The organism is Pedobacter sp. UYP30 (genome assembly GCF_040547165.1).
Classification (GTDB): Bacteria; Bacteroidota; Bacteroidia; order Sphingobacteriales; family Sphingobacteriaceae; genus Pedobacter.
Genome location: NZ_JBEPPD010000007.1, coordinates 173,014 through 228,515 on the forward strand (window position 1 = coordinate 173,014; position 55,502 = coordinate 228,515).

47 protein-coding genes and 1 other RNA gene (1 of these 48 running past the window's edge) are annotated in these 55,502 nt (G+C 37.6%); 21 read left to right on the plus strand and 27 right to left on the minus strand.

The window, feature by feature from the left end:
* The 5 genes in view from ABIB40_RS10365 to ABIB40_RS10385 are tightly spaced (at most 4 nt apart) and all read left to right on the plus strand, a layout consistent with a single transcriptional unit that may run on beyond the window.
* On the plus strand, window positions 1-808 hold the 3' portion of the coding sequence (locus tag ABIB40_RS10365) for a DUF4007 family protein (protein WP_354358703.1). The gene continues 65 nt to the left of window position 1, outside the view; only the last 808 of its 873 coding nucleotides appear in the window; its start codon lies off the left edge, out of view; the stop codon is at window positions 806-808.
* Complete coding sequence (locus ABIB40_RS10370) at window positions 801-4,031, plus strand: ATP-binding protein (RefSeq protein WP_354358705.1); 3,231 nt, start codon at window positions 801-803, stop codon at window positions 4,029-4,031. Before ABIB40_RS10365 ends, ABIB40_RS10370 begins: the two co-directional genes overlap by 8 nt.
* Window positions 4,021-5,130: a phosphoadenosine phosphosulfate reductase domain-containing protein gene (locus tag ABIB40_RS10375; protein WP_354358707.1), complete on the plus strand. Its 1,110-nt coding sequence runs from the start codon at window positions 4,021-4,023 to the stop codon at window positions 5,128-5,130. Before ABIB40_RS10370 ends, ABIB40_RS10375 begins: the two co-directional genes overlap by 11 nt.
* 4 nt (window positions 5,131-5,134) lie before the next feature.
* Entirely contained in the window at window positions 5,135-6,247 is a 1,113-nt protein-coding gene (locus ABIB40_RS10380) for a DUF262 domain-containing protein (protein ID WP_354358709.1), read from the plus strand.
* A gap of 2 nt (window positions 6,248-6,249) precedes the next feature.
* On the plus strand, window positions 6,250-7,161 hold the full coding sequence (locus ABIB40_RS10385; RefSeq protein ID WP_354358711.1) for a protein kinase domain-containing protein: 912 nt from the start codon (window positions 6,250-6,252) through the stop codon (window positions 7,159-7,161).
* Window positions 7,162-7,182: 21 nt separating this feature from the next.
* On the opposite strand, the gene ABIB40_RS10390 is transcribed toward ABIB40_RS10385, so the two are convergent.
* Window positions 7,183-9,645: a hypothetical protein gene (locus ABIB40_RS10390; RefSeq protein WP_354358713.1), complete on the minus strand. Its 2,463-nt coding sequence runs from the start codon at window positions 9,643-9,645 to the stop codon at window positions 7,183-7,185.
* Window positions 9,646-10,088: 443 nt separating this feature from the next.
* Between ABIB40_RS10390 and ABIB40_RS10395 the strand changes: the two genes are divergently transcribed.
* The 5 genes from ABIB40_RS10395 (at window position 10,089) to ABIB40_RS10415 (ending at window position 12,353) form a co-directional block, all read left to right on the plus strand.
* Window positions 10,089-10,658 carry a DUF6088 family protein gene (locus tag ABIB40_RS10395; protein ID WP_354358715.1) on the plus strand — a complete coding sequence of 190 codons (570 nt, stop codon included), beginning with the start codon at window positions 10,089-10,091 and terminating at the stop codon, window positions 10,656-10,658.
* A 10-nt stretch (window positions 10,659-10,668) separates the two neighbouring features.
* Complete coding sequence (locus tag ABIB40_RS10400; protein WP_354358717.1) at window positions 10,669-11,262, plus strand: nucleotidyl transferase AbiEii/AbiGii toxin family protein; 594 nt, start codon at window positions 10,669-10,671, stop codon at window positions 11,260-11,262.
* 27 nt (window positions 11,263-11,289) lie between these two features.
* Window positions 11,290-11,628, plus strand: a complete 339-nt coding sequence (locus tag ABIB40_RS10405) for a hypothetical protein (protein ID WP_354358719.1) — start codon at window positions 11,290-11,292, stop codon at window positions 11,626-11,628.
* An 85-nt stretch (window positions 11,629-11,713) separates the two neighbouring features.
* Window positions 11,714-12,112: a hypothetical protein gene (locus tag ABIB40_RS10410; RefSeq protein ID WP_354358721.1), complete on the plus strand. Its 399-nt coding sequence runs from the start codon at window positions 11,714-11,716 to the stop codon at window positions 12,110-12,112.
* Window positions 12,113-12,227: 115 nt separating this feature from the next.
* The gene (locus ABIB40_RS10415) at window positions 12,228-12,353 is read left to right on the plus strand and encodes a HipA domain-containing protein (protein ID WP_354358723.1); all 126 of its coding nucleotides are present in this window, start codon (window positions 12,228-12,230) and stop codon (window positions 12,351-12,353) included.
* A gap of 34 nt (window positions 12,354-12,387) precedes the next feature.
* Here ABIB40_RS10415 and ABIB40_RS10420 read toward each other — a convergent pair whose 3' ends face one another.
* The 10 genes from ABIB40_RS10420 to ABIB40_RS10465 all read right to left on the minus strand — a co-directional run bounded on the left by ABIB40_RS10420 (window position 12,388) and on the right by ABIB40_RS10465 (window position 26,057).
* A complete protein-coding gene (locus tag ABIB40_RS10420; RefSeq protein ID WP_354358725.1) occupies window positions 12,388-13,359 on the minus strand; it encodes a hypothetical protein in 972 nt (323 codons plus the stop codon).
* 268 nt (window positions 13,360-13,627) lie between these two features.
* Window positions 13,628-14,230, minus strand: coding sequence for a DUF4202 domain-containing protein (locus ABIB40_RS10425; RefSeq protein ID WP_354358727.1), 603 nt, complete (start codon window positions 14,228-14,230; stop codon window positions 13,628-13,630).
* Window positions 14,231-14,573: 343 nt separating this feature from the next.
* A complete protein-coding gene (locus tag ABIB40_RS10430) occupies window positions 14,574-14,891 on the minus strand; it encodes a hypothetical protein (protein ID WP_354358729.1) in 318 nt (105 codons plus the stop codon).
* Window positions 14,892-14,996: 105 nt separating this feature from the next.
* Entirely contained in the window at window positions 14,997-16,133 is a 1,137-nt protein-coding gene (locus ABIB40_RS10435; protein ID WP_354358731.1) for a DEAD/DEAH box helicase, read from the minus strand.
* Window positions 16,134-16,458: 325 nt separating this feature from the next.
* A complete protein-coding gene (locus tag ABIB40_RS10440) occupies window positions 16,459-17,637 on the minus strand; it encodes a glycoside hydrolase family 76 protein (protein ID WP_354358733.1) in 1,179 nt (392 codons plus the stop codon).
* 55 nt (window positions 17,638-17,692) lie between these two features.
* Window positions 17,693-18,829: a SusE domain-containing protein gene (locus ABIB40_RS10445; RefSeq protein ID WP_354358735.1), complete on the minus strand. Its 1,137-nt coding sequence runs from the start codon at window positions 18,827-18,829 to the stop codon at window positions 17,693-17,695.
* 23 nt (window positions 18,830-18,852) lie between these two features.
* Window positions 18,853-20,502: a RagB/SusD family nutrient uptake outer membrane protein gene (locus ABIB40_RS10450; protein ID WP_354358737.1), complete on the minus strand. Its 1,650-nt coding sequence runs from the start codon at window positions 20,500-20,502 to the stop codon at window positions 18,853-18,855.
* A 24-nt stretch (window positions 20,503-20,526) separates the two neighbouring features.
* Window positions 20,527-23,850, minus strand: coding sequence for a TonB-dependent receptor (locus ABIB40_RS10455; protein ID WP_354358739.1), 3,324 nt, complete (start codon window positions 23,848-23,850; stop codon window positions 20,527-20,529).
* Between the two features lie 204 nt (window positions 23,851-24,054).
* A complete protein-coding gene (locus tag ABIB40_RS10460) occupies window positions 24,055-25,269 on the minus strand; it encodes a FecR family protein (protein ID WP_354358741.1) in 1,215 nt (404 codons plus the stop codon).
* A gap of 206 nt (window positions 25,270-25,475) precedes the next feature.
* A complete protein-coding gene (locus ABIB40_RS10465; protein WP_354358743.1) occupies window positions 25,476-26,057 on the minus strand; it encodes an RNA polymerase sigma factor in 582 nt (193 codons plus the stop codon).
* Window positions 26,058-26,330: 273 nt separating this feature from the next.
* Between ABIB40_RS10465 and ABIB40_RS10470 the strand changes: the two genes are divergently transcribed.
* From ABIB40_RS10470 to ABIB40_RS10485, 4 genes are all read left to right on the plus strand, one after another.
* Window positions 26,331-28,523, plus strand: coding sequence for a BT3233 family polysaccharide utilization protein (locus tag ABIB40_RS10470; RefSeq protein ID WP_354358745.1), 2,193 nt, complete (start codon window positions 26,331-26,333; stop codon window positions 28,521-28,523).
* 269 nt (window positions 28,524-28,792) lie between these two features.
* On the plus strand, window positions 28,793-29,554 hold the full coding sequence (locus ABIB40_RS10475) for an SDR family oxidoreductase (RefSeq protein WP_354358747.1): 762 nt from the start codon (window positions 28,793-28,795) through the stop codon (window positions 29,552-29,554).
* A gap of 36 nt (window positions 29,555-29,590) precedes the next feature.
* Window positions 29,591-30,421, plus strand: a complete 831-nt coding sequence (kduI, locus tag ABIB40_RS10480) for a 5-dehydro-4-deoxy-D-glucuronate isomerase (RefSeq protein WP_354358749.1) — start codon at window positions 29,591-29,593, stop codon at window positions 30,419-30,421.
* A gap of 235 nt (window positions 30,422-30,656) precedes the next feature.
* Window positions 30,657-30,941 (plus strand): cupin domain-containing protein, encoded by a 285-nt coding sequence (locus ABIB40_RS10485; protein ID WP_354358751.1) that lies wholly within the window; start codon window positions 30,657-30,659, stop codon window positions 30,939-30,941.
* Window positions 30,942-31,077: 136 nt separating this feature from the next.
* On the opposite strand, the gene ABIB40_RS10490 is transcribed toward ABIB40_RS10485, so the two are convergent.
* The 6 genes from ABIB40_RS10490 to ffs form a co-directional block, all read right to left on the minus strand.
* Window positions 31,078-31,785 carry a type 1 periplasmic-binding domain-containing protein gene (locus ABIB40_RS10490; protein ID WP_354358753.1) on the minus strand — a complete coding sequence of 236 codons (708 nt, stop codon included), beginning with the start codon at window positions 31,783-31,785 and terminating at the stop codon, window positions 31,078-31,080.
* 87 nt (window positions 31,786-31,872) lie between these two features.
* On the minus strand, window positions 31,873-32,721 hold the full coding sequence (locus ABIB40_RS10495; RefSeq protein WP_354358755.1) for a hypothetical protein: 849 nt from the start codon (window positions 32,719-32,721) through the stop codon (window positions 31,873-31,875).
* 62 nt (window positions 32,722-32,783) lie between these two features.
* Entirely contained in the window at window positions 32,784-33,170 is a 387-nt protein-coding gene (locus tag ABIB40_RS10500) for a DUF6157 family protein (protein ID WP_354358757.1), read from the minus strand.
* A 19-nt stretch (window positions 33,171-33,189) separates the two neighbouring features.
* Window positions 33,190-33,717, minus strand: coding sequence for a hypothetical protein (locus ABIB40_RS10505; protein ID WP_354358759.1), 528 nt, complete (start codon window positions 33,715-33,717; stop codon window positions 33,190-33,192).
* 249 nt (window positions 33,718-33,966) lie between these two features.
* Window positions 33,967-34,635 (minus strand): fructose-6-phosphate aldolase, encoded by a 669-nt coding sequence (fsa, locus tag ABIB40_RS10510; RefSeq protein WP_354358761.1) that lies wholly within the window; start codon window positions 34,633-34,635, stop codon window positions 33,967-33,969.
* A gap of 89 nt (window positions 34,636-34,724) precedes the next feature.
* Window positions 34,725-34,824, minus strand: an RNA gene (gene ffs / locus ABIB40_RS10515) — signal recognition particle sRNA small type.
* A 310-nt stretch (window positions 34,825-35,134) separates the two neighbouring features.
* Between ffs and gltB the strand changes: the two genes are divergently transcribed.
* The 3 genes from gltB to ABIB40_RS10530 all read left to right on the plus strand — a co-directional run bounded on the left by gltB (window position 35,135) and on the right by ABIB40_RS10530 (window position 41,683).
* A complete protein-coding gene (gene gltB, locus ABIB40_RS10520) occupies window positions 35,135-39,637 on the plus strand; it encodes a glutamate synthase large subunit (RefSeq protein WP_354358763.1) in 4,503 nt (1,500 codons plus the stop codon).
* Window positions 39,637-41,103, plus strand: a complete 1,467-nt coding sequence (locus tag ABIB40_RS10525) for a glutamate synthase subunit beta (protein WP_354358765.1) — start codon at window positions 39,637-39,639, stop codon at window positions 41,101-41,103. The genes gltB and ABIB40_RS10525 overlap by 1 nt, the downstream gene beginning before the upstream one ends.
* A gap of 289 nt (window positions 41,104-41,392) precedes the next feature.
* The gene (locus ABIB40_RS10530) at window positions 41,393-41,683 is read left to right on the plus strand and encodes a hypothetical protein (protein ID WP_354358767.1); all 291 of its coding nucleotides are present in this window, start codon (window positions 41,393-41,395) and stop codon (window positions 41,681-41,683) included.
* Window positions 41,684-41,741: 58 nt separating this feature from the next.
* Here the strand turns inward: ABIB40_RS10530 and ABIB40_RS10535 are convergent, their stop codons facing one another.
* From ABIB40_RS10535 to ABIB40_RS10545, 3 genes are read right to left on the minus strand one after another with little or no spacing between them, the layout of a single operon-like run.
* Complete coding sequence (locus ABIB40_RS10535) at window positions 41,742-41,921, minus strand: type II toxin-antitoxin system RelE/ParE family toxin (protein WP_354358769.1); 180 nt, start codon at window positions 41,919-41,921, stop codon at window positions 41,742-41,744.
* A 1-nt stretch (window position 41,922) separates the two neighbouring features.
* Entirely contained in the window at window positions 41,923-42,069 is a 147-nt protein-coding gene (locus tag ABIB40_RS10540; protein WP_354358771.1) for a hypothetical protein, read from the minus strand.
* Window positions 42,059-42,274, minus strand: coding sequence for a hypothetical protein (locus tag ABIB40_RS10545; RefSeq protein WP_354358773.1), 216 nt, complete (start codon window positions 42,272-42,274; stop codon window positions 42,059-42,061). Before ABIB40_RS10545 ends, ABIB40_RS10540 begins: the two co-directional genes overlap by 11 nt.
* 438 nt (window positions 42,275-42,712) lie before the next feature.
* Between ABIB40_RS10545 and ABIB40_RS10550 the strand changes: the two genes are divergently transcribed.
* Complete coding sequence (locus ABIB40_RS10550) at window positions 42,713-43,810, plus strand: metallophosphoesterase (RefSeq protein ID WP_354358775.1); 1,098 nt, start codon at window positions 42,713-42,715, stop codon at window positions 43,808-43,810.
* Here the strand turns inward: ABIB40_RS10550 and ABIB40_RS10555 are convergent.
* The gene (locus tag ABIB40_RS10555; protein WP_354358777.1) at window positions 43,803-45,002 is read right to left on the minus strand and encodes a GAF domain-containing sensor histidine kinase; all 1,200 of its coding nucleotides are present in this window, start codon (window positions 45,000-45,002) and stop codon (window positions 43,803-43,805) included. The genes ABIB40_RS10550 and ABIB40_RS10555 overlap by 8 nt on opposite strands.
* Before the next feature lie 150 nt (window positions 45,003-45,152).
* Here ABIB40_RS10555 and ABIB40_RS10560 point away from each other — a divergent pair, with 150 nt between their 5' ends.
* The 3 genes from ABIB40_RS10560 to ABIB40_RS10570 all read left to right on the plus strand — a co-directional run bounded on the left by ABIB40_RS10560 (window position 45,153) and on the right by ABIB40_RS10570 (window position 49,101).
* A complete protein-coding gene (locus ABIB40_RS10560) occupies window positions 45,153-46,643 on the plus strand; it encodes a glycoside hydrolase family 130 protein (protein ID WP_354358779.1) in 1,491 nt (496 codons plus the stop codon).
* Window positions 46,644-46,871: 228 nt separating this feature from the next.
* Window positions 46,872-48,296 (plus strand): glycoside hydrolase family 125 protein, encoded by a 1,425-nt coding sequence (locus ABIB40_RS10565; RefSeq protein WP_354358781.1) that lies wholly within the window; start codon window positions 46,872-46,874, stop codon window positions 48,294-48,296.
* Window positions 48,297-48,462: 166 nt separating this feature from the next.
* Entirely contained in the window at window positions 48,463-49,101 is a 639-nt protein-coding gene (locus ABIB40_RS10570) for a cytochrome b/b6 domain-containing protein (RefSeq protein WP_354358783.1), read from the plus strand.
* 785 nt (window positions 49,102-49,886) lie between these two features.
* Here ABIB40_RS10570 and ABIB40_RS10575 read toward each other — a convergent pair.
* From ABIB40_RS10575 to ABIB40_RS10600, 6 genes are all read right to left on the minus strand, one after another.
* Window positions 49,887-50,138 (minus strand): hypothetical protein, encoded by a 252-nt coding sequence (locus ABIB40_RS10575; RefSeq protein WP_354358785.1) that lies wholly within the window; start codon window positions 50,136-50,138, stop codon window positions 49,887-49,889.
* A gap of 39 nt (window positions 50,139-50,177) precedes the next feature.
* Entirely contained in the window at window positions 50,178-50,861 is a 684-nt protein-coding gene (locus ABIB40_RS10580) for a DUF3291 domain-containing protein (protein WP_354358787.1), read from the minus strand.
* 232 nt (window positions 50,862-51,093) lie between these two features.
* Window positions 51,094-51,819, minus strand: coding sequence for an FMN-binding negative transcriptional regulator (locus ABIB40_RS10585; protein ID WP_354358789.1), 726 nt, complete (start codon window positions 51,817-51,819; stop codon window positions 51,094-51,096).
* Between the two features lie 115 nt (window positions 51,820-51,934).
* The gene (locus ABIB40_RS10590; RefSeq protein WP_354358791.1) at window positions 51,935-52,855 is read right to left on the minus strand and encodes an NAD(+)/NADH kinase; all 921 of its coding nucleotides are present in this window, start codon (window positions 52,853-52,855) and stop codon (window positions 51,935-51,937) included.
* Window positions 52,852-53,874: an SPFH domain-containing protein gene (locus ABIB40_RS10595; protein ID WP_354358793.1), complete on the minus strand. Its 1,023-nt coding sequence runs from the start codon at window positions 53,872-53,874 to the stop codon at window positions 52,852-52,854. Before ABIB40_RS10595 ends, ABIB40_RS10590 begins: the two co-directional genes overlap by 4 nt.
* 180 nt (window positions 53,875-54,054) lie before the next feature.
* A complete protein-coding gene (locus tag ABIB40_RS10600) occupies window positions 54,055-54,822 on the minus strand; it encodes a DUF2310 family Zn-ribbon-containing protein (protein WP_354358795.1) in 768 nt (255 codons plus the stop codon).
* Window positions 54,823-55,502 lie beyond the last annotated feature (680 nt).

Below are 55,502 nucleotides of genomic sequence, written 5' to 3' on the forward strand. Positions count from 1 at the left end.
TGATTACCTGTTACAAGAAAAATCTTTTTCAGATGACGATGCAGTAGTTCATTTAGGTGTTGGTAAAAATATGACTACTGCCATCCGCTTTTGGCTTAAAGGCTTTAATATTCTTGGAGAAGACCATGCAATTACTACATTTGGAGAAAAACTACTATCACAATACGACCCCTATCTTGAAGACAATGCTTCGCTGTGGTTGTTGCATTATACCGTGATTAAAGAAGAGAGGGTTTTTATTTTTAATACATTCTTTAATCAGTTTTTAAAGGAGAAGAATGAATTTACTAAACCGCAATTGATTGCTTTTCTAAAGCGGAAAACAGAAGAGGCAGGTTTAAAACATTTTAGCGATAAAACTTACGATTCTGATGCCAACGTATTTTTGCGGACTTATAACCGCTCAAACGATGGTAAGTCAGATATAGAAGAAGAGACAGCTAATTTATTGGTCGAACTCAATTTGATACGTCCGTTCACTAAGTACGATTTAAGTAGTAAATCTATACAATGGTTTAGGGTTATTAGAGAAAGTCGAGACGAATTGCCGAAAGCGATTTTATCTTATGCCATTCTTGATAATTACGGTAATCATTCCCAATCCATTGCTTTTAAAGATTTGTTAGAGGGTATAAATTCGCCAGGAAATATATTTTGCTTAACAGAAAAAGCATTAGAGGAAAAGCTGATAGAATTATCAGAAGTATGGCCTAACGAATATAATTACAATGAAACTGCAGGGAACAGGGTTTTGCAGATTAAAAATGCAAGGGATAAATGGGAATTTTTAGATAGTTATTATGGTTAAGCATTTTTCACCTTCTCAAAACATACTCATCAATAATTTTGACGTAACACAGTATGTAATTACGCCGAATGTACAAGAGGTTTTTGAAGTTATTATAAATAATTATACAGCAGGTTTAAGGTGTATAAACTTAATTGGGGCTTATGGTACCGGAAAATCAACTTTTCTAAATGCTTTAATCTATCATTTTAATGATAAAAAGGTTTTTATAGAAGGCAAAAAATGGAGGAAATATATACAATTTGAAATCCTAAAGTTAGTCGGTAACTACGATTCTATCATAGATAATGTAAAAGATTTAATTGGTTCATCAAGTGTTAAACCTCTTGCTTTAGTAAAAGATTTAGAAACGTTAATTAAAGCAGCTAATGCACAGGGAAGAGGTTTTATTTTAATAATCGATGAGTTTGGTAAATTCTTAGAATACGCCTCGGCAAATGAGGCAGAAAAGGAATTGTACTTTTTGCAACAAATAGCCGAACTCATTAATAATTCAGAATACGAAGCGGCATTCATAACAACATTGCATCAAGATTTTTCTGCTTATGCGGGACATCTGAATATTACACAACGTAATGAATGGATTAAAGTAAAGGGGAGATTTAAAGAGCTTACTTTTAATGAGCCGGTAGAGCAACTGTTGTTATTGGCTAGCAAAAGATTAGACTCAACACCCGATGAAGTACAGCAAAAGCAAATTAACAGTTTAATAAAAATTATTGGCGATGCTAAAGCTTTTTCCTTAAAAGACTATTTCGATCAAAAAATAGCCAATAAAATCTATCCTTTAGATTTACTTTCAGGAAGTGTATTGGCATTGGCTTTACAGCAATATGGACAAAATGAACGCTCTTTATTTACGTTCTTAAATACGGATAGCTTTTACGGATTAGGAGAGTTTGATATCAAAAAACAAAATTTTTATGCCATAGCCAATGTATATGATTATCTGAATTATAACCTTTATTCTTTTTTAAATTCTAAAGCCAATATCCATTATAACAAATGGGCAGAGATTAAAAATGCTTTAGAAAGAATAGAAGGAGAGGTAGATGAAAATGAACACTTCCTTTACCAAACTTTAATTAAAACCATAGGCCTGCTCAATATCTTCAGTCATGCTGGGGCAAAATTGGATAAGGATTTTCTAGCGAGCTATATTAAGCGAACCGCTAATCTGCATGGAGTAACAGTAGCGATAGAAAACTTAGAGCGTAAAAATCTGTTGTCTTACAATAAATATTCTCAGCGGTATTTCTATTCAGAAACCACTGTGGTAAATATTGACGATGCGATTAATGAGGCAGGGCTTGAAATCAGCAAGGCAAACAACATTGTTTCCTTTTTAAACAGTTATTTCCCATTGGCACCCGTATCTGCAAAAAGGGCTTATTACGAAAAAGGCACTCCGCGTGTATTTGAATATAAAATAAGCGATGCGCCTTATACTGCTTCTAGTCCTAGCGGACAAGTGGATGGATTTATTAACTTGATCTTTAATGAATACCTTAGCGCAAAAGATATTTTAAAAGAATCTATAAATAATGTTGACGCTATTTTGTATGCTCATTTTTTAAGGGTAGAAGATATAAAGCAAACCATACAGGATATAGAAAAAGCAAAACTTGCAAAAGAAAAATATCCTGATGATAAAATTATCAATAGAGAATTAAATGCAATTATTGATATCCAAAAAAACTTGTTAAATTATTTTATTTACGAGGGATTTTATAATGCTGATGCTGTTAAATGGTACTATAATGGCATCTCTGTTGAATTTAGGAATAGTAGAGCACTTAACATATTTCTTTCCAATATTACTGATGAAATCTATCCTTTAGCTCCTGTTTTTATCAGTGAGTTAGCTAACAAGACAAAGTTGTCTGTGGCCATATCTGGTGCAAGAAAACAATTAATTGAAGCCATACTTAACTTTGAAAAAGAAGAAAACCTAGCGATTGAAGGTTTTCCACCTCAAAAAAGTATTTATCTTTCTTTATTAGCGCAAACAGGCATTCATAAAAAAACCGTAAATGGTTGGGAATTATTGGAGATAGAAAATAAAGATCCCTTTAATTTTAAACCGCTTTTTAATGCTTGTAATAAGTTTGTATTAACGACTAAAGGGGCAAAAAGAAGTGTGGCAGACCTTTATGAGTTGCTCGAACAGGCACCGTTTAAATTAAAGAAAGGGTTTCTTGATTTTTGGATACCTATTTATCTAATTATTAAAAGGGACGACTTTGCCATGTATGGCCAAAATGGATTTATTCCCGATTTTGATTCTGAGGTTTTGGAATTGCTGGTCAAAAATCCTAATCAATATAATATTAAAGCTTTTGATACGGAAGGAGTGAGGGTCAAGCTCTTTAATCAATATCGAGATTTTTTAACCTTATCTGAAGAAGAAAAAACTTCTAACGAAGCCTTCATTAAAACCATTATCCCATTTATAAAGTTTTATAGAGATTTAAAACCATTTGCTCAGCATACAAAAAAGTTATCTAAAAAAACCTTAGCAGTACGAAAGGCGTTAACCGATGCCACAGAACCTGAGAAATTGTTTTTCGAAGATTTCCCGAGTGCATTAGGATACGATTTAACTTTGTTGCAGAAAACGCCAGAACTTATAATAGAGTTTGGTAAAGAGCTTCAAGATTCAATTAGGGAGTTGAGAAATGCTTATGCAGAACTTTTAAATATGTTTGAACTAGTGATACAATCGCTTTGGGATCACGAGTGTTCTTTTGCTGAATATAAAGGTCAGTTAAGAAAACGTTACGAACAATCTTTAAAGAAGTATTTATTATTGCCGTATCAAAAAACTTTTTATGATAGATTGTGCTCACCGTTAGAGGATAGAGCGGCGTGGCTTTCTTCGGTAGCACAGGCAACAGTAGGAAAAACATTAGACAGGATTTCTGATATTGAGGTGGAACAGTTGCAAGCCAAATTCCTAGATTTAATTCATGAATTAGATAACTTAAACGAGTTTGCACTACAAAATGTAAATTTAGAAGAAGAAGAAGCTTTTAAGCTAGAAATTAGTAGCCCAGGCGAAGTAATGCAACATAAAATTGTAAGATTGCCGAAATTACAGGATGATAAATTAACAAATTTACACGCTGGGTTAAATTTAGTTTTAGAGAAAGAAAACAATTATACTAAAATTGCTATATTAGCTCATCTACTTAAACAAGAACTCGAAAAGAATGCCCAATAATACGGTTAGACATGTATTAGGAATATCTGGAGGTAAAGATAGTGCAGCTCTAGCTATTTATATGAATCATCTATATCCGCAAATGGATATTGAATTCTATACTTGCGATACGGGTAAAGAGTTAGATGAAACCTATCAATTGATTTTAAATTTGGAATCTAAACTTGGCGTTTCCATTAATAAACTCTATGCTAAAACAGCCGACCATGATAATCCGTTTGACTTTTATCACAATTTATATGGCGGTTATCTACCTTCTTCTAATGCCCGTTGGTGTACTCAAAAATTAAAGATTGAACCTTTTGAAAATTATATAGGCACTACACCCGTGATTTCTTATGTTGGTATTCGTGGTGATGAGGATCGTGAAGGCTATATCTCAACCAAACCTCATGTACAATCTATTTTTCCTTTTCGGGAAAATATTTGGAGCGAAGAAGTAATCGGGAGAGTTTTAAAGAATGATAATCAACAAAATTTACTGAATTTATATAAAGACCAACTCAGTAATGCTTTATACCAAAGGGCAACAGATATTATTAAAACACCATTGTCCTTAAGTTATAGCCAAGGACAAAAACTAAAAGCTTTAATGGGCTTAGGTGTAAAAGAATTTAATCATGTAGCTTTTCAGTCCTTAAAAAGTAGTAGTTTACCTATTGCTTTGGTTGATGATTTTCCATTATTAAATAACGAAGAAGTTTTAATCCGTGAGGATATCTTTAGGATATTGAGAGAAAGCGGTGTTGGTGTACCTGCGTATTATGAGGAAGTACCTTATGAAGTTAAAGGTCAAAAAGGAACTTATAATCGTAGCCGTTCTGGTTGTTTTTTCTGTTTCTTCCAGCGTAAAATAGAGTGGGTATGGCTCTATGAGCAGAACCCTGCTAAATTCATTCTAGCGATGGAATACGAAAAAACAGGCTATACGTGGATGCAGGATGAAAGTTTGGAGGAATTGATTAATCCCGAACGTATTGAACAAATTAAAGAAGAATTTATTAAAGCACAAGACCGAGCTCAAAAGAATAAACAATCAAATAAGTTGATTGATATTCTAGATGATGAGGAAGAAGGTTGTGCAGCTTGTTTTATATAAGAAAATGGAATACAGAATTGAAACTTGGAAAATAAAACACTTGCTTGAAAAGTTGGAGCAAAAAAAACTTGATTTAAATCCTCCATATCAAAGAAATGCGATTTGGACAAAAACAACTCAAAAATTTTTAATAAATTCTATCAAAGCAGGTATTCCAGTCCCAAATATCTTTTTATTCGAAAAAAATGATAAAGATTATGAAATGGTTGATGGGCAGCAAAGAACTCGAGCAATTCATCTTTACAATTCAACCAATGAAATTAATTTGACGGCAAATGCAAGTGACGCTGAATTTAAAACCGGAAAATTTTTAGAATATGAGATTCCTGTCACAATAATTACTAAAGTTGAAGAAAATGAGTCAATTGAGGATTTTTATTACATGGTTAATACAAGTGGCGTTAAACTCAATCGTCCGGAACAAATTAAGGCTCGTTATTCTGAATCTAATTTTTTAAAATTAGTTAATGACATAACATATTCTGATTCTTTTAGTGATTTGAATATAATACCTGCAACCTCTCAAAAAAGAATGCTAGATAGAGATTTAGTAGAAGAGCTATGTACATTAGTTATTTTTGGTATTACAGATAAAAAGTTACAAGTTGATAAGTTATATAGTACTGATATAAGTAACGAAGATGAAAAAGAATGCAGAACGAAATTTACTCAGATTTTAAAAATCTTGTCTCGTTTTGACAGCATCAGGACAATTAAAAATACTCGTTATCGCCAAAGGAATGATTTTTACACCCTTTTTGGATTTATAAAGGATAATCTAAGCCTTGAAAATAATAGTTTGGATTATTTCTATAAATTATTGCTCATTCTTGAAAAAGGTATAAGGCCGAATAAAGATTCATGTCCGCCACTTGCTGAATATGCTTTCAATTGTGTCAGTCAATCAAATTCAGCGAGTGCTCGGATGAGACGATTGGATATATTTAATAACATATTTCTTAATAGTAAGGATATACCTAATGAAATGCAAGATGCTGTTAAAAGTCATTATCAAATAGAGGGAGATTACTTTAAGAAGGTAGAGAATTATTTGACTTTCAATGATGTTATATTGGCTGAAGCAATGCGTGTTTTTGAACTTAACGATTCTATTTAGCTATGTATTTAGAGGGGAAAAATATTAAACTTTCTACTGATTCAAGGGAAAATTTAATAGAGATTGATGATAAGTTTTTTCAAATTTCCTTTTTAAGAGAGGATAATAAATATGTTCAAGGAGGTAATGGGATAGTTTTCAGTTTAAGTGATGAACAAGAAGGGATAGAATATGTAATTAAATTTTTGAAGTATTCCGATGAAGAAGCTACAACTGATTGGAAAGCAAAGAAAAGGTATAGACGCTTTTGTAGAGAAATAGAAGCACTCTACACTGCTAAATCTAATGATTTAATGGGGGTAATTCAGATTGAGGCTCACGGTTGTCATATGATTGATGGAAAAACATTTTCATATTATGTAATGGAAAAATGCGATTTCACCTTAAAAGAGTTCTTGGAAGCAGAAGGAGGTAATTTAGATATTGTTCAAAAAACCATTATATGTCAAAAAATACTGAAAGGTATTCAAAGTCTTCATGAATATAAAATATATCACAGAGACATTAAACATGATAATATTTATTTTTTAGATGGAGAACCTATAATAGGTGATTTAGGTTTATCTGATTTTCAGGAATCAGATATTTTTATAAATGAGAAAGGTGAATTGATAGGGCCTACCGGTTGGTTTTCTCCTGAAGCTATAAATAAATACTTAGTAGAAAAAACAGCTAATTTAAATGGATTTGATTGCACTATAGATAAGAAATCTGAGGTTTTTCAGTTAGGTAAATTATTTTGGTACATTTACCAAGGTAACATTCCAATTGGGCATACTGAACCAGATGATTTCATTCCTAATAATCCAAAGATATACGGAATTCTAAATAGTATGCTTCAAAATTCAAAGGTTAGGCGCTTTAATACGAGTCAAGTAGCTATTAATATTGGTGATTTCCTGTCATCAAATTAATATGTAATCTGAAAAAAACATCTAATCCCCAATCGTCTGCAACAAATCATTAGTTCCAAAGTTCAAGATAAACTCTGAATAGAAGCTAGAGAATAAATCTCTTAAATAAACTTCTATATCCACCGCTTTATCTCCGTTTTCTTCTTCCTGTTGAATGTTGTATTTTCTGTTTTTAGTAATGGTGTACAGGAAAAGTGTATGAAAATATACTGAGGTAATGTATTTTTTATCTGCAACTTCTAGTTGTGTAGTATCTTTGTAAGCAGATTTAAAACGTTTTAAAACATGGCTATCCATGTTTATGATGATTTTATCTAAGTTCCCACCACTTACCTGTGGAGCCATTACAGTTTCATAATCAATGTCAGCGTCTAAACCATCAGCAACTTGGTCCCAACTTTTAAAACCATCTTTGGGTTCCTGATAAACCAATACAAAAGGAGGTAAACCAAGCGGTTCTTCATCCTCTTTTTTATCTTTCTTAACTTCTTCTTGTTTCTGTTCGGGTTCGGTAATCTTTACCATAAAGAGTTCTTCAAAATCTTCGCCAGCTCCAGACAAGGTCACTTTCATTTGTATCTCATCTCCAACTTCAATCTCATCTCTTGTGTTCAAATTTAATCGAATGGTTCCTTCATGAGGGCTCGTGTGACTAATATTCAGTACTTCGTCAATATCTGTATTGTTTCCTTGCGCATTTCCACCTTCTGTTTTATTTGGCTTAGGTTGGTATTGCACAATTGCAATTTTAAATTCTCCAGGTTCTTCAATCCTATCAAAATAATGATCTTCAACATCGGTTTTAAAATGAACTACTTTTTCTTTTCCTTTTGGTAGATTGATAGCAGGAAATCCTTCTTTATTTGTCGATGCTTTTACTTTTATAAAAGATGGAAATCTTTGAGCTTTGAAAGGTTCTATTACCGTTGTTTTATGTTTCTTGTCAGACTCCTGTTTTTTAGGTTGGTGGTTATCTCTTTGCTCTAATTTAAAAGTTTGGTTCAGTAACTTCATCAAGGAACTATCCATTGGTAAATTTTTGGAGAAGTTCTTTAATAATTCGTTGGTGTCTTTAGCATCTACCGAAATAGAATCTTTTCTCCTTTTCTCAATCTCAGCTAATCTACCTTTACTACTTCCTAATTTGGAGGCTAGAAATTTTCTTAAAATAGAAGTTTCTTCGCCCTCTTTTAATCTATCCCTTGATGCCATGAATAATTCCTTTCGGAAATTATAGTTCATGTTGGTACAATCTACATGGATGATTAAATGGTGTTTAAGCAAATTGAACTTTAACGAACGGGTAATGAATTCAGAAGTGAAATGTCCATGTACTTGTCCGTTAACAGAAAAGAGCACCGACATGTTATTTTTAAAGAACTCTGATTGGAGCGTGGTCTTGGTTTCCTTGACATTCTTATCATCTATTCTCGATTTAAAAACATAGCAACTCGCTTTAAAAGGCCCTATGTGCTCGTCGTTAAAGTTTTCTGAAAAATAATCTTCAATATATTTGTTGTCGTCTTTTTCTAATCTTCGTTTAATACCGTAAAGGTCACGTTCTAAATTCCGATCGTCGGGATATCTTTCTTTTCTGTCTACTGTAAGGACGGGTAATGCAGGGTCAAAAAGAAATTCATTGATACTTTGATTTAAATCTCTTGAAATTACAGAGCGACTACCACTTGGGAGATCGTAAGAGTAAAGCTTAATATAAGTCCCGGTTTCAAACCATGTATCATATAAGTTTAGGTTAAGCTTATCGATTTTAAACGAAGCGATTTTTTCATCAATTTTTAAAAACTCGTACCAAGTATTTTTTACTCTAGTTTCTTCTTCCTTACTAAGAGGATGTTGTCTTACTAGGGTAAAACCAAAATCCCCTGTTTTATCATATCGCCTAGACGCAATTAATTGATATCCTTTTTTGCCGCAGAATACAATTGCGCCCGAGCCTCCCATGTTATACTTTCCTTGTACAAAGTGAATCTGATTTTTATTACCACTAAGCAAGGAGAGAAAAGATTTTTCAAAGTTTTCGGGATGCTGCCCCTCTCCATTGTCGTATATAGAGATAGATGTATTCATTCTCGGCCCAACGGCTAAAATCTGAATGTTCTTTGCTTGATTTTTCCTGTGGCTTGTTAAATCCCAATTTTTATGGTCAGGAAAGAAAATATTTTTAGCGTCTTCGATACTTTTTGGAGCATCTGGCCCTTTCGGATCAATACCCAATTCGTAGCATCTTTTCATCAAAGTTGCATCTATAGAATTGGTAATTTTTTCTATTAATGCGGGTATTGGGGAAGCCTGTTGATTTTCAATGACGCCATAATTATTATCATTGCCACCTAAGGGAAACCAATTTTCTTGTTTAAACAAATCTGCATTTGCTTCAATAACGCTATCAACATCAGTTTGGGTGTGCGAATTAAAAAGAGCATGGAAAAGCTCTTTATTTGATAGTTGAATAAATTGAGACATATTTTGAGCGCTGTAGTAAAGTTGTTTAAACTTAATGATAATTTGGTAATTAACAAAAGATGTTTCTGTCTTTTATCTCTTTAATTAATGTAGTGAATTGAGCTGCAATTTGGATCACAACTAAGTATTTGAACAATATTTCTTAAAACAAGAAATTATTTAAAAATAATGGAAGAAAAATATAGGCTCTTTTATTAGTAAGTAAATGACCTCACCCTGTACTACTTTGTACTTAAAAAATTTTATAAGTAATTGACAATCAGAACTAAATTACTTCCTGCATCGGGGAAATAAGCCCGTTTTGCCAACGATAAAAATGTGTTCAGAGATAGAGATTATGTTTAACACAACATAGTAAAACTCCTTTAATATGCATGAAATTTTCCGAAATATTTTAACATTTAGTCTTATTTTTGTATTTTTGAAATAATTGGTTTAGGATTATGAAAGATTCTAGTAAGCTTAAAAAATATATAGGTCGTGGTGAAGTTTACCGCAGGGAAGATCTTACTCCTTATTCTGGAGCAGTAGATCGTGAATTGGCACAATTGGTTCAAGACCAGATTCTGGTTAAGCTTCGCAATGGACTTTATCACTACCCCAGATTGTCAGTATTTGGAAAGTTGCCCCCTGATGAGAAAAAATTAGTTAGCAAATTTCTGAAGGATGATAATTTTTTGCTTACTTCTCCAAATTTGTACAATAGTTTAGGGGTGGGTACAACACAGTTATACAATAAACCAATTGTTTATAATCATAAGCGCAAGGGTGAAATAAAACTAGGGAACCGTATATTTAATTTTGTTGATAAATCCTCGTTTCCAAGAAAGGCAACAATCGAGTTTTTACTTGTTGACCTTTTAAACAATCTTTCCAACCTTACTGAGGACTCTACTAAGGTATTAAGTAGGGTAAAAGAAAGAGTTGCTAGTATGGACAAGGTTAAATTGAGAAAATCTGTTCAGGCTTATGGAAATCCAAGAACCAAATCGTTTTTGATGGCAATTCTATAATTTGTACATAATGACTACAAATTATTTACATCAGCGGAAGGATTTTTTAGACCTTATTAACGTGATTGCCGATGAAAGAGGCATAGAACCATTTCTAGTAGAGAAAGATTACTGGATTATGCACGTACTTTATGGATTAAAGGAACAAGGCTTCGATTTCGAATTAAAGGGTGGAACTTCCCTCTCAAAAGGTTATGGCATAATCAGTAGGTTTTCAGAGGATATAGATATTGTAATCAATCCTCTGGCAACGCTGCCGATGAAATTATGGACTGGTAGAAATCACACAAAGGAATCTCATATTCAATCTAGGCTTGATTATTATCAATGGCTTACAGAAAATATAAGTGTAGAAGGAATAATCGAAATACAAAGGGATAGGGAGTTTGATGCACCACCAAAATATTTTGGTGGTGGCACTCGTCTATTTTACGAAAGCTTAACCACAAAAGTTGAAGGAGCAAAGGAGGGAATACTTCTTGAAGTTGGCTTCGATGATGTGTCGCCAAATCAACCAATTACGATTACGTCTTGGACAAACGATAGAGCTTTACAGGCAGATATAAGGATTGTTGACAATAGGGCAATTGATATAAAATGCTAGAATCCCGAATATACCTTTGTTGAAAAATTGCAAGCCATCATAAGAAAATTTGGCCAGGAGCAAGAATCGAAGGTGATCAACCAGAATTTTCTCCGTCAATACTATGATGTATATGAGCTTCTTGGGAATCAGACTGTTGTTGAGTTTATTGGCACACCAGAATATGAAACCCATAAAGTAAGGAGGTTCAATAGTAAAGAGCTTGAGACACCTTTAGCTGAAAATGCTGCATTTGATTTTTCTGATAAGGTCTTACTTGAAACCTTCAAAGAACGTTTTCTACAGACGAAAGCTTTATATTATAACGGTCAGCCTACATTTGACGAGATTATTGGCCGTATCAAAAGTTATTTGCCCCTTATGTAAATCCATTTCTAGGTATTAATGATATTTTGTACCGTTTCTGTACCTCGTGTCCGTCATAGCATTGATAATCATTTTACTTTACTTTTTGTATTGGAAAGTAGAGCTGTCTGGATTTGGATTTATGGGATTTAGTCTTGTTGGAGGGGCATGGTTTTTACGAAAGGAGGATTTTAGCATTATGTTATTCATCCCTATAATTATTACAGCGGTATTGGTAAGCAAAAGGGTGGTTTTTGATGCGGCGCAAAAACAAGTGAGCGTTTACTTATTAGGCTTTCCTTTTAAAAATTGTGCTTTTGCAGATTTTTCGGGATTTAATATTGTGCGTAAAACTTATAACGGTATATATAATGGTACCGATGTAGCCGTTAAATTTTTAAAACCGGGTAATAAAACTTTAAAGAAAGTAACCCTCAGAAGTTTTGGTAAAACTAAATTGATAGAGCCTTTTATAAACGAAACGGAGTATATAATGAAGATGTAGAGCCGTTTACCGAGATACCTCAATCATAATCGTTCTGTTTTTTCGTTTTTGTTAATCTACCATCTGTTCGGAAAAGGTCAGAAAATCAATAGACAATACTCAAGTCTAGCCATTTTTGAAAAACCTTTTTTTTGAACTGGCTGTTTTCAGTTTCTTTACTGTAAAAAACGACACCTATCTAAAAAATTTCTCCATGCTTCTCGATAATGGTAATTGGGTGCTTTCCCCAGCTTATGATTAGCTAAATGTAGCCATTGTTGTGGAAAAAAATTCTATCAATTATCGCATTTGTAATTAAAAATAGGTTGGTGGTTAAGCTGACTTGGCACTTTGCTTTCTGTCACAGTTTTAAGTGCCTCAAATCGGTAATATATATTTTTGCTGTTGAAACTGTTGTCGTCAGGCTTTAGTTCTTCTCCGGCTACATAATTTAATTTGTCTAGGTAGGCATTCTTTTTTACGTCGAAAATGTAGTTGCTTGTATCATCTTTAATGTCTTTTGCCTCCGCGCCATAAAACGGATTGTAGTAAATATCGGCTGGATTAAAGTTATGCTCAATCGATTTCCTCAAAAGTTGGGCATTTTCCACATCCTTTAACAAAGGTTCTTTCTTTGCAAAAATAGTTCCCTCAAAAAAAAGGCCGCCGTTCTTTGCCATGGCAAAATAGGGCCGTTCATCGTTAGTGCTCTTGGTATAAACTGCAATAAAATCATTGTAGTTCTGTTCATTCTTAAAATTATAGACAACATTTTTGTCTTGATTTTCCTCATCTTGGAAAGGTTTGTTAAAAAAAGAAAGTGCTTCGTGGTCTCCCTTAAAAGTATAAACAATGGGAAAAGGGGCGCAGTTAGCGTCACGATTTAAAACTTGTTTCATTAAGGGCTTATTGTTCGCCAGCTTCTGAGTACCGATATAATTTTCGTAACCTTGGAAACCGCTAAACATAATTCGGGTGCTGTCGGCCAAATACTTATTTTGCCTGCCAAAAATTGTGAAAGGCTTTGGCATGCCGGTTGGAGTGAAAGTAACGCGATCGTTGTTGTCTATTGCCCAGTTGCCGACCTGACCACCTGTATAAAAGGTAACTACATATTTATGATTCTCAAATAAATGCATACTGCTGGCAATTTCTCCATCTGCTTTGGGGCGGATGTTATAGCTACCCACTAAATCTGATTTACTCTGTGCGCAAGAGAGCAAATTTATGGTCATAAAAATTAACACAAATAGGGCAATCCTTTTCATAATTTAACAGGTTACAGGGAAGTAAATGTAGCTAAATGGTTAACAATTGTAAATTAATACGATTTTTCTTTTAAAAATCGCTGTTGAAATGCAGTGTTATTCAGAACGGCGAAAATGTGAACGGTAACATGATTTGTGAGATGGAGTTGATAAAACAAGTCGAAATAAAAAATGATTATATTCTGGCTTTGCGCCACTTTAGTGTTTTTTTTTGATTATTTGCAACCTATGTATCTATGTGGTTAAGGATATTTATTTTAAACCTTTATCATAACAATTTGATAGCCTGCTCAATATAGCTACTGCCCTCAGAAGAAAACGGTAAGCTCATCGCGCATTTATGTCCCTTCTCGTCCATTTTCATCAACGATTTCTTAAGGATGTTTACAATTGTTTCTTGATGAGTGGGGTAAAAACTTTCATATTGAAATTCAAGGAAAACAAGGCATAAGGCGTTTTCAATGGTCTGTACGTCAGTGTTTTGCTTTATTCCTTTTTTTAATATAATCTGTTCCACCTCTTCTATAACAGATTGGGAATATTTTGCTTCTTTAAGTATGATCGATGCTTTTGTAGCATGGCTTTCAGAAAGCTTTTTTCTCCAACTTAAATAACCAACCCTGTCCATTGGATAGCTGTCTCGACGAATTTCCCATCTCCCTAAATGCTGACATCTTGAAGCCAATAACAAGGCTTCGCTGGCATTTTCGTCAAGCTTAAGCACCCATTCATATAACTTAATCGCCATAAAATATTCCTGGGGATAAGTTTTACCATTCCAAATAAATTGGTTTAGATCTTGTTTGTTGTAGGAGTCAAATTTTTCAAAGGTCGCGATCATCTTCCGTTCGTCATGCGTTTTTATATTCATTGGCTTCAATTTAATTGTACTGTTATCTAAAAAAATCCTTAACTTGAAATATGCCAGTTGAACGTGTTTTTTCCTTTAAAAGCTACCAAGTTAATTTAGCGCTAACTTAGTGCAAATTAAAGAGAATAGGCAATTTGCTTTGGTGTTTTTTAACCATTGTGATTGGGAGATTCACCGTCTTGATTGTTTGGTTCTCTGTTATCAACGAACAAATGAATATGCGCTTTGATGCCACCGGCCGAAGAGCGGCTTGAGGATCCAGCCTCAGTTATTAAAAGATTCTTCTCACAAGGCTCTTATTCCTCCAAAAATAGAAGTAATAAGAAATATCGCAGCTTACTAATTACGCATTTTCCTTTGTCAACGCAATCGCGCCATCCAACGCCGCTAACAACGAATCTCTATATTTAATAAAATTATCTTGGCGATCTGCTTCTTCACTTATTTTAAGTGCTCGTTTAACGGCTTTCACTTGTTGCAATTCGTTTTGATACGCTTCGTTAAATGTTTCTGGATTTTTGTTTTTTAATATTCTGATAGAATGAGAATACTGCTCAAAAACATCTGTGATGATTTTAAGACTTTTATCATCGTAAATGGTTAAACCACCAACTTTTTTAGCCAGTATTTCTAACTTTCCTCTTTCTTTTGCGTAACCCATATCAGCGCGAAGATACAGTTTTTAGGCATGATTTGTCGCCATGTTTGTAAAATTGAACGCTGGTACCTGATACGTGGTTCAAAACAAAGGAAACTATATTTTTTCTTATTTTATTCTAATCTGTTCACTATCGATTAATTCCACTTGCTTTCCCATTTTTTTCTGGATGATTCCAAAATGGTCTAATTCATTAGTGCTTACCAGCGAAATCGCATCGCCATGCGATGCAGCTCGTCCAGTTCTCCCAATCCGGTGGATATAATCTTTTGGTGAGCGAGGCAGTTCGTAATTAATTACGAAAGGCAAGGAACTAATGTCGATTCCCCTTGCCATTAAATCGGTTGCCACCAATACCCTAAGTTTACCAGATTTAAAATTTGCTAATGATTCTGTTCTGGAACCCTGACTTTTTTTGCTGTGGACTGCTTTTGCATCAATGTTGTTTTTGCGTAGTTTATTCACTATTGCATCAACTTGATGCACAGAAGATGCAAATATCAACACCTGTTTCATTTCATGATGATTGATCAGGTAGCGCAAAAACGGGCCTTTCTTTTCATTAGAAACAATATAAGCCACTTGTTTAATCAGGTCAAGCGAACCATCCTCAGTTTCAATTTTTATAACAATTGGGTTTTTTAGCAAAAGCTGATGAATATTTTGTAAATCTTTGCTTAGCGTTGCAGAGCATAAAATATTTTGGCGTGCTTTAGGAAGAAGACTTATAATTTTATCCATCTCTTCTTTGAATCCTAAATTCAGCATTTTATCTGCTTCATCTAATATTAAAGTTTCGATGGCGGAAAGAGAAACAGCATTTGAATTGAGTAATTCTAATAACCTGCCCGGCGTGGCAACAGCTACATGCACGCCTTGTAGTGCCATCATTTGTGGATTAATGGAAACGCCTCCATAAATCGCAACCGTTTTAACCGACTGCAAAAGATTTTTGCTAAAAGTTTTAAAAACAGCTGCAACTTGTTCCGCTAGTTCTCGGGTGGGCACCAGAACCAATACATGCGCATGTCTATTTTTAACCGCTAGCGTTTGCTGTAAATTCATTAAAATCGGCAAAACATAACCCGCCGTTTTCCCAGAGCCAGTCTTGGCAATACACAAAACATCGTGTTTATTTAAGATTGCGGGGATACACTGTGCTTGGATAGGGCTAGGTTCAGTAAAATTCTGATCAGCCAAGGTGTTTAATAAAACACTAGACAGACCTAAAGAACTAAAAGGCATAATATCTTTTTTTTGTGTAAAAATAGATAAAATTGATCTAAAGTCGGGTTGGTAGTAATCTGCTTTTTTATTTAGGAAACAAGAAGAATTTGCGGATAAGAAGGTTTTGTTTTTATTATTATCCAAAAAATGAGGAGAGAAAGGAAAACTTAAATCTGTCTGCTACAGACCAAGTTTTTAAAATATGCTATAGTGTCATTTTAAACTTAAAACCTGCTTTGCCTTACCTGAATGAATAAAGAGAAAGGCAAAAATAGTTGAGCGAACTATATTAGATTTAAAAAAAATGAATGGGCCGATTAATCTTTATAATCGGCTCATTATTTTACTTCATTTTCCCCTCAGCAGTTAAAGTGGCAGCCGCTTCTATTAGCATTTGGCCGCTTAATTGGGTTGTTAAATCTGTGCTGGCAGATGGGAGCGTGGCCCAGTTGGGGCTTATCATCAACGATGGCCTGCCTATACCTTTTGTGTATAAGGTTTGTGCGTTTTTTTGCAAAAAGTTAACATACTTGGTTCTAGTCGCTTCATCAAGATCTGGCACTTCGGCAAGTAAAGTAAGGTAACGTACAGCTACCCCTTTAAACAAGCCACCATCGCCCTGTCCTTCGTCTTTAAATATTCCATTAACGGTAAGATTAGGGTCTGCAATGGCGTTGTTAGCAGTAACTATTGCATCTTGCAAATCGGTCGGATCCTTGGTAACATTGTATAACTCAACCGCTGAACCAATAAAAAGACCTTGGTTATAGGTAAACACCCAGCTGTCTACTTGTCCGTCTTGGTTTCTATTAATGCCGTCGAGCACCACGCCTGTTGTCGAATTAACCAAATTGGTCTTCATCCAACTGTACAATGTTTTAGCTAAAGTAAGGTCTTCGGGCTTGTTTTGCAGTTTATAAAACCTAGCCGCAAGAATTGTCATATTACCGGTCGACGGGATGTTTTTATAATAGAGCTGTGATCGTCGCCAGGCAATTCCTCCGCCAGCTATGTTATTTGAAGCACCTTTAATTTCGGTATACAGCAGTTGGGCTACATTCAAGTAGTCGGCATCTTTGGTAATGTTGTAGTCTCTTAAACTTGCATTGGCCAGCCAGCCCATATCATCATAATATTCATTGGGATAACCGCCGCCATTTGCAGCTTTAATACCCGTCAATAAGGCTTTCATCCGCTGAGAATAGATGGTGCTTTTGGTTCGTAGATAACCATCTGTTAATACGTCGAGCACGTGTGCGTTTGGCCAGTAGTTAAAGTTAGTATTGCCGGTGTTGTTCTGAATGAAATAATTTCCGTTTACAGATTTAAAAGTGCTGTAGGTAGCTGCCTGTAATGAATCGGCCAACGACGCGTAATTGTATACAAAAGGTGTCTGCCCTGTTGGCTTTGTAGGTGGTGGAGTGACTGCCACATCGCTCTTTTTTGAGCAGGAAGTCAACGCCAACCCAATAAATAATGTTGACAGGGTTAAGGTATAGTACTTAATTTGTTTGATTTTCATGCTCATAAGTTTATAATAAATGGGTTGCAGACATTAGCCGCAACCCATTTGTTGTTTATTTCAATTTAATTGAATTGGTATAATTTGGTATATCCGGACTATAATTTACGTTAACACTACCAACTTTGGTATTGAAGGCCGGGTTAACTTTGTAACAGTAATCAAACTGGGAATTGTCGACCAAATACATGTAATAGTACGACGCAGGCGTTGTGTTAGAGGGATCAGGATTGTCGCGAGCTATACTTCCATACCATTCAACCGATTGGTTTCCGCCCGAATCCACCACCGTAAATTTATACTTATATCTACTGTCAAGGCCATAGGATTGTAGTGGAATGCTGATGGTAGTGTTAGCAATTTCCCACTGGCTATTGCCAATATATGGCAGCTCAAAGTAAACTTTATTATCGGGCGCATTAAAGAAACCAACAGAAACCACCTGTGTAATGGTGGCAGCGGCATTACTTAGGTCGACTGAAATTCGGTACACCTTAGTGTCTCCGCTTACGGTTGTTGTGCCGCCAGCAATAACAGAGGTGTTATTCTGGATGGAATAACTAACAGGGGTTCCGGTGGTGTTATCAACCAAAGCATAAGTACCAGCCTTTAACGAGGTATATAGTTCAAACACGCCATCGCTAATTTTTTTAAACGGCAGCGCTTTCGACACATCTGCTCCGTGCTCTGTAGCGGTTCCGGTAAGATAAAGTGCTGCTGGAAGCACTGCAAAACCCGCGGGCCGTGCTAGCTGAATGGTATTGGACGTTGTACTCACTTTTGCGTTACCTGCTTTAGAAGTGATGATTGCCCATTTCACTGTACCTGTGCTTAATGATTCGATACCTGCAAGTGACGCCACGGTATTTAAAATCTTTTGGGTAATTGTAGCTTGTGTTTGTACTCCTTTGCCGTCAGAGAGTACTTTGTAGAGCGGTTTGCTAAAATCGCCGTCAGCCTTGTCGAAAGCAACCTCATACAGTACAAGATCTTGGGTTGCACTAGCGCTCCATTTAAACTGGATACTTGGCCCAGTTGATGGAGCCAAAGTAAAACTTGCAGCATTTTCTGGTGCATTTAACGTACTTACCGGGGCTACATCAGTATTTAGAGCCCGCTCTTGTTTTTTACAGGAAGTAGTCGCAATCATGGCAAAAAGAACCACAAAGCTTATTTTTATAAAATTCTTCATTTTCTCTGATTAATGGTTGTAAATTAATAGCCCGGGTTTTGAGTCAAATTATTATCAAGGCTTATGTCATTTGCAGGTATTGCCCATAAATAATCCTTTGCAGGATCAAACTGCCTTTTTTGTGCTCTTATATAGCCATTATCTGTAGTTAAATCTCCAGAATACCTTGCGCCGTGTGCGTAGCCATTCATCACAGTCCCGGCTATTTTCCATCTTCTTATGTCGTCTACACGTAAACCTTCCAACGCTAATTCTACTCTTCTTTCCCGTCTAATAATGGTGGTCATGTCGCCGCTAGTTGGGTAGTTTAATGCTCCTGGATCAGTAAAACCGGCTCTAGCCCGTAGTGCACCTATGGTTTGATTCCACACTGCAGCATTCATTTGTCCAAGACTATTTTTTGCTTCTGCATAATCAAGCAATATTTCGGCATATCTAAATAAGTGCAAATTTAAGCCCGATTGATAACTGGCCAATGCATTCGGATCAAAGTATTTTCTCCAATAATAGCCTGTTGGCGATGAGCTTTGCCTGTCTCCAACAAATTCGTCGGGGCCGTTAGGGTTGGCAGGAGAATCAGAAGGGTCGCTTCCTGGCTTTATGTAAATGGTTTTACTTGTGCCATTAACGCCACCGCCATTATCCCATTTATAACCATCGTAAACTACTGTGGCAGTAAGCCTTGGGTCGCGGTTAACGTAAGGATTATCCTGATTATAACCAGATCCGGAATCGGTAATCGCTTTTCCGTTAAGCATGATATAAGCATCAACCAGCTCTTGTGTCGGCGAATTAGAAATTACACGACCCCCTACAGATAGTGGGGCAAAATCGAAAAAATCTGACCAAGTATAAGTGGTCGGTACATACTGTAAAGAAAGGATGGTTTCGTTGTTGGTTTTATTTACCACCTTATCGCTAAACAAATCAGTATAGCTTGGATTTAGCGAATACTTTCCATTAACGTCTTGGTTATTCATCAACTTTTCGCAAACGGTAACCACGTCGTTCATCCGGTCGCCTTGGTAAAGCAATACCCTTGCTTCTAGCGCCAACGCTGCGCCTTTGGTAATTCGGCCATTTTCACTTGCCGGAAGCTGATCTTTTGAAGGCAAATCTGCGATTGCAGCATCCAATTCGGCAATAATGAATTTTACAACATCTGCCTTGGGTGTACGTGCTATTACTTTCGCCTCGGTTGGGCTGATGTTGTTTGTTACCAAGGGCACATCTCCATACCATTTTGTCAGATTAAAATGTGCAAAGGCACGCAAAAAACGTGTTTCTGCTATCATTCTATTTAATACAGGTTTAGAGAGGGTGGTATTTTGATTTACAAAGGCTAAAAACTCATTACACGATTTTATGTCAGAATAATAGCCGGACCAGTCTCCTGCAAATTTGGAGGTAGATGCTGTGGCATTTCCGCCAGATATAATGGCAGCGTCTCCAGATCGAGAGTAAGCATTGTCAGACAAGGCTTCGGAGTTGAAATACAACGCATCGTTATAAATTAAGTGATAATTGTTGTATAAAGCATTGTAAACATTAGCGTCAACTTTCCAAAAAGTGGCATCAGAAAACTTATCTGTTGGAACAATATCCAGTTTTTTACACCCTACAAAAGCAGTGGTCAACAAAACTGCAATGAAGAGCTTTTTTAAAAGGTTCATAATTATATATTTAAAATGTTTTTATTAAAATGTTAAATCTAATCCCAAGCCGTAATATGCTGATAGCAAGTAACTACGTGGGCTATTTGAACTTGAGCCTACCGACACATTGCTTCCAAATTCTGATGTTTCCGGGTCAGCAAATTTCAACTTGGTAAGTGTAGCAAGGTTTTGCCCAATTAGAGAAATCCTCGCTTTACCTATACCTAGTTTAGTCAACGTATTATTCGATAAAGAATAACCTATGTTTACGTTTTTTAACCTGGCATAGGCAGCATTGTATTTAAACAGGTCTGATCCAGTTTGCCAGTTATTAACATTCGAAGGGCCAGAGGTTGCCAATCTAGGATATATAGCATTTGTGTTTTCAGGCGTCCAAAAATCTGTTTGGTGATCATAAAGTGTAGCACCATATCCTCCCTGAAAAGGTTCAACCAACTCACCTCTCAAAAACTCATCTCTTTTTCCAACGCCCTGTATAAATATCGTTGCGTCAAAACCTCCCACAGCTATTCTGTAGGTAAACCCAAAGGTGTACCGCGGAAAAGGGTTGCCCAATTCGGTTTTATCTTTTGCATCGATAACTCCGTCATTGTTCAAATCCTTAAACTTTAAGTCGCCTGGGCTTACGGCAATGCCTGCAATTTTAGGCGAGGCATCTATATCTGCCTGGCTTTGATATAAGCCATTTGTTTCATAACCGTAGTATTCTGTAATTGGCTGGCCTACTTTTCTTATCAGCCCATAAACATCTGGTTGGTTAATCTGCTCCGTTGCTGTGTTTGTTAATTTTAACAAGGTGTTTTGGTTGTCTGCAATGTTAATCCCGAAGCTTTGTGTTACATTTTTGCCTCTTAAAGTATAGTTCAATTGTGCTTCCCAGCCCGCATCCCTAACTTTGGCGACGTTTGCATCGGCAAGTCCCGCGCCAAATATCGAAGGTACATCCTTTGGAGCTTGTAAAATATTGCGCGTTACCTTGTTAAAGTAGTCAAATGAGCCCGTAAGCTTGTTGTCAAACAAGCTAAAGTCAACACCTCCGTTTAAGGTAGAAGCACTTTCCCAAGTTAGGTCAGGATTGGCTTGTGTGGTTCCTGCACCGCCTACTAAGGTGTTGTTAAAACCATAAGCTGCTGTGTAGTTAAAGTAGGTGGTTTGATATTGAAAGCTATTTACATTTTGATTGCCCAATACCCCGTAAGACGCACGAAGCTTAAGTTTGTTGAGCGTGTTGCTAAGCGGTTTCATAAAGTCTTCATTTGTAAGCATCCAACCAGCCGTTACCGAAGGAAAAAAGCTAGCCCTTTTGCCTGGTGCAAACTTAGATGAGGCATCTTCGCGAAATACAAAATCCAAGAAGTATTTGCTTGCATAATCATAATTTACGCGGCCAAATACCGAAAGTAAACTGTTTGCATCAATTCCAACGCTATTGTTTGAGCCGGTAGGGCTTAAAGTAGTGCCGGTTGTAGGTGTACCCAATTCTGGGTCGGTAAGGCTTTTAGATAGGCTAAATCCTCTACCGCTGTAGCTTTCGCTAGAAATACCAAGTGTACCGCTAATTGAATGTTTACCAAAAACTTTATCGTAACCTAAATATAGCTGTGTGTTAAACAGGTTGCTTTTAAAATTACCGTCATTAACTGTAAGGTCATTATTGGCTGATGTGCCAGCTGGTAAGAAATCTACGCGCTTATCTTGATAGAAGCTGCCATTGTTGCTCAGCGTACCACCAAAAACACCGGTTAACTTTAGGTCTTTAGTAATTGAATAAGTGCCGTTCAAGTTGCCAAATATCTCATCATTATCACTTTGGTTAAAACCTCCCTCTGTTAATAGGCCGAGCACGTTTTGTTGTGATGATACTGGATTGGTCAAATAATTTCCATCCGCATCTTGAAAATTATAATTGGATGGTACACGGTTTGCATCAGCTATGCTAAAACCTTGACTGGCCGCCGAAGTTTTATTGCGGCTTTTGGTATAGTTAAGTATCGCATTAAATTTAAACTTCCCTACAATTGTGGTTTGGTTTAATCGCAAATTGTATTTCTGATAACCGTATTTACTACCCGAACCGCCGGTTCCGATAAAGCTGTTCATCTGATTCTGATAACCACCCGATATAAAGTAAGAACTCTTTTCGCTGCCGCCGCTAACATTTACGCTATGCGATTGCAAAGGCGCATTATAAACTAGGTGATTTAAATCCCAGGTACCTCGGCCTTCATTTTGCAATTCCTGTATTTGCTCTGGCGAATAGGCTGGCGCAAGACCCGAATTAACCAAAGCCACGTTCTTATCATAAGCATTTTCAAACGCATCTATTTTATGAACCATTACATCTGGAACTTGTAAACCATAACTTCCGTTATAGGTAACGGCAGCTTTTTGATTTAACTTTCCACTTTTGGTTGTAATCAATATCACACCATTGGCTGCCCTGGAACCATAAATAGCTGCTGAACCAGCATCTTTAAGTATGGTTGCGGTTTCAATATCGTTAGGGTTTAACGTATTCAAACTTCCTGTGCCTTGGGTTACAATTCCATCAATTACAACTAAAGGGTCATTATTTCCTATTGTACCTACACCCCTAATGTTTACTGTAGGGGTAGCACCAGGATCAAGTGAGTTTTGCTGGATAATTAAGTTTGGAGATTCGCCCTGCAACGCCTGAAATGTGTTTAGTACAGGTTTTGAACCTATATCCTTAGCTCCAACTGTATTTACAGCACCATTTATATTTGCTCTGTTTTGCGTACCATATCCAACTACTACAACTTCATTAAGCTGGTTGTTTGATGGTTTTAGTTGAATATCTACATTAGCATTGCCTGTTACAGGAACGTCCTGGTCTGCATAACCTAGGAAACTAAAGGTCAATACCGCTCCATTATCGGCAACCGAAATCGTGTATCTACCTTTTCCATCTGTACTAACCGCATTTTTTGTGCCTTTTTCGCGAACAGTTGCGCCCAAAAACGGTGCGCCTGTCTCATCAGTAACCAAACCAGTAATGGTTTTTTTAAGCAGTTTATTATTCACGTTAACTGGCTTTTTGGTAATTAAAATGGTGGTATTTTCTATACTGAAGGACAAGGGCTGATTTTTGAAACAATCTACAAGCGCGTCTCTTAAATCAGTATTTTTAACATCCAACGTAATGAGTTTTGATGTTTTTAGATCGTCTGCATTATATAGAAAGTCATAGCTTGTTTGGGTCTGGATTTCTTCAAAAACTTCCTTTATGGTGGCATTCTTAACCTTTAGCGTAACTTTCTGTGCGTATGTCGCCGCTGAGACATGTAGAAAAGTTGCAGTCAGCAGAAAAAAGGTTAATTTCATGACGAGCAATGTTTTTTGAATGCAGTAGGGTTTCGTACTGCATTTGGAATGAGTTAAAATTTTATACATTTGATTGTTAGATTGATTAATTGTGTTAAGCTGCAATTATTTTTATAATCTGACTTTAGCCTAGGCTACAGGCCAGGGGCGTTGGCGCGCTCCTGGTTATTTTTGCCAGATAATTGTTTACTAAGGATATATGGGTCACTTCATAACAATTATCCTCCTTCCTTCAATTGTAAATTTTATTTTTCCAATTTTTTCTAGATATTGGAGTAGCTCCACTATGCTTTTTGAACGGTAAAATGTCCCACCAAATTTTTGATCGCTTAAATCTGCACGGTAATCTACGGTTACATCATACCAACGTGATATTTTTTTCATTACCCCATTAATATCGTTGTTATCAAAAACGAAATAACCGTTTTTCCAAGCCACGGCATCCTCAATATTTGCCTGCGAAACAACTATGTTATCGGTATTGTTATTTATAACGGCCTTTTGGCCAGGCTTGAGCATTGAATGCGTATCGTTTTTTGTTAACTGAACCGAACCTTCTAACAGGGTGGTTGTCATCTCTTCATCATCACTATATGCAGCAATGTTAAAATGCGTGCCCAGCACTCGTATCTGTGCGTTGTTAACGTTTACATAGAATGGCAATTTTTTATTTTTAGCCACTTCAAAATAAGCCTCTCCAATGAGCTTTACGCGGCGTTCTTTATTGTTAAAAGCCGTTGGATAGGTAATGGACGAAGCGGAATTTAGCCAAACTTTAGTGCCGTCTGGCAAAACAACCTGATATTCGCCTCCTTTAGGTGTAGAAAGTGTATTATAAACTAAGCCTGCCATTGTTGTGGGGTTGCTGGCGTTTTTGTAAACAATTTCGCCTGTATTGGTTTTAACAACATTGCCTGCATTGGTTTTAGCCAAAATGCCATTGGCGACATTGTTAAGCGCTATCGACTGTCCATTGGTCATGGTAAGAGTTGCCTTTTTGCCACCGGGAAGAATGGCAACAACTTTATTGTTATTTGCCTTTGAAGTATCACTTTTATGAGTAAAATATCTTTCGTGCTGAAAGAAAAGCAGCCCTGTTGTTAAGAGTACAATTGCAGCTGCTGCAACTTTGATCCATTTGCGTTGATAGAATTTACGAACAGTTGGTAACGGAATGGCCTTTACCATCGGCGCGTGTTCAAAACGGGGGTCAGATTTTATCCTGCTTAACAGATCCATTGATTGTTTTTTGCCAAATTCTTGGCCTTCATCCAAATCAAACGAGCTGACATCTATAAGTTCATCTATCTTGTCGTCATCTGCATCTTTGAGGTAATTCAACAACTCAATACAGTCCTCACGACCTATATTATTGTTTAAATATTGGTGCAACAAGCGTCGAAGCTTTAGCTCATTCATTTTTATATCGGTTTATAAACCACCTGTAGGATCGGTAATTTAATAGTAGAACACCAGAAAGGGAGGGGTACAACTAGTTGTACCTGTAAAAAAAATATTTTTTTTTACAGGGCCCAAAATTATTCTTCGGGAGAGAAGGTGGCGCTTTTTTATAGCGCAAAAGATAGCACGTTAAAATTCTAACACTATTATGAAAAGGAAACGGTTTAAAAACGGATAAAAAACAGGAGAAGGTAAATAAAACCAAAATGCCTTAATTGAATTTTTATAGTTTTTAAGGCTTCAACAATGTGGTTGTTTACGGTATACGGAGAAATGTGCAACTGCTCGGCAATTTCTTTATGAGATAACCCTTGCTTACGGCTTAGCGTATAAGCCAGTTTCTGCTGCCTTGGCAAAGTTGCTATTACATTGTCGGTACATCGCTCAAGATCATGCAAAAGCACATTTTCCTCTGTTGTGTTATGAATTTCTGTAACTTCTAGAACCAATTTTTCTGCAAACTCTTTCGACTTAGATATTTGCCTTAAAGCATTAATTGATAATCGCTTAGTGATTACAAATAAATACAGCCACAAATTACCCTCTACATCAAGCTTTTCAACATTCAGCCAAAGTTTAATAAACACTTCCTGCACAATTTCTTCACTTTGTGCCTTATCTTTTAAAAATTTAAAAGACACCCCATATACTTTTTTAGCATACAGATTATAAACAATAGTGAAAGCAGCCTCGTCGCCTGCAATCAATTGTTGGATATACTCACTATCGATAAATTCGTTATTCACTCTTGTTAAGCAACAATAATTAGGGCATTAAATTTAACAAGCTATTTGGCTCAAAGACAAATGTAATAAACATTTTGTTTTGCAGACTTATTAGGTAATTAAACCATCAGGATTTCTGCATTTGTAAGAAATCCTAGATTACTTAATGCTTCTTAGCAAATGGCAATAAAGTTTAGCAAAACTTTTGTATAAGGCACAATTAAAAAGTAGATTAGAAAAATTTCCGTGTTGGAATTAAATAACCTGGAGAGTGTACCTTTAAAACCGATTATAGTGAAAAAAAAACTAAGCAATTTTTTAAGACTCAGCTTAACCTTATGTTTTGTAGGCACCTTCAACACGAGCTTCTCTCAAGAACTTCTGCAGCCTGATAGCATTATCCATATTATGAAAAAAACTGCCGATTGGCAGTGGAAGGACCTACATGAACATGGCTGGAGAAAGCCTAAAACCGATTGGACAAACGGTGCCATGTATGCTGGTATGCTGGCTTTGGCAAAAATTGCCAATGATGATTCTTATTATAAGGAACTGGTTAAAGTTGGAGAGGAGAATAAATGGGGCTGCGGTTCTCAGCATTTACTTGCCGATGATTATTGTGTGGGTCAAACCTATTCGCAACTTTATACCTTGTTCCATGATTCAATATACATTGCCAAATTTAAAGAAAGGGCAGATACCATTGCTGCTTTGCCACACACCGAATCGTTGCTTTGGGAAAACCAAATCCAAAATAGAGAATGGGCTTGGTGCGATGCCTTGTTTATGGGGCCACCCTCATTGGGTTATCTTTTTAAAGCCACAGGCGATATAAAATATCTGAACATTGCATCGAAACTATGGTGGAAAACAAGCGACTATTTATACGACACCAAAGAACATCTTTTTTATCGGGACAGCAGATATTTCGATAAGAAAGAAAAAAACGGAAGCAAGGTTTTTTGGAGTAGGGGAAACGGTTGGGTACTGGCTGGGTTGGTTAGGGTTTTAGAAGTAATGCCCAAAAATCATCCCGATAGGAAAAAATTTGAGAAGCAGTATAAGGAAATGGCGAAAAGAATTGTCTCACTACAACAAGAAGACGGTTCTTGGCATGCAAGTTTGTTAGACCCCGCTAGTTTCCCAGTTAAAGAAACTAGCGGGACAGGGTTTTTTACTTATGCTTTGGCTTGGGGAATCAATAACGGTCTGTTGAATTATAAAGACTATCATAACTGTGTTCAAAAATCGTGGGCAGCTCTGGTTTTATCGGTGCATCCTGACGGGAAACTGGGTTTTGTGCAAGCCGTTGGCGCGGATCCACAACATGTAACTTATGAGGATACCGATGTATACGGGGTCGGTGCCTTTTTGTTGGCAGGAAGCGAGATTTACCGAATGGAGTTAAAACAAGCGGAAGGTTTGTTGATTAGCGTTAAAAATACCCTCCCAATTAAACGTGAGACAGAGACGGTAGAAGTTTCTTGGAAAACTGCAACAAAGCACAACAAGAAATTAGATACGGGTAATCTAGTGGTCATAAATACCTTGACTGGAAAACAGATACCATCGCAACTAATCTACAACGGTTTGAAAAAACCGCAGCACCTAATTTTTCAGACAGATATTAAAGAAGGAACGGAACTTTTCTTTACTGTAAAATCAGGGAATAGAGAAAAATACGAAGCAAAAGTTTATGGCCGGCAGGTGCCAGAAAGATTTGATGACTTTGCTTGGGAGAACAATCGGGTTGCTTTTAGAATGTATGGTGCAGCTTTAGAAAGCCAACCAGATAACGCCAAGGGAATTGATGTTTGGTCTAAGAAAACCTCGAAGCTCATTTTAAATAAATGGTATAAAGAAAATGACTACCACGTAGATCATGGAGAAGGAATGGATGGGTATAGCGTGGGCATTACTTTGGGCGCTGGAGATTCAGCCCCCTTTATCGATAGGAAACTAATATTATCTCGTAACTACGACAGCTACAAAATCGTCGACCAAGGGCCAATTCGTTTTACTTTTGAGCTAAATTATAACGCTTGGGATGTTAATGGAGTGCAAGTAAGCCAAACCAAACGCATCTCTTTAGATGCTGGCTCTAACCTCAACAAAATCACAGATCATTATCATTTTAAAAGCAAGGAGTTGCTTATTGCAACTGGCTTGACAAAACATACTGGAGATGGAAGCCAAAAAACAGACAACAAACACCATTATTTGAGTTATTGGGATAAGGCAGCGGGAAAAGCAGATAACGGGATGATTGGAGTCGCGGTGATATTCCCAACTGAGGAGCAGGTTAAATTGGTTGATGAAGCAGGCCATCTGTTGGGGTTGAAGAATATTGATAAAAATGAAACCTTCAATTATTATCAAGGTGCTGCTTGGAATAAAAGTGGTTTTTTCAACCAAGAAAGTGATTGGATAAAATATTTGGACAACTATAGCCGAGGTCTAGAAACTCCACTGGTTGTAAGCTATTAACGATTGAAAAGAAATTTTTCGATAACGATAGAACTTTGATAAAAAAAATAATGGTCATGCTAGATAATTGTGTGGAATAGGCGAAGTCGAAGGTATTTTTGCTAAAAAAATATTACGTGTTCATCAGGATTTAAATATCGAGCAAGGTTGCTTTTTTACTTTATTTTTGGCTGTCTACACCATAAAAGACCATAAAATTGAAACCAAAGTCCAATAACCAGTTTTTAACTGGCTATTTTTGTTTTCATCACAGAGAAAAAAAATAAAACATGAACATATTTGATTTAACAGGAAAGATAGCCTTGGTAACAGGGTGTAATAAGGGAATAGGGGAGGGCATGGCTCTTGCTTTGGCAGCTGCTGGTGCTAATATCATCGGCGTTTCTGCAAATATGCCATTGAGCGGAGGAGAAACTGAGGTTGAAGTGCAAAAATTGGGTAAAAATTTTAAGGCTTACCAATGTGATTTTAGTGATAGAGATTCCCTAGAGACCTTTATTGAGAAAGTCAAAGCCGAAAACCCTATAATAGACATCTTGGTAAACAACGCTGGTACGATACAACGCGCACCTGCGGCAGAACATTCAAACGATTATTGGGATAATGTGTTGTCTATAAACCTAGATGCACCTTTTATCCTCACCAGAGAGATCGGAAGGGGAATGATTAAACGTGGTTCGGGCAAAATTATCTTTACCGCCTCTCTGTTGACTTTTCAGGGTGGGATAAACGTGCCAGGATACGCGGCTAGCAAGGGCGCCATTGGTAGCTTAGTAAAAGCGTTTGCCAACGAATGGGCAGCTAAAGGGGTTAACGTAAATGCGGTTGCTCCTGGTTATATAGCAACAAGCAATACAGAGGCCTTGCGAAACGATGAGGAAAGAAGTAATGCCATCTTGGCTAGAATACCAGCCGGAAGATGGGGCACGCCAGAAGATTTTGGCGGCGTTACTGTTTTTCTTGCATCGAAGGCGGCAGATTACGTACACGGAACCATAATTACGGTAGATGGCGGATGGATGGGTCGTTGAATAATTACGGATTGAACAGTTAAAAAGATTAAAAAAATGAAAAAGAGATATCACAACAGTCAGAAAGAGGTAAAGGGAATGGACACTGCAGAGCTGCGGGAGCAGTTCCTTATTGAGGATTTAATGGCTTCTGGAGAGATTAATTTCACGTATAGCCACTATGATAGGATAATTGTTGGAGGTGCGAAGCCTACAAATGCGGCCTTACAACTAGAAAATTTTTCTATGTTGAAAGCGGAATGTTTTTTGGAGAGGAGAGAGTTGGGCGCGATAAATGTTGGAGGTGCAGGAAGCATCAACGTGGATGGCAAAACCTACGACCTTGACAAAAAAGATTGCTTGTATATTGGAAGGGGAAGCAAAGAAATCAGCTTTACGTCCAAAGATTCGGGAGAGCCTGCCCAATTTTACATCTTGTCTGCACCAGCGCATAAAGAATATCCTACCACGCTGATGAAAGGAAAAGATGCTAGGCCTGTGGTGATGGGATCTGCAGGAACTTCCAACCACCGTACCATCAATAAGTACATCTATGCCGATGGCATCCAAAGTTGCCAATTGGTAATGGGTCTGACGGTGCTGGAAACTGGAAGTGTTTGGAACACCATGCCCGCACATGTGCACGACAGAAGGATGGAAGCTTACTTTTATTTCGATGTTGCAGCAGATCAGACCGTTTTCCATTTTATGGGCGAGCCACAAGAAACTCGGCACATTACCATCCACAACCATCAGGCGGTCATCAGTCCGCCGTGGTCTATTCATGCAGGTTGTGGTACGTCTAATTATTCCTTCATTTGGGGAATGGGTGGCGAAAACCAAGATTATGGAGATATGGATTTGGTAAAAATTACCGATTTAAAATAGAAGTTCTCAACTTTGACTTAAATAGCAAAAGCTTGATTTAACACTTCGGGCTTTTTCTATTATAAAAATTTTATCGCAAAATAGTTTAAATGCTACCTACTTCATCAATAAATCCAAGAACTATTTAATTTTTGGGGTAGAAAAGTTTGCTTACAATTGTTAACCAATCAAAAATTAAGCTTATAATAATGGGAGCGATTTATTCCAGGTAGTCGCCGAAACCAATTGGGATGATTTGGGGACCGGAATTAAAAGACAAATTTACGGCTACAACGATGTAGTTATGATGGTTAAGGTAAAATTTGAAGAAGGCGCAATCGGCGTTTTACATCAACACCACCACGCACAGGTTACTTATGTAGAAAGCGGTGTTTTTGAAACAACCATCGATGATTGTACAAAAACCCTTGTAAAAGGAGACGGTTTTTATGCCCCGCCACACAAAACCCATGGCGTTGTTTGTAGAGCGCCTGGAGTTTTGATAGATGTGTTTAGCCCACACAGAGCAGACTTTTTATAGTCGATTTAGATTAGAAGAAAAATTCGATTTAAATATACGCAAGCAGTATTGTAAAGGCTTTAAAAATTGAAGCCCATTATTTCCCAACAAGCCTATAAGCTCATTGGGAAATTTTAGATTTTTTTTATCCTTTTTGTTAATTGTTTTCTATCTGAATTTCGCCCGCACTTTTCGATAAAACCTTCACGTTCGGAGGCAGGGAAGAAACTTTTGTATCGTAATCAATACCTTCAGACGTGTAATCTGAATCGTAAATTATTCTTGCCTTACCTTGTGGAAGAAAAGTACCGGAATCGCCATTGGTATTATCAATATTGATAAGCCCTATCGTATAATTTTTAATATCGTTGCCTTCTTTTGTTCCCGATATGATTACCGCAAATATTGCTGAATAGGGAGCTGTGGTAGATTTTACCTTTCCGTACAAGGTAAAATTATTTCCCGAACCAGAAATAGCGGTAACTATACTTGTATCTCTTGCCGTTAGAAAATGTTCGCCTATTAAACTTACGCCAAAATCTTTTGTGCTCTGATTAAAAATCTTGAATTTGGAGCTAAGAAAGTGCTCACCTTCTGTGTCGGGAGCCCAATTACTAGCTTTTAATGTTAAATTATCTGCAAAATAAGCGCCTTCCATATTAGGTGGCGTTGTTCCCTCGTTCAGGGTAAAGTTCAGTTTTTTTAGTGTGTCTAAATACTGTTGTGGAATTACTTCCTCAATTTTATTGTTAAGAATCTCTTCATTCGATGGAGCATTTTTTGAGCCTTTTTTACATGAGCTGAGATAGGTAAGGGAGGCAATCGAAATGCATATCGATGCAACTTTAATAAACGTGTTTTTCATAGGTGCAATTTTAAGAAAATTTGACTAAATTCCATAATCAAGGTACTACGATTTTATACGGAATAACTCCGGTTGCCCTTGTGTCACTTATTCGGAATCCTTTGCCCTATCTATGTTATACTCACCTGCATCATTATTTATAAAAGCTTTGTTAGTAGAATTTAAAAGAAACTGATCGCCTACCTTCATTTCTTTTTCGAATTGTAAATCTTTATAGCTATGTAGTTTACCTTGGTACATAATTTTGGCTGGTACCTTAAACAAGTGCGCCCGATACAGTTCTTGTTTGTGTTTTCTATCTATGATGAGCATATCCAAACGATAATAAGTTGTATTTTGACTTTTCTTATTAGATGTTGCTGAAATTTCTATGCCGTAGGAAGTTTCTATTTGGATGGTTCGATTGGGTAATTGCCACTCGTAAGAGCATTGGTTAAACTCTGAACTAAGAAAAAAAGAAAAAACTGGTTTACCGTATTTTTTGTTGAACCAGTCTAAAAATTGCTTTCTTTTTTTTGAATTTTCAAACCGGGCTTCGGCATAATAGGCTATCGGTTTTTTATCCAGATTGGTAAGCGTATAAAGCAAGTTGAAATAACTTGTGTAGAACTTTGCAATACTGTCTACTTCCGCACTTTTGTAAAGGTAGCCCAACTCCTTTTCTGGAACTTTAAATTTAAATGCATCAGTAATAACATTGCTTAACCTGTATTTGAATAAGCTATCGGGTATTTTTCCCTCTTTGGGGAAATATACGTCATCGTTTGCAGGTTCGGCGCGATGTTTTGCATAGATTTTTGAAATGTTCTCCTTGAAATCTAAATTTTGGAGATCAAAAACACCCTTTTTTTCTACCGCTGCAGTTTGCTTTGATTTTTGTTGGCATGCAAATAACAAACAGCTTGTAAGCATTATTAATGAGGTTCTTTTTAACATGCGTTTCGTTTTAGTTCGATGTGCGTTCTCTTATTTTGCCGATTTTACCGAGCTCATCGCTTTTACTTTTTTGATTTTTCGTCAGCTAAAAATTTTCGATATTGTGCTGTTTCCATCCCATGAAGGGCAACTTTTCCTTCGCTACTGCAGTGAATACCGAAACCATAGGTTTTTGGCAAAGGAGAAGCCCGAAAACAAGGCTGGCCTTTTGCAAAGAATTCTACTCTTGCCTTGCGGAGTGCTGCTTCCGTAATATCATTTCGCTCGGCATAAACTTTAAAAAAGACGTCGTCAGAAGTGTATTGATAAGGCTGATTGGCAATTAATTCGTACTGCATTTCTGCGATAGATTTCTTGGCTTTTACTGGTGGCTTTTTTCCAAAATCAGCCTTCGTATCTTCAGCGACTTCGATAAAAGTATCGAAATAGTTGGTGGTATGTACTTTCATTACCTTGGCTTAAATTTTCTTAATCTTTAAGGCTATACAATATTTTCTCAAAATCGGGCTTAAACGTGTCCTTATTTTGCAAAGCTGTCCAACAAAGTACTTTGTAAAAACATGATTTTGTTTCCACGATACCCGTAAAGTAATAAATTTTAGTTTTCGCTTCGGTATCGTAACAACTTGCATCAAATGCTATAAAATTTATATCTCCAATCGTTTTACTCGTTGGTTTCGATATCTCCTTCTGCTCTGCATCTTTAAGGAAATTTTTGTTGCTGAATTCGTAAAACTCTTTTATCGAAGCAAAGTTTAGCTCGGCTAATTTGAGGTTCTCTTTCGTGTCTTCGATAACAATCCCATAAACATCTTTCACCGCGTTTTTAAACTGTAGTTCTGCATCACTATTTAATCCCCTGGTTTTCGCCATATACTCGGGAAGATCTATATGGAAGACGTTCCCGGCTTTTACGTCCTTAAAGCTCGTTTGAGAAAAAGCAGCGACGGTGCATAAAATTAGAGTAATAGTTAAAAGGCTAATTGATTTTTTCATATTCTGGTTTGCGTTAGCGGTTATTTTTTATTTAGTTATTAAAGACAATTCAAAATATCAGTGAAATAATTTTGGGTAATTTAATAAAACAGCAGCTACTTTTCAACTGTTAAATCGTTTTGTGTTTCATTATAGTTTACAAAATTAACATAGTAAGATTTATTTATTGAGTATTCCATACTGCGTGGTTGCCCAGCAAAAAAGCCCGAGCAATCTGCCCGGGCTTTAAAAATTCTGTATAAAGAAAAATTATTTCTTGGCGCTTTCGCCAGCTTTTTTGTGGTCAGCTAAGAAAGTTGCCAAACCCTTATCGGTAAGTGGGTGATTCAACAAACCTAAAATGGCACTCAACGGAGCGGTAACCACGTCTGCGCCGATTTTGGCACAATCTATAATGTGCAATGGTCCGCGGATAGAGGCGGCCAAAATCTCACATTCGTAGCCATAATTATCGAAAATGGTTCTAATGTCTTCTACCAACAACAACCCCTCGCTACCTATGTCATCTAAACGGCCTAAAAATGGCGAAACGTAAGAAGCTCCTGCTTTCGCAGCAACAAGTGCTTGTCCGGCAGAAAAAATTAGGGTGGTGTTAACTCTAATCCCTTTTGATGAAAGATATTTGATTGCTTTTACGCCATCTTTAATCATGGGTATTTTTACCACAATTTTGGGATTCAAAGCGGCAAGTGCTTCGCCTTCTTTGATCATTTCATCATAAGTAATAGAAATAACTTCTGCGCTTACGTTTGCATCTACAATATCGCAAATGTCTTTATAATGTTTGTTTACTTTATCGTCGCCGGTAATGCCTTCTTTGGCCATTAAAGAGGGGTTAGTGGTTACGCCATCTAAAATGCCTAGGTCTTGTGCTTCTCTAATTTGGTCGAGGTTAGCTGTGTCAATAAAAAATTTCATGTTTTTAAATTCTTAAAATGATAATTAGGTTGAATGTAGAAACCCTGAAGAATTTTAATTCCCCCTTCAGGGGGTTATGGGGGTGAAAAAATGGGCAAGCACCTCTTATCGCACCGCTACAACCTTCTACCCTTGCTGCGTTCCCACCCTGGGGGAGTTCGAAGGGAGCTGGTCGTAAAAGACTTGCCCGCCACAAAGGTAGCAAAACTACTTAGTTTACAAAACACAGCCCTCTAAAATTTGTTTAAAATTTATATGTTCTTGATTAGTAAAGCAATAAAATTTACAAACCTGTAAATTGCTTCGTTCATCTTTAAAGCCATTTTAGGTAGAATGAAATATCTGTAAATATTCGTACCATAAATTTCTTAATCCGCAACAAAAGCGATTTATATTTAATAAAACATAAGAAATACGAAAAAGTAATGCCAACTCTCAAAAAAGTCGTATTTTTTTTGTAACTTAGTGTCTCCTTTACACTAACTATTAAAAGACAAGAATGAAGTTGAACAACGGGTTATATGATGCAAAATTCGAACATGATGCTTGCGGAATAGGGTTTGTGGCACATGTAAAAGGCCGAAAATCACATCAAATCATATCAGATGCGCTTACTATTTTAGAAAACTTAGATCACCGGGGCGCTAGCGGGGCAGAGGTAAATAGTGGAGATGGAGCTGGTATTATGTTGCAGATTCCGCATGAATTTTTTTACGATGAATGCTTAAAAACAGGTTTTAGCTTACCTCAAAATAATCAATATGGCGTGGGTATGCTGTTTATGCCAAAAGATTTAAGAGCTAGAGAAGCCTGTCGCGAACTTATTTATCGCGCTGCCGATAAATTAGAATTAGAAGTTTTAGGTTTTAGAAAGGTAGAAGTGGATTCATCAGATATTGGCGACACAGCGCTATCGGTAGAACCAGAAATAGAGCAGTTGTTTATAGCGCGTCCTTTCACAATAGCCGAAGGTGCAGATTTTGAACGTAAGCTTTACATCTTTAAGAATTATCTGCTAAAAACCATTCAAAACACGGTTACAGGTGGAAAAGATTTTTACATTGTTTCCCTATCTGCTCAAACCATTATATATAAAGGTCAGTTAACCTCTTTGCAGGTGCGTACCTATTTTAAAGAGCTAAACGATAAACGAATGGTTTCTGCCTTTGGCTTGATCCATTCTCGTTTTGCCACAAATACTTTCCCATCTTGGCCCTTGGCGCAGCCTTTTAGGTTTATAGCACACAATGGCGAGATAAATACTTTGCAAGGAAATTTAAATTGGTTTAGGGCAGGCGTTAAATCTTTTGCCTCAGAATATTTTACGGCAGAAGAACTTGACATGCTCCTTCCGGTAATAGATGAGACCAATTCAGATTCCGGCTGCCTAGACAATGTTATCGAACTTTTAGTGCATGCAGGTAGGTCTTTACCACAGGTTTTGATGATGTTAATACCAGAAGCATGGGACGGAAATGAGGACATGGATCCTTTGAAAAAAGCATTTTACGAGTTTCATGCTACTTTAATGGAGCCTTGGGATGGCCCTGCGGCAGTTGCGTTTACAGATGGAAAACTGATTGGTGCTACGCTAGATCGTAACGGTTTAAGACCTTCTAGGTATGCCATCACTTCAGATGATCGCGTAATTATGGCATCAGAAGCTGGCGCTTTAGCTTTGGATCAAAGCACTGTGATAGAAAAAGGTAGATTAACACCGGGCAAAATGTTCGTGGTAGATATGGAGCAGGGCCGCATTATCAGCGATACCGAAATTAAACAAGAAATTTGTGGTGCCCGCCCTTATGCAGATTGGCTCAATCAATACCAAATCAGGTTAGAGGATTTGCCAGAACCTCGTTTAGGGTTTACCAATCTTTCTCCAGAGTCTGTGTTGAAATATCAGCAAGTGTTTGGTTTTAGCCGCGAAGATGTAGATGTAATTTTAAAGCCAATGGCTTTTGCTGGTAAAGAGCCCTTAGGTTCTATGGGTACAGATACTCCCTTAGCAATTTTGTCTAAACAGCCGCAACATTTGTCTTCTTATTTTAAGCAATTGTTTGCTCAGGTAACCAATCCGCCAATAGATCCCATTAGAGAAAAAGTGGTAATGAGTTTGGCTGGCTTTATGGGAAACAACGGTAATTTATTGGCCGAAAACCCGATGCAGTGTCATTGTGTGGGCATTAAACATCCTATCTTAACCAATGTAGAGCTCGAGAAATTAAGAAGTATAGATACTGGTGTTTTCCAAGCGAAGACGTTACAAACCTATTTTAGGGCCAATGGCAAAGATGGTTCGATGGCTAAAGCAATAGACCGTTTATGCAGATACGCAGTAGACGCGGTTGAAGATGGTTTTCAGGTAATTGTACTTTCAGATAGAGCAATCGATTCTGAGCACGCTGCAATACCTTCATTGTTAGCGGTTTCTGCGGTTCACCACCACCTTATCCGCAAAGGATATCGCGGAGCGGTAGGTATTGTAGTAGAAGCTGGCGATGTATGGGAAGTGCACCATTTTGCAACCTTAATTGGCTTTGGTGCTACCGCGATAAATCCTTATCTGGCTTTAGAAACCGTAGTTGGTTTTGAAGAAGAGTCTGGCTTGAGCAAAAAAGAGCTCATTGAAAATTATACCTATGCCGTAAATAATGGCTTGTTGAAGATTTTCTCTAAAATGGGTATTTCTACCTTGCAATCTTATCATGGCGCACAGATTTTCGAAATTTTAGGTTTAAATCCGCAAGTGGTTAATAGGTATTTTACAGGGGCTGTTTCTCGCATCGGCGGATTAGGCCTTGATGAAATTGCGAAAGAAACTTTGATGAAACATCATAGAAGTTTTGGTCCGGCTACGCAGCCAGCGCACCTTTTACCTACAGGCGGAACTTATAAATGGCGTAGAAGGGGCGAACAGCATTTGTTCAATCCACAAACGATACACTTGTTGCAAAACGCTACGCGTAAAAACGATTATCAAATTTTTAAACAATATTCTAAACTCATTAATGAACAGACCAAGCAGGCGTACACCATTAGGGGTTTGTTTGAGTTTAATTACAGTAGGCCATCTGTTCCCTTAGAAGAGGTGGAACCTGTAGCGCAAATATTAAAGCGTTTCGCTACTGGAGCCATGTCGTTCGGGTCTATCTCTCACGAGGCACACTCTACCTTGGCCATTGCCATGAACCGCATTGGCGGTAAAAGCAATACCGGTGAGGGAGGCGAAGACGACATACGCTTTGAGAAAATGGAAAATGGCGACAGTATGCGTTCTGCCATTAAACAGGTTGCCTCGGGGCGTTTTGGAGTTACCAGTAACTACCTAACGAACGCGGATGAGCTTCAGATAAAAATGGCGCAAGGTGCAAAACCTGGAGAAGGTGGACAATTGCCCGGACACAAAGTGGATGATTGGATTGCGAGAGTTCGTCACGCCACTCCAGGCGTAGGTTTAATTTCTCCGCCGCCACATCACGATATCTATTCTATTGAAGATTTAGCACAGCTGATCTATGATTTAAAGAATGCAAACCGTGCGGCCAGGATCAATGTAAAGTTGGTAAGTAAGGCTGGTGTTGGCACCATTGCGGCAGGTGTGGCGAAAGCACATGCCGATGTGATCTTGGTCTCTGGATTTGATGGTGGGACTGGCGCATCGCCAATTACATCTATTCAGCATGCAGGGTTACCTTGGGAACTTGGCTTGGCAGAGGCACATCAAACCTTAATGAAAAATAAGTTAAGGAATCGTGTGGTATTGCAAACCGATGGACAGTTAAAAACGGGTAGAGACATAGCCATTGCTGCGCTGTTGGGAGCAGAAGAATGGGGCGTGGCAACGGCTGCGCTTGTAACAAGTGGATGTATTATGATGCGTAAATGCCATTTAAATACTTGCCCCGTTGGTGTTGCAACGCAAGATCCAGAATTGCGCAAAATGTTTACCGGCGACCCAGATCACGTGGTTAACCTATTCTATTTCTTGGCAGAAGAGCTTCGCGAGATTATGGCCGAGCTTGGTTTTAGAAATGTGATAGAAATGATCGGTCAGGCAGATGCCTTGCAAATGAGAACTCTTGAAGAAGATAACTGGAAATTGAAGCAACTGGATTTGTCTGCCATTTTATATAAGCCAGAAGACAATGGTTTGCCAAATTACAATACTGAAGAACAAGACCACAACTTAGAAAAGGTATTGGACCGCAAGTTGATGGAGATTGCAAAGCAAGCCATCGAAACGAAAGAGCCAGTTTTTGAGACTTTTGAAATAAAAAATACCGATAGAACTGTTGGAGCGATGCTCTCTAACGAGATTTCTAAAAAACATAAAGGCGCAGGTTTACCACCAGATACCATTAATTTTAAATTTTTGGGTTCGGCAGGGCAGAGCTTTGGTGCATTTGCAGCGAGAGGCTTAACTTTATCGTTAGAAGGCGAAGCCAATGATTACGTTGGCAAGGGATTGTCTGGCGCAAGACTTGCCATTTCTCCTTTTGCCGATGTTACTTACGTGCCAGAACAGAACATTATTATTGGAAATGTTGCTCTTTATGGCGCAACGAGTGGCGAATTGTTTGCTCGTGGCCAAGCAGGAGAGCGTTTTGCAGTAAGAAATTCTGGTGCAACAGCTGTAATTGAAGGTTTGGGCGACCACGGTTGCGAATACATGACTGGTGGCGAAGTGTTGGTGTTGGGTGAAACTGGAAGTAATTTTGCCGCCGGAATGAGCGGGGGAATTGCTTGGGTGTACAATCCTAATTCCACTTTCGAAAAGAGATGCAATAAAGAGATGGTAGATTTAGATCCACTGTTAGAAGAAGACGAGCAACGAATTTTGGCATTGCTTACCACCCACGTTAGACTTACGGGAAGTAAGGTTGCTGAGTTTATTGCAGGCGATTGGAAAAACCAATCGGCACATTTTGTTAAAGTATTCCCTAAAGAATACAAAGCAGTTTTGAAAAAACGTTCTAATATCGTAAAAACACAACATTAATGGGAAAGATTACAGGATTTAAAGAATACGATAGGGTTGCCCCAAGTAAAGAAGACGCCAAACATAGGGTTAAGCACTACCGCGAGTTTCTGGAGGAATTGCCAAGCGACGAGTTGAATAAGCAGGCGGCTCGCTGCATGGATTGTGGAGTGCCCTTTTGCCAATCTGGTTGTCCATTAGGAAACGTGATTCCAGAATTTAATGATGCAGTTTACAAGGGAGAGTGGAAAAAGGCAGCAGATATATTATTGAGCACCAATAACTTTCCAGAGTTTACCGGAAGAATTTGTCCAGCTCCTTGCGAGTCTGCATGTGTACTGGGCATTAACCGTTCTCCGGTTGCGATAGAAGATATAGAGAAACATATTATTGAAATTGCCTATGCAAAGGGATATATGAAACCTAATGCACCTGTGCTTAGAACTGGAAAAAAAGTTGCTGTAATCGGCTCTGGCCCTGCGGGTATGGCCGCAGCAGCTCAATTGAATAAAGCCGGCCACGAAGTGGTGGTTTTTGAAAGAGATGACGCACCAGGTGGTTTGTTACGTTATGGTATTCCCGATTTTAAACTTCAAAAAGATGTGGTAGATCGCCGCATTAAGTTAATGGAGGAAGAAGGGGTTGTATTTAAATGCAATGCCAATGTTGGTGAGAACGTAGAGGTTGGTATGTTACTTAGAGAATACAGCGCTGTGGTGCTTGCAGGTGGCTCAACCATTCCTAGAGATTTGGGTATCGAAGGTCGTGAGGCTAAGGGTGTTCACTATGCAATGGATTTCTTAAAACAGCAGAATAAAAGAGTTGCAGATAGAAAAGTAGGTGTAGAGGATATTATGGCTACGGGGAAAAACGTAATAGTAATAGGCGGTGGAGATACCGGCTCTGACTGTATTGGAACTTCGAACAGGCATGGTGCTAAAACCGTTACGCAGTTTGAGATCATGCCTACGCCGCCAGAAGCTAGAACGCCGAATATGCCTTGGCCAACTTATCCCATGTTGATGAAAAATACTTCTTCGCATGAGGAAGGCGCGGCACGATCATGGTCTATAAATACCAAAAAATTTATAGCAGATGATAAAGGAAATTTAAAAGCTTTAAGGGTTGTGGATGTAGAGTGGGAAACAGATGCGAACGGAAGAGCCACAAGCTTTAAAGAAGTTGCAGGTTCAGAAAGAGATTTGCCTTGCGAGCTGGTTTTACTGGCGATGGGATTTTTGCACCCTCAGAAAGAAGGCTTGTTAGAAAAAATGGGCATTGAATTAGATGCAAGAGGAAATGTAAAAGCTTCTGAACAGGAGTACCGCACCAACATTGCAAAAGTGTTTGCCGCGGGCGATATTCGCCGAGGACAATCTTTAGTGGTTTGGGCAATTTCTGAAGGTAGGGAAGCAGCCAGAAAGGCTGATGAATACTTAATGGGCAGTACCAAACTGGCAACCAAAGACGCCGAAACGTATGCTTAGTTTTTAGTCTGATTGCCGAGATCCTGTATGTTATTTCACGAAAGTTAGCTTGGCAAATGGATATTAATTAGGTAAATAGATTGTTTCATATAAACACGTTAATTTTCTATTTTTTAGATAGTTAACGTGTTTTTTTATGGTAGATTACAGCGCTTCAACTTCTTAAACCCGGGTGCAGCGGCAGCGGCAACTTTTTCAATAAGAAAAAACTGGCCTGCAGCGAAACACGGGACTGCTGTTTGTTTTTTTTACCGACCTTGCATTTTATAGATTCTATGGTATCAAAATCGTGGTGCTCGACACAGATAGCATAATTAGGTATGAAGCTAAAAGTTATCTAGTTGATTTAATGGAAGATTACGATAAAGGTAAACTGATAAAAATTTCAATATGGAAATCTCTAGGATATCTTGAGTTTACGGAAAATGAAGTGATTAGCTCTAAAATGTTTAGAGATAACTATGGGTTAAGCGATACTTTGGTTTTCAAAGAGCAGAAAAAAGGAAGATTTCTTATAAATGGCGAAACTTATCTTATCAGAGGAAGAGAAAACACCAGGTTGTATTTAGAGAAGCATTAGTTAAAAATAAGGTATGTATAGTAGTTTATAAGTAGCGTTAATTTCACTCATTCCCCTGTTACAAGTAATCTTTCATCAACTCTTCAATTTCCTTATCAGAAATACTATCTCTATCACCTTTGTTGTAGATGGAGAGCAAGAAAACAGTTTCATCAATAATTTTTATAAAAGAGATAACCTTTGCACCGCCAGATTTTCCTTTGTTTTTGGAAGCAATGGCAAGACGCATTTTATACATATCATTGCCAATTGGAGTGCCTATTGTAGGATTTTGGGGCAAGTTCTTTGCCCAGCTCTGCAATTTCTGCACGGAGCGAAGCATACTTTTTAATGAGTTTTTTGGCTTCTTTTTTGAAGTTGTTGGTAAGTTCAATTTTATAACTCATTTAAGAAATCGCTTAAAGAAGTGGTTTTTAATTTTCCTTTTTTAATCAAAGTCATTTCCTCGAAGCCTTTCTTTAAGTTGCTTACTATCTCTTGTTTTGTAGGAGCTTCATCCGTTTCAATTTTTTTAACATATTGCAGGTTTTTAGCCAATTCTACAAAATGGCCGTATTCATTATCTGTGATATATATCGTTACTTGTCTCATACTGTTTTTTGTTTTAATTGGCTCATAGAAAATATTAAACTTGTTTTGCCTAGGCTTGCCACTCGAACAAACTATTTTGTTTTACAAGACAAAATTAGTCAAAAAAAAGATAACTCCTTTCTTCGGTTCGTGTCCTCATGAACCGAAATTAAATTTTTTTAATTGATTTTGGTATCCCAACTTCCTAAACCCGGGTGTAGCGGCAGCGGCAATTTTTTCAATCAGAAAAAATTGGCCTACAGCGCAACACGGGACTGCTGTTTGTTTTTAGTACTGCCGTTGCGTTTTCTAATTTTAAACGTTCTAATTCTTAGTATTTAGAGAGATCGCGTTCGGTTGTAGTTTCTCAACCGCAACCTTAGCCTCAACCTCGGTCTTAGCCTCATTTTTACTACATTTGAAAACAGCAACCAATACATTAACATTTGCTGTTTTTTGATGCGGAAATTTTTACAGCGTTTACTTAGCAACTGGATCATCAGGATGTCGGCCAAATATGGCTCTAATCCAGATGAGGGTAGGATTTACGACTCGCTAGACAAACTTTATAAAAAAATTAACGATAAGCCTGGCGACCGAGGACTTATTTTCGACGTTTCTAATGGCGATAAATTTGTTATACTTTCTGATCAGCACAAAGGTGCAAGAGATTATGCAGACGATTTTGCCTTTGCTGAAGAAAATTACCTTGCAGCTTTAACTTATTACAACGAGCAACAATTTACTTACATAAATTTAGGCGATAGCGAAGAGCTTTGGGAAAATTTGCTCGAGCCAGTTATAAAGCACAATCACGAGAATTTTGAGTTAGAAAAAATTTTTTTAGACAGAGGTGCATTTGTTAAGATCTTTGGCAACCATGATCTATATTGGGACAATGATCCATTGGCAGGTTTTAACTTGAAGCGGATTTACGGTCAATCGGTTTCTATTTATGAGGGTGCGATACTTAGGTTTACTTTTGAAAATGAAAAGCTAGACATATTTTTAACTCATGGGCATCAGGGCGATTTACAAAGTGATGGCAATTGGTTTAGCAAATGGTTTGTGAGTAATGTTTGGGCACCGCTACAATCTTACTTGCGCATTAACCCAAACACGCCAGCGTATGATGATCAATTGAAAACCAAGCACAACCAAATGATGTATAATTGGGCATCGACGAAGAAAAATTTGGCGTTAATTACAGGCCATACCCATCAACCAGTTTTTGCATCGCTTACACACTTAGAGCAACTTTATGTGCAGCTGCAATTTGCAAAAGAAACCCATGAATTTAAACAGATGGAAACGCTTACCAAATCGATAGAAAAAAGGGTGGGGAAGGGCGATAAAGCGCCGGTGTTTGGCAAATTTAAACCGAGTTATTTTAACAGTGGATGTTGCTGCTTTAGCGATGGCGATATTACGGGGATAGAAGTTGAACTTGGACTAATAAGGCTGGTAAAGTGGTCTCGAAAACAGACTGAAATACCGACACGGTTTGTATTAGACGAAATGGAAATTTCGCATCTATTAGACGCTTATATTATTTAACCGGTAATTCTACAAAAAACGTAGTGCCTTTGTTTTTACCCTTACTAACCGCCCAAACATTGCCTCTGTGAAGGTTAACGAGCAATTTAACAATAGATAAACCTAATCCGCTAGAACGCTCGCCGCCTGTAGGCTGGGCGCTAAGTTTGGCGAATTTTACAAATAACTTGCCTAGGTCATCTTCAGAAAGCCCAAGTCCTTCATCGGATATGGTAATTGTTACACGCCCGTCATTAACAGCACAGATTACCTTAATATTGGTGTTTTCGTTTGAATATTTTATGGCGTTGCCCACAAGGTTGTCCATTATATCTTGCAGCTTTTCCTCATCCGCAAAAATTTCTGTCAGATCGTTTGCTGGGAGGCTTAAAGTTTGATTTTTATTTTTCAGAGAGATATCAAAATTGTCTGCTAAATTTTCGAAAATGTCTTTAAGTAGTACTTTGGTTTTAATCAATTTAATTACGCCGTGTTCATTTCTCGCCAAGCTTAACACATTGTTTATGTTGCCAATAATGTTTTTACTCTGCTGATATATTTTTCCCGCAATAAGTTTTGCTTTTTCGTTTATGTCTGGAATGCGCCCTAATAATTCAGATTGAAGCGAAATGGTGGTCATTGGGTTTTTTAGATCGTGCACCATCATCTGCAGCCTATCGTCGTACGCTTTTAGTGTTTTTCTAGTGGCGCGTCTTGTTTCTAGCTTTTCTATAACGATGAGCGAAAGTTTCTGCAACATTTCAAGTTGCTTTTCATTTGGCTCTCTAGGTACGCTGTCTACCACGCAAACAGTGCCTAATTTAAAACCTTCTGCGGTTTTTATAGGCGATCCGGCGTAAAAACGGATTCCGCCTTTTGCAGTTACGTATGGATTGTCCATGAACTCTTCGTAAACATGGGTATCGGCAAATACGGTGGTTGCGTCTCCTAAAATGGCCAAAGAACAAAAACTGTGCGCTCTAGCAACTTCGCTTGCTTCTAAGCCGCTAATATTGGCTTTAAAAAAAACACGATCTTCATCAACAAAAGTTACAAAAGCACTTGGTGCATCAAATATTTGCGCAGCTAGGCTGGCAATGGTATCAAAAGCATGCTCTGGTGGAGTATCTAGAATTTCGTATTGATAAAGTTTTTTCAGTCGCCTCTTATCGTTTATTGGGATAATATTAGTTGGAACGGCGTAGTTTAGCATACAGGTTTTAGAAATTTGTTATAGTACATATAAAGGTAACAAAAAATAAAAATGGCGCTATTTTGGAGAAACACAATTATGTAAATTTTACTTATACTTTAAAATGAAATTAAAATTTAGTTACTTGCGATAAAACATAAGAGCATAAAAATGAGGTTAAAAATCAATAGAAAATCAACCCAAATATTTCCAGATAGCAAAAGAGTAATAGCTCGTTTCTTTTTTAACGGCGAGGAAAGGGCTTTAGAAGTGATGAGCAAAGTGCTTGCGTTTAGTGACGAGAGGGTTTTTGCAATCGTTTCGCCCATTTTGCAAGAGTATAGCAAACGCCATAGAAACATCACCAAAATTTTAAGTAGACATTGTAACAAATTGAAAAAGCAGTTTGCAAAGTTGGAGATTAATATGGATGATCTTTCGCTCTATCAAAAATTGCTTATCGGTGCTTATTTCACACACGAATATTCCATTGAATCGGCTGCATTTTTCAATCCGTCTATTATAGAAGATCCAGACCAAACCGATTTAGTTGAGGGAGAAAAGCGCATCATTATTAGCTTTAGGGCTGTTGGCGAGGGACATATATCTTCTATTGTTTTCCGCCGTGCGATGTTAGATGCCGAAAATAACATTACCGTGTTACAAGTTGGCAATTATGTAGATGAGGCAGACGTAATTAAAAATGCCATTTACAACAAAAAGATTTTTTTTAAGAAAGCAACCTACGCTAAGATTAATCCGTCTGTATTGCATGAAATCGAAGAGAAATTGGATGATCGATTTGAGTATAGCGTTTTGAGCGGCATTATAAAAGATTCTAAAGCTTTGGAAAAAGAAAACCCCGACAAGCTAATGGAATACAATAAAATTCTTTGGTTATCGGAGACTTATCACACCATTACTTTTTCTAAAGACACGGATATATCAGATAGGGTTATATTTCCCATTTCTGAATTTGAACGTAAGGGAATAGAAGATGCACGCTTCGTAAAGTTTATAGAGGATGATGGCACAGTAGTTTATTACGCCACCTATACCGCTTACGATGGTTCTATCATCATCCCAAAATTGGTAAGAACAGAAGATTTTTATGAGTTTAGGGTAATTCCACTTTACGGCGATGGCGCCCAAAATAAAAATTTAGCGCTTTTTCCAAGAAAGATAAATGGAAATTATGTAATGATGAGCAGGATAGATGGTTACAATAATTATTTGATGTTTTCTGATAAGATTAACGTGTGGAAAGAGCCCATTCTTTTAAATCAACATAAAAACTGGTGGGAGTTGGTACAAGTAGGAAATTGCGGTTCTCCCTTAGAAACGGAAAAAGGCTGGTTGTTGGTTACACATGGCGTTGGCGCAATGCGGAGATACTGTATTGGCATAAGTTTACTAGATTTAGAAGATCCAACCAAAGAAATTGGTCACCTACAGGAGCCGTTAATAATTCCTACAGGCGACGAAAGAGAAGGTTATGTGCCAAACGTTGTATATTCTTGCGGATCCATCATTCATAACGGCGAACTGGTTATTCCTTACGGCCTTTCTGATTATAGCTCGTCTTTTGCTACCGTAAATTTAGAACTGCTTTTAAATAGGCTGTTAGAAGATAAGAAATTAGAAGAGGCGGCAATCAATTAAGTATGGCTAGGTTCGCGCGCTATCAGTTTACGCCTAAATTTATGTAAAACGGTTTAGTGCCTAAATTAAGGCATATTTATTTTTGCAAATGAGCGAAATTTAAATATCTTTGGTTTTTACCTTTGTGCTTTATTAGCCTGTTTTTCTAAATAAGAGGTTTATAAAAAGTGGAGGAGAGATGATTTCAACGCATCTTAATTAACCAAGTATTTTAAACCAATTAACAACATGAAAAGAAGAACATTTATTCAAAATACTGGTATGCTCGGTGCTGGGCTGGTAGCCTCTAAATTTTCTTTCGCGGCAGATTTTGCCCCCGAGTTTCCCGTAGTTAGGGTGGCTGCAGGAAAACGGCATTTTGAAAGTGCTGCAGTAGACAAAGCGATTAAGACTTTCCAGAAAAACGTTAAAAATCCAGAACTGTCTTGGCTGTTCGAAAATTGTTTTCCAAACACTTTAGACACCACGGTTTACTATACCGAAAAAGATGGCAAGCCAGATACCTATGTTATTACTGGTGATATTGATGCGATGTGGCTTAGAGATAGTTCTGCCCAGGTTTGGCCTTATCTTCAATTTGTGAATGAAGATGTACCGCTTAAAAAGCTTATTGCGGGAGTAATTAGGCATCAAACAAAAAATGTTTTAAAAGACCCCTATGCAAATGCCTTTTACAACGACCCCAACAAAGTGGGAGAGTGGAAAACCGATCATACAGACATGAAGCCTGGCGTGCACGAACGCAAATGGGAAATAGATAGTTTATGTTATCCAATTAGACTTGCTTACCATTATTGGAAAAAAACAGGCGACAAAGCACCGTTCGACGCCGATTGGAAAAAAGCCATAGAAAGTACCCTAACGGTTTTCAAAACCCAACAACGCAAGGATAACAGAGGGCCATATCATTTTGAAAGGGAAACTACACATCCAACAGATACGCAGCCAATGGCTGGTTACGGCTTTCCTGTAAATCCAGTTGGGTTAATATGCTCTGCGTTTAGGCCTAGCGACGATGCCACCATTTTTCCTTTTTTAATACCGTCTAACTTTTTTGCGGTAACTAGCTTACGTGAGGCAGCCGAGATGATTAAGGCGCTACATGCTGACGAAAAATTAGAAAGCAGCCTAACAAGCCTGGCAGACGAAGTTAATGCAGCGATACAAAAATATGCCAAGGTTAAACACCCTAAACATGGCGATATCTATGCTTTCGAAGTAGATGGTTTTGGTAGCCAGTACTTAATGGACGATAGCAACGTGCCGAGTTTACTAGCGCTACCTTATTTAGGCGCGCTTGAGCTAAATGATCCTGTTTACCAAAACACTAGAAAATTTGCGCTTTCTACAGATAATCCGTATTTCTTTAAAGGTACAGCCGCAGAAGGAATTGGTGGGCCACATGTTGGGCAAGATATGATCTGGCCAATGAGTATCACCATGCGGGGGCTTACCTCTAAAGATGATGAAGAGATAAAGTGGTGTATAGATACTTTGCGCAAAACACATGCTGGCAAAGGCTTTATGCACGAAGCATTTAATAAAGACGACCCTTCTAACTTTACTAGATCGTGGTTTGCTTGGAGCAATACCTTATTTGGCGAATTGTTGTGGAGAACGTATAACGAAAGACCCCATTTGCTAAACGCTTAATATACTTTTTAGTCAAAATCCCCTGGTAATTGCCTGGGGATTTTTTGCTTTGTATCATTTTTAGTTTTATTGCATATTTAAAGCTATTATCTGCAAAGTTTTTACATTTTTGTAATTGGTGCAAGCGTGATGATGTTCATCGCCCTGCGCATAAAATGAGTTAGAAATGAGCACAAAAAAATACGATTTAAAAATTAGGATTTGGCACTGGCTTACCGCTTTGGTAATAACAGGGTCTTTACTAACTGTTTTAATTAATTCTACATTGTTGGATCGTAGCCAGAGCTCAGCTGTGCAAAAAGAGTTGCAGAGTGCGGGCGTGCAGCTTAGTACGCAACAAGCCAGGGCTGCCACGCATGGCTTGGAAGATCAGGTGTGGGGTATTCATATTTATTTTGGTTATGCCCTTGCGATACTTTTTGTTTTCAGGCTAATTACCGAAGCATTTTTACCGAAAGAAAAAAAGTTTCTTTTTAAAGTCAAAGAAGCTTACAGGATTTATAGAAACGGTCGTTTAGCAAATATGCGTCATAACTTTTTTGTGAAAGTCTTGTATGCAATTTTCTACTTATTGTTGCTTATTATGGTATGTACAGGCTTATCTCTTGCCTTCCAAGGTGACCTCGGTATCTCTCGACAGATTGGTCACAGTATAAAAGAAGTCCACGGGTTTTGTATGTATTTGGTGTTGGGTTACATCGTCATTCATATTGCAGGTGTTTTGCTTGCCGAAAGCAGAGATAGTAAGGGCATTGTGTCTGATATGATTAACGGGGGCAGCGATAGCGGCGATAAAGAAAACTGAAGTTTGGAAGTATTAACGCATGAGATTTAAAGATTAGAAAAAAATTTCTAGAAATGCGTTCATGTGCTCGCAGAAAAGCTCGGTTTTGCTGATTTTTATCAAGGTACCGAAAATTACAAGTTCAATATTTACCTAACTGTATAAATGAATATTAATAGTCGACCACATGTTATTAGGTAACCAACACCACGATCTTCGACAACTCCTCTAAAAGAGGGAATTCCCCATGCTGTTTAATACCCGCTCAATTCCTTTCCCTTATAGAATTGCAACTATTAGCTTAATGGTTGCGTTATTTTTAATGCTTGAAAAATCTCACAAATAGCTCATAAACCCTACGAGAAATTCTCTTGTTTATGAGCATTTTCATACGTCAACGTAACGGCAGGTTTCCTTAAGTTACTACCGTTTTTGAGGCATATTTTTTGCGATTCAATTTCAATTCCACCAATTTTTTTAGCTTTTATAACTTAACAATTTTATCTGATCCATAGCTCACGTTAGATTGAGCAAGACGTTAAACGCACCTCTGAAATCAATTCATCTTACTGTGATAGATTGCAGTAAAACGAGGGGATACTAATTTAATTTGGTAAAATTAGGCAACAAAATTTTATTCTGTCTATATTTTAAATACCTGTAAATCAAATTATAATGAGATTATACTAAATTTTTTGTTTACATTTTTTAACCATCCAAGTCTTAAAAGTATCATTTTGGCAGAATTAAATTCTGAATTGGTAAAATATATGCTGTAATACAGTTATTTGTGCGTTTTACATAAACTAATAGTTGTACCTTTTGTAGGTGGCTATAAAATCAGTCCGCATTGCTTTAAACCGACCGATTACAGTTTCAATAAAAGCCTCATCCAAAATTTCGAACACATCATTTGTCCCTCCTCCGGTTAGGTCGGTTTCTGCAATTTTATAACTTTGCTCTAAAGCACCCTGCTCAAACTTTACTATAAACTTATTGTTCATTTTAAAAATACTAATCTTACATTCAGGGTGTGGCAACTCGGCAATTACTCTCATGATTATATTTGTTTATGGTTAATAATTTGGGGAGACAGCCTAAAATGTTTGGCCGTTTAGGGTTCCGTAAATTTCCAAAATTTCGAACCGCGCAAACAGTTCTTCGGTGTACCATTCTTTACTTCTTGTCAGCTTGATTACATCGGCATGATCAAAAGTTTTGTAGGCATAGTTTTTCATGCTTTCGGCGTTTTCCCAGATAGAAAATGTGGCCTGACTGGTAAAGGGATTCTCTCCAACGCCAGCTGCCATAATAAAGCCGGGTGCTGCACGCATTGCTTTTCCTGCTCGCGACATATTGGCCCTAAACTCTTTCATTCTACCCCATCGAATTGTTGCTCTGGTAATGGCAGCAATCCTTCCGCCTCGAGAGGAGTTTTTCTGAGGGGTTTCAAATACATTTTTGCCTGCCCATAATCCATGTGATGCGAGCGGACTTAAAAATATCGTAAACTCTTCAACTCCAAATGTTCGAAACCATTTGATTACGATTGACTCTTTGTAAAACTGATTGCAATCGACTCTATTTTTCCACGTGGTTAGCACTGCCCAATGCTTAAAATCGGGTGGAAGATCTACCTGTGCGTCTCTGCCGCTTCCCATCAGTCGCCAAAACTGGCATTTTTTGTTTAGCCATAGTGGAAATCTTAATACGGCCATCCCAATAAAGGCAAAGGGAATAAAATAGGTTTTGTATTTTGTAATGGTAAGTGCGACTATCATTTTTTACAGAAATTCTTTCATTTAATCGCATCGAATATACAAAACAATTGCATCTGGCTGTGTTAGTTTCTCTCTGGCAGTTCAAAATGGGGTAAACAGACAAAATATTGTTGTTAATGGTGGGGGATTGCGACCCCAAATTCCAGTATATAAGTTTGAAAAAGCGCTCTGCGGAATCTGAAATGTTACGAGAAACGTAGGTTTTGAAAATTTGGACAGATTACTGGAATTCCTACCTTTTTATGGACTGTTTGTTTTCCATTTCCATGTAATCGGCAATAAGCTGTTTGTTAGTGTCGTCACTTTTTGAAAAGGAATCGATTATTTTGTTTTTTTCAGTTTCAGTTCTATTTTGACTTAACTTTTTCTTCGCTTGTAAATCGTTTACTGTCATCTCGAACGCTACAACGCCCTTTGCCATTTTCAGTTTATAGGCATCGGGAAAACCCTTCCATTGCGAAATATAGGAGGGCTCGTAAGTTTTAATAGTTCTTTCCAATATATTGATTGTTTGTTCGTAGCTCGTCGTTAAATTTACCTTGCCATAAGCATGTATGGATAAATAATTCCAGGTAGGCACATTTAGCTCAACGTCATAATGGCTTGTTGAGATGTAGGCATGGGGTTCGCTAAAGATAACAAGCACGGTTTCATTTTCGATATTTTTCCAATGATTATTTGCTTTTGCAAAATGCGAGGTTAACATTATCTTATCATCCCTCATTTCTACTAAAAAGGGTAGGTGGGTAGCAACCGGAATGTTGTCTGTGCAAGATATAATGGCAGCAAAACTGAAACGCTTCATAAATACCAGCATTTCTGCTTGATCGTGCATAAGATTTGATGGTGGAATGTACATTTTAAAGCATTTTTTTTTTGGAAAAATAGCGATTTTATGCGAGATGAGTTTATAAAAGAAAAACTTTGCATCACTCGTTATTGATAAAGGATATTGCATTTTTTTAAAACTTAATCTGTCCTGCTCCAACACCTTTAATGGTAGGTTTTATCGAAATATTTGACATAATTCAAGGTGATGGAGTTTTCTTACACCAAATTTAATTTCTTTTAATTTATTTCACTACAAGTCTGGCTGTTTCTGCGGCAATGCCAATCGTTGCAATAGAACCGCTGTTAAACTTCAAAAAATCGGTTTCTATGCCATCGCTAAAGATTACCCCATTGCTGGGCATAAAAGATTCTACGGTTAAGAAATTTTGGCTTTCGATAACTCCCGCAACAATTCCGGTTTGGCTGCGAATACTTTTAAAAGGTTCTCTTACAGCAAAAAGCAGCTGCTTTTCTTTTAGTTTTGGTCGTTTTGGTTTTAGGTCATGCTCAAACATCGAGGTAACTCCGTAAGCCATGTTAAATATCGAGCTTAGCCAGCCCGTGGAGCCGGCGGGCGTGGAAACTATGAGCCCGCTAGAGGACTGTTCTTCTGTATTTTTGTTAAAAGAAATTTTGTATCGGGCAGAAACATGAGAAGCCGCTCCGATAAAAAGATCGTTAAAAGCCAATAGCCTTTGCCCGTCATTTAATTTAGCCTCTGCAAAAGTCATGCTTTTAGATTGATACTTGTTTTCCAACACGCCTTCTACACCCAAAATAAAATTAGAAGTATTAAAAGGCAAAAGTACACCATCATATCTTTCCTTATCGGGATTGACAGCTACAATTGGGCAGTTTTTAGCATACTTTGCTGTATTTGCAACCAATCCATCTTGCCCGATGACAATAATTAAATTCGTTTCTGAAAAAATAAACGAAGGGAGATAAGTTCTCTCAACGGTTTTGTTCTTAACAATCGCAGAAAGTTGGGTCTGAAGAGATACCAAGGATTGATAAAAAATTTCATGCTCCACTAGATAGTCGCCAAAATTGCCGCCGACACTTTCTATGTAAAATTTTGCTTGCGCTTTGGTGTTAAAACGTTCAATCAAAGATTCAAGTCTTGTTTTATTTTTAACAATGATTGCGTATTCGATTTTCATCTTCTTCGGTCGCCTTTATCGGTCAGTATCGAATCTAAGAGATCCGGACTTATATTCAGATTGCCTATTTTATCGGCATTTTCTGCAAGTTGCCTAAAGGCGAGTGAAATGTTAAATTTTGGATCGGGGTTGTTGTTTAGCGCCGTTAATATTTTCCAATCCATATCTTTATAGGGCTTTAAAGTGGTCTCTATAACAAAACCTTGTGTTTCTGCTTCTTTTTTATCGTTTGCGGTTTTCTGTTCGATAAGTTGTTTGCGCTGATTTTCTACCGCTATGTCAGATGCTAAGCCCATCTCGCGAAGTTTTCTGTCGTTCTCGGCTTTCTGAACCTCGGTTTCCATTTTCTTCTCTGCAATTTGCTTCTGTTTTTCTTCAACCGCAATTTCTGTATTCAGCTCTGTTTCTTTTATTTTTCTTTCTTGCTCTACGGCGAAATTTCTCCGCTCGTAAATAGCCTGATCTGCTTCTTGTTGAAGCTTTTCTCTTGTTTCTGTTTCTAGCGCTCTAGACATTTCGGGGGTTGCCTTTATTGCTAAAATATTTGCACCCAATATCTCAATGCCCAACATCCCAATGGCCTTAGAATTTTTTAAGCCCTCTAAAACTTGTTCTTCGATAGATTTTGCCGACCGTATGGCCTCTTTTAATTTGATGCTGTGGATAAACGTAGAAGTTGCGGTTTGCGCTTCGTTAATAATTCGTTGATTCAGCTTTTCAATGTCGTTTTTCTTGTATTGACCATTATCGTTTACTGTAAAATCCAATACATCGGCAAGCATTTTTGGGTTGCTGATCTTATAACTTATCTGTCCCTGAATGTTTACGGTTTGATAATCGTTGGTAGATTCGTTAAAAATAAAGGGCAGGTCATTGCTTCCCATCGGGATGGCAACAATACTACTGTTTGGTGCAAAATAGAAGAAAGACAGCCCGCGACCTTCTTTTTTTATCGTTCCATTCTTAAAATGCAGAACGTAAGTCATGGAGTCGAATTTTATGTGTTTTATTCCGAACATATTTTTGGGTTTAGATTGAAAGTTATTGTATTTTCAAATTATGCAATTAATTATTTTATGACTTGCAAAAGAGCTTTTTTTTATGGTAGTTTGCCCTCACAATTTAGTAAAAATTAATAAAGGACCGAGGATAACAGCTTGCAATTTATTAAAAGCTGTGGTTAACTGCTGGTATTCTTTTTAAGAGTTTGGTGATATTGTGGATACTATTTTGCATTTTTCACATTTGAAGTCGTAAAAATCATGTAATTGTGTTTTTAGGTCCCATTTCTTTTGGCAACTTGGACAGGGGGTTGTTAATTGGTCTCCTTTAAATTTTCTATAATTGTGCAAATAGTAAAAAGTCGGAATTGAGGTTAAATCCTCAATTTTTCTGCATATTTCAAGTCCTTGTTTTGAGAGTTGTGAATTTATTTTCTGCATTTGGTTTAAAGCCCAACGCTCGCCAACTTCACCGTTCATTTGTAAACTGTCACAAGAAATATAATTAGTTTCCCAACTTAAAATTGGCATGTAGCCGAAATCGTAAAAAATTGGAAGTTTATATAGTGGTACGGATTTGTAACAAGACCCGCAAGTTATTGGTGATTCAATCGTTATATAGTTTGTAATTAAAATATAGAAAGCTGACTTTTCGCATTCGCAAGATGCCTTACAGCTATCGTACGACTTGCCAACAGTCTTGAACTTTAGTTTAGAATTACAAAGGTCTTCAAGTTTTTTTGATTGTCTATTAACGTAGAAGTTGTTTAGTTGTTTGGCCAAAGAGCGCTTTTCAAGAGTATACGGCAACCAAATAATTTTGTTGTTTTCTATATACTGCGATTCAATTCTTCCTTGTGTCTGCCCGTTACCGCGATAAAAAGACATAAGCAAGCCGAACTCATCAACAAGTTCGTCTTTGTCCACCTCGGTTTTTATGTCAATTGATATTTCTTGAATATACATTGTCGTCTTTTACGCTTGCGGGTAACATTGTACCCAAATTATAACACAGCTTTCTGCCCAAAAACTAACTTGATTAATTTGCCGAATTGGTGCATAAAGCACTCGCTCGGGCTTAAATTAACCTTGTTGTTATTCGGTCGTTCTTTTTTTATTATCCTGCAGCTTTGTCAATTCGTTCGAAAAAAGAGAGAAAGCTCCATTGCCAAGAAAATGTAGCTGCTGCAGAACAGGCAACCTGCATACCATACTGGTTTCGATGGACGGGGCCCGCCCGCCGCTTACATCGGTATTCGCCAAAATACTGTTCCCCATATCGCCAGCTAGCGGCATGGGTAGGGGCATTTATGCCCAAACGTGAAGGAAAACACGCTAAAGACCAGGCCTATTTTACCTCCACAAAAAAAGAGGGGCCAGTTCCTCTTAAAATCCTTCAAATTATTTCACGAAAAACCCATAGAGGGAGGGAATGTAACCGGTTCTCCCGTACCGACGGGGGACAGGCTGTTCAACCGAGGCCTCATTGTCGGCTCTGCGAGCCCAACGAAGCCTTAGCTGTTAGCGGTAGGTTTATTTTATTTCGTATCGCTAAGTACATGACAAAAATTGTATTATGTTGATATCTAGCTTATTGAATCCAGAGAGCAAACATTCCGAGAGATGATCTAACCCATATCTGAATA

Coding starts and splice junctions, on each gene's coding strand:
- ABIB40_RS10370 (WP_354358705.1), top strand. CDS start 801: ATGGTTAAGCATTTTTCACCTTCTCAAAACATACTCATCAATAATTTT.
- ABIB40_RS10375 (WP_354358707.1), top strand. CDS start 4,021: ATGCCCAATAATACGGTTAGACATGTATTAGGAATATCTGGAGGTAAA.
- ABIB40_RS10380 (WP_354358709.1), top strand. CDS start 5,135: ATGGAATACAGAATTGAAACTTGGAAAATAAAACACTTGCTTGAAAAG.
- ABIB40_RS10385 (WP_354358711.1), top strand. CDS start 6,250: ATGTATTTAGAGGGGAAAAATATTAAACTTTCTACTGATTCAAGGGAA.
- ABIB40_RS10390 (WP_354358713.1), bottom strand. CDS start 9,645: ATGTCTCAATTTATTCAACTATCAAATAAAGAGCTTTTCCATGCTCTT.
- ABIB40_RS10395 (WP_354358715.1), top strand. CDS start 10,089: ATGAAAGATTCTAGTAAGCTTAAAAAATATATAGGTCGTGGTGAAGTT.
- ABIB40_RS10400 (WP_354358717.1), top strand. CDS start 10,669: ATGACTACAAATTATTTACATCAGCGGAAGGATTTTTTAGACCTTATT.
- ABIB40_RS10420 (WP_354358725.1), bottom strand. CDS start 13,359: ATGAAAAGGATTGCCCTATTTGTGTTAATTTTTATGACCATAAATTTG.
- ABIB40_RS10425 (WP_354358727.1), bottom strand. CDS start 14,230: ATGAATATAAAAACGCATGACGAACGGAAGATGATCGCGACCTTTGAA.
- ABIB40_RS10430 (WP_354358729.1), bottom strand. CDS start 14,891: ATGGGTTACGCAAAAGAAAGAGGAAAGTTAGAAATACTGGCTAAAAAA.
- ABIB40_RS10435 (WP_354358731.1), bottom strand. CDS start 16,133: ATGCCTTTTAGTTCTTTAGGTCTGTCTAGTGTTTTATTAAACACCTTG.
- ABIB40_RS10440 (WP_354358733.1), bottom strand. CDS start 17,637: ATGAAAATCAAACAAATTAAGTACTATACCTTAACCCTGTCAACATTA.
- ABIB40_RS10445 (WP_354358735.1), bottom strand. CDS start 18,829: ATGAAGAATTTTATAAAAATAAGCTTTGTGGTTCTTTTTGCCATGATT.
- ABIB40_RS10450 (WP_354358737.1), bottom strand. CDS start 20,502: ATGAACCTTTTAAAAAAGCTCTTCATTGCAGTTTTGTTGACCACTGCT.
- ABIB40_RS10455 (WP_354358739.1), bottom strand. CDS start 23,850: ATGAAATTAACCTTTTTTCTGCTGACTGCAACTTTTCTACATGTCTCA.
- ABIB40_RS10460 (WP_354358741.1), bottom strand. CDS start 25,269: ATGAATGAGCTAAAGCTTCGACGCTTGTTGCACCAATATTTAAACAAT.
- ABIB40_RS10475 (WP_354358747.1), top strand. CDS start 28,793: ATGAACATATTTGATTTAACAGGAAAGATAGCCTTGGTAACAGGGTGT.
- kduI (WP_354358749.1), top strand. CDS start 29,591: ATGAAAAAGAGATATCACAACAGTCAGAAAGAGGTAAAGGGAATGGAC.
- ABIB40_RS10490 (WP_354358753.1), bottom strand. CDS start 31,785: ATGAAAAACACGTTTATTAAAGTTGCATCGATATGCATTTCGATTGCC.
- ABIB40_RS10495 (WP_354358755.1), bottom strand. CDS start 32,721: ATGTTAAAAAGAACCTCATTAATAATGCTTACAAGCTGTTTGTTATTT.
- ABIB40_RS10500 (WP_354358757.1), bottom strand. CDS start 33,170: ATGAAAGTACATACCACCAACTATTTCGATACTTTTATCGAAGTCGCT.
- ABIB40_RS10505 (WP_354358759.1), bottom strand. CDS start 33,717: ATGAAAAAATCAATTAGCCTTTTAACTATTACTCTAATTTTATGCACC.
- fsa (WP_354358761.1), bottom strand. CDS start 34,635: ATGAAATTTTTTATTGACACAGCTAACCTCGACCAAATTAGAGAAGCA.
- gltB (WP_354358763.1), top strand. CDS start 35,135: ATGAAGTTGAACAACGGGTTATATGATGCAAAATTCGAACATGATGCT.
- ABIB40_RS10525 (WP_354358765.1), top strand. CDS start 39,637: ATGGGAAAGATTACAGGATTTAAAGAATACGATAGGGTTGCCCCAAGT.
- ABIB40_RS10535 (WP_354358769.1), bottom strand. CDS start 41,921: ATGTATAAAATGCGTCTTGCCATTGCTTCCAAAAACAAAGGAAAATCT.
- ABIB40_RS10540 (WP_354358771.1), bottom strand. CDS start 42,069: ATGAGTTATAAAATTGAACTTACCAACAACTTCAAAAAAGAAGCCAAA.
- ABIB40_RS10545 (WP_354358773.1), bottom strand. CDS start 42,274: ATGAGACAAGTAACGATATATATCACAGATAATGAATACGGCCATTTT.
- ABIB40_RS10550 (WP_354358775.1), top strand. CDS start 42,713: ATGCGGAAATTTTTACAGCGTTTACTTAGCAACTGGATCATCAGGATG.
- ABIB40_RS10555 (WP_354358777.1), bottom strand. CDS start 45,002: ATGCTAAACTACGCCGTTCCAACTAATATTATCCCAATAAACGATAAG.
- ABIB40_RS10560 (WP_354358779.1), top strand. CDS start 45,153: ATGAGGTTAAAAATCAATAGAAAATCAACCCAAATATTTCCAGATAGC.
- ABIB40_RS10565 (WP_354358781.1), top strand. CDS start 46,872: ATGAAAAGAAGAACATTTATTCAAAATACTGGTATGCTCGGTGCTGGG.
- ABIB40_RS10570 (WP_354358783.1), top strand. CDS start 48,463: ATGAGCACAAAAAAATACGATTTAAAAATTAGGATTTGGCACTGGCTT.
- ABIB40_RS10575 (WP_354358785.1), bottom strand. CDS start 50,138: ATGAGAGTAATTGCCGAGTTGCCACACCCTGAATGTAAGATTAGTATT.
- ABIB40_RS10580 (WP_354358787.1), bottom strand. CDS start 50,861: ATGATAGTCGCACTTACCATTACAAAATACAAAACCTATTTTATTCCC.
- ABIB40_RS10585 (WP_354358789.1), bottom strand. CDS start 51,819: ATGCAATATCCTTTATCAATAACGAGTGATGCAAAGTTTTTCTTTTAT.
- ABIB40_RS10590 (WP_354358791.1), bottom strand. CDS start 52,855: ATGAAAATCGAATACGCAATCATTGTTAAAAATAAAACAAGACTTGAA.
- ABIB40_RS10595 (WP_354358793.1), bottom strand. CDS start 53,874: ATGTTCGGAATAAAACACATAAAATTCGACTCCATGACTTACGTTCTG.
- ABIB40_RS10600 (WP_354358795.1), bottom strand. CDS start 54,822: ATGTATATTCAAGAAATATCAATTGACATAAAAACCGAGGTGGACAAA.